The organism is Streptomyces sp. NPDC012510 (genome assembly GCF_042955065.1).
Lineage (GTDB): Bacteria > Actinomycetota > Actinomycetes > Streptomycetales > Streptomycetaceae > Streptomyces.
In genome coordinates, this window is record NZ_JBIBEN010000019.1 from 1 (window position 1) to 57,671 (window position 57,671).

Genomic DNA, 57,671 nt, shown 5'->3' on the forward strand with positions numbered 1-57,671 from the left:
GCAGCGGCAGCGGTTCGCAGGAGGTGACCAGTTCCCGCAGGGGATGGCGGGTGAGGACCTCGTCGACCTCCGGCGCCAACGCCGCCGCCAACCGGTCGTCGACCGGCAGGGTGTCGTCCCGGAGCCTCCGGACGGCCTCCGTCAGGACCGCGAGAAGGTCGGGCTCCGGCACGCCGGCGGCGGCGCGTTCGTACAGCTCGGCGCCCTCCTCCAGGACGAGGCCACTGTCGATGCCGGCCGGGATCTTGATCCGGGCGTGGTGCCGCCAGGTGGCGATCGGGTCGCCCCAGGCCTCCACGCGGTAGGTCCATCGGCCGACGGCGGTCGGGGTGACGTGGGCGCCCCAGCGGTCGGTTCCGGGGGCGAGTTCGCGCATCGGGGTCCACGGGGCCGGGCGGCCCTCCGGGTCCTTGAGCACGACATTGGCGGCGACCACGCCGTGGCCTTCCCGGAAGAGGGTCGCGGTGACCTCGAAGGTCTCGCCGACGACCGCCTTGGCGGGACGCCTGCCGCACTCGACGAGCGGGCGGACCTCCCTGATGGGGACGCGGCCGATGGCCGGGGTCGGGCTCATGAGTCTCACCTCCGCCTGCTCGGGATCGGCGCTGTGCCGAACGGGTGCTGAACCGGTCCTACCGCCCTGCCGTGGAACGCCGTCCGGACGGTGGACCACGTCGGGCCGAACGGGGCTTGCCGGGCTGCTCCTTGCGGGCCTGGCCGGGCTGTTCCTGTGTGCGGCTGCCGGCCTCCTCCGGGAGGTAGCGGCCGGTCTCCTCCTGGAGGTACATGGGCAGGCTCGTCTGCAGGTAGCGCTCGGCCGCCGCCACGGCCTCACGGGCGCAGCGCTTGCCCATCAGCACGCACAGCGTGTAGCCCGAGTCCTCGAAGTTGTCCCGGGCCGCGCGGTCGGTCGGGGACGCGAGCATCACGCGTTCCCAGGTGCGGTAGCGCCGCAGATGTCTGGCCACCTCATTCTTGGCGGGCAGCAACATGTGCTGATCACCTCCCGGCACTCTCTGTGGAGCACGCTTCCCGGGGGAGGTCGTGCACGGGGATCCCGACACCTGAGGGCGGAGCCGGGGGCTTCACTCATGGTGCACGGGTAACCACCACGCGTCTTGTTGGTTCTTCAACTACCTCAGGAGTCGCTCGTGTTGCACGAATGGCGTAGCCCACTCACTCTGGAGATGACTCAGAAGTGATCGGTGCTCACGCTTCGTGCTCGGGCCCGCTCCGTGAAGGACGACTCGGCGCTCGATCCCCAGGGACGAGAAGAAGCGGGAGCTTCGCCGGTGAGGAGCCAACGACGATGAAGACCGCAGTGCCTCGCTACTACCACCTCGACGTGGAAGTCAGTCCGGAACGGGTCGGACAGGTCAGGCGCATCCTGGCCGCTCACCTCCGGTTCTGGGACCTGGAGACCCTCGTCGAGCCCGTCTGCCACAGCGCCGAACTGCTGCTCCACGCGATCGAGGAGCACGCGACGGACAAGAACACTTCCATCGAGATGTGGTGGAACGGCCAGCACCTCATCGCCGCGGTCGGTGAGAACGACCGCGAGCTGCGCCCGGACAGGGAGCTGCGGCCCTGTCTCACCCGCATCGCGGCGCTGAGCGACGGCTGGGGCTGCTGCTCCACCCACACCGGCAGTACGATCATCTGGTTCACCCAGCGGGCCCCCGTCGACCAGTGCGTGCCCCTGGTCCCCACGGCGCCCGAGCCGGCCCTGAGCGAAGGGCTCCAGGTGCCGCGCGAACTCCCCGTCGCCATGCTCGCCGGTTCGCCCGGCGGTGAGATGTCGGCCGGCCTCGACGGCGCGCGGTGAGCGTGCGGCCGGAGCGGAAAGGGGTGCCCGTGTGGAGCGGGCACCCCTACCCGCTGGGAGCCTCCTTCGACGGCGCCGGAACCAACTTCGCGCTGTTCAGCGAGGTCGCCGACCGCGTCGACCTCGTTCTCGTCGACGACGACGGCCGTCATCGTGCGGTCCCGCTCACCGAGGTCGACGGCTTCGTCTGGCACTGCCGTCTCCCCGGCGTCGGACCGGGACAGCGCTACGGCTACCGCGTGCACGGCCCCTGGGACCCCGCCGCCGGTCACCGCTGCGACCCGGCGAAGCTCCTCCTCGACCCGTACACCAGAGCCGTGGACGGGTGGACGGACAACCACCCCTCCCTCTACGAACCCGGCGCCGACAGCGCCGGACACACCATGCTCGGCGTGGTCACCGACCCGTTCTTCGACTGGGGGGACGACCGCCCGCCCCACCGGCCGTACGCCGACACCGTCATCTACGAGGCCCACGTCCGCGGCCTCACCCGTACCCACCCCGACATCCCCGCCGAACTGCGCGGTACCTATGCCGGGTTGGCCCACCCCGCCGTCCTCGACCACCTCACCTCGCTGGGCGTGACCGCGATCGAGCTGATGCCCGTGCACCAGTTCGTGCACGACGGTGTCCTCCAGGACCGGGGCCTGGCCAACTACTGGGGCTACAACACCATCGGCTTCTTCGCGCCGCACAACGCCTACGCCGCCGACGGCACCCGCGGCCAGCAGGTCACCGAGTTCAAGTCGATGGTCAAGGCGCTGCACGCGGCCGGCCTCGAGGTGATCCTCGACGTCGTCTACAACCACACCGCCGAGGGCAACGAGAAGGGCCCCACCCTCTCGTTCCGGGGAATCGACAACTCCTCGTACTACCGTCTGGTGGACGGTGACTGGGAGCACTACTACGACACCACCGGCACCGGCAACAGCCTGCTGATGCGGCACCCGTACGTCCTGCAACTGATCATGGACTCGCTCCGGTACTGGGTGACCGAGATGCACGTCGACGGCTTCCGATTCGACCTCGCGGCCACCCTGGCCCGGCAGTTCCACGAGGTGGACCGCCTCTCGGCGTTCTTCGACCTGATCCAGCAGGACCCGGTGATCAGCCGGGTCAAGCTGATCGCCGAACCGTGGGACGTCGGTGAGGGCGGCTACCAGGTGGGCAACTTCCCGCCGCTGTGGTCGGAGTGGAACGGCAGATACCGGGACGCCGTACGGGACTTCTGGCGCGGCCGGCCGGACACCCTCGGCGAGTTCGCCTCCCGGCTGACCGGCTCCTCCGATCTGTACGAGCACAGTCGGCGCCGTCCGCGCGCCAGCGTCAACTTCGTCACCGCGCACGACGGTTTCACCCTGCGCGACCTGGTCTCATACAACGACAAGCACAACGAGGCCAACGGCGAGGACAACCAGGACGGCGAGAGTTCCAACCGGTCCTGGAACTGCGGGGTAGAGGGCCCCACCGAGGACCCCGGTGTCCTCGCCCTCCGCGCACGCCAGCAGCGCAACCTCCTGGCCACACTGCTGTTGTCCCAGGGCATCCCGATGCTCTGCCACGGTGACGAGTCGGGCCGCACCCAGCACGGCAACAACAACGCCTACTGCCAGGACAACGAAGTCTCCTGGCTCGACTGGCGGCTGGACGACGAACGACGCGCGCTGCTGGCCTTCACCCGCGACCTGATCGCCCTGCGCGCCGCCCACCCCGTGCTGCGCCGCCGCCGCTTCTTCCGGGGCGACACGCCGACCCGGGCGGACCAGCCGCTCCCCGACCTGGTCTGGCTGCGGCCGGACGCCCGGGAGATGAGCGATGCCGACTGGGACCGCTCCGACGCCCACGCGGTGGCCGTCTTCCTCAACGGCGACGCCATCGCCGAACGCGACCCCTACGGCGACCCCGTCGTCGACGACTCCTTCCTGCTCCTGCTGAACAGCCACTGGGAGCCGACGGTCTTCCGCGTGCCCGGTGCCACGTACGGCGAGCGCTGGACGACACGCGTCGACACGGCCGCCGAGCCGGACGGAGCCCGGGACGAGTCCGAGTACAAGGCGGGCGCCGAGATCATCGTCGAGGCGCGGGGGCTGGTGCTGCTGTCACGGCCGTCCCGGGCCCGCTGAACCGGCCCGCCGCCCACGCTGACCGCCGTCGGCTGCCACCCGGCGGCGGTCAGCGTGGGCGGCGTGAGGTGATCGTGAACTGGGCGCCGTCCGGGTCGCGCAACACAGCCTCGTCCGCGACGTGCGTGAGGACCGTACCGCCGTGGTGCTGAGCGGTGTCGACGCAGGCCGCCACGTCGGAGACGGAGAAGTGGACCTGCCAGTGCGGCCTGATCGTGGGGTCGGGTGCCGCTTCCAGCGCGCCGGAGGTGATCCGGGCCACGGCCTCGCCCTCGCTGCGCAGGACGACCTCGTTCCCCTCGTAGTGGACCTCGCAGCAGCCGGGCTTCTCGGTGGCCCACTCCAGGACCTCGCCGTAGAAGATCGCCGCGTCGAACGCGTCGCGGGTGTGGAGCCGGATGAAGGCGGGGGCGGCCTTGCGCCAGGTCTCCCAGTCGGTGAAGAGCGCACCCTCCCAGATCCCGAAGGACGCCCCGTGGCGGTCCGCCAGCAGGGCGGCCCGTCCGGGCGGGAAGGACAGGGGGCCCACCGCGACCGTGCCGCCGCGCTCCCTGGCCCGGCTCGCCGCCGCGTCCGCGTCGGACACGGCGAAGTACGGCGTCCAGGCCACCGCCATCTGCCACAGGTTCGCCACCCCGGCGATACCGGCGACGGGCACCCCGTCCGCCAGCGCGATCCGGAAGTGGTCGCCGAGCTTGGCCGTACGCCAGCGCCAGCCCAGCACGGCCGCGTAGAAGTTCTCCGTCGCCGGCAGATCCCGGCTTGTCAGGCTCACCCAGCAGGGGGCGCCGAAGACGGAATGGCTGGAGACGACGTTCTCCGCGCCCTCGAAATCGCTGTCGCTGTTCATGGCAGTCGTGTCCTGGTCTCGTCCTTCGGCACACACCGGCCGCATCTCAGTGTCCAACCGAATCGGGGACCGGTGCTCGTCGAGTACCCCGGCCCGGCGTTCCGACGCGGGTCAAGACGTGATCTTCGGACGACCGTTCGGGTGATGACCAGGAGTCCTGCTCCTTACCGTGTGTGACCCGGGTATGCGCTCCGTGCCGGATGAGGGGAGGATCCAGGCATGGCTGACATAACCGGAGGCCCGGGCAACGCCTGTATGCTCGCCCTGGCCGCGTTCTTCGCGTGGGTGTTCCACGGCATGGCCATCGCGCTCGCCCTCGTGTTCCTGTGCGCGCTCACGCACCCCGGCACACGGGCCACCGCAGACGCCGGCACACCTGAGCGGGTCTCCGCGCACCGCTGACCTGCGCCGACCTGTGCCGCCGCGCCGCGACGGCGCACGCTCGCGCCGGGCCTCACCTCACGTCGACTCACGTCGCACCAGCTCCGTCGGCAGGATCACCGCCGCCGGATCCTCGCCGCCGATCTGGGCCAGCAGGACCCGCACCATCTCGTTGCTGATGCGGTCGTAGGGCTGGCGGATCGTGGTGAGGGCCGGGACGGACTCCGTCGCGGCGGCGGAGTCGTCGAAGCCGCCCAAGGACACGTCCTCGGGGACCCGGCGGCCCGCCCGGCGGAGCGCGGCGAGGGCGCCCTGCGCCATCAGGTCGGAGGCCACGAACACCGCGTCCATGTCGGGTGCCCGTGCCAGCAGCCGCTCGGCGCCCACCTCACCGCTGGCCCGGCTGTAGTCGCCGGAGACGATGAGCCGCTCGTCGATCTCGACGCCCGCCTCGGTGAGCACCTCCTTGTACCCGGCGAGGCGGTCGACACCGCCGGGCGAGTCCAGCGGGCCGGTCACGACACCGATCCGGCGGCGGCCCAGCGACAGCAGATGGCGCACCATGTCACGGGCGCCGTCGCGGTCGTCGGCGGCCACGTAACTCACCTTGGAGCCGGGCGTCATGGGCTTGCCGCACTGGACGAGGGGGATGCCCGCCTCACGGAGTTCCCGGGTGACCGGGTCCGCCGAGTGGCTGGAGACCACCAGCACTCCGTCGACGTGGCCCGCCGTGATGTACCGCGTGATCCGGCGCCGTTCGTCCTCCGTGCCGGCCACCATCAGCAGCAGCGGGATGTCGTGCGCGGCCAGCGCCTGGGTGCAACAGCGCAGAAGAACGTTGAAGTTGGGGTCCTCGAAGAGCTTCTCCTGCGGTTCCGTCAGCAGGAAGCCGACCGAGTCGGAACGGCCCGTGATCAGCGAGCGCGCGTGCCGGTTCACGACGTAACCCGTCTTGCGGATCGCGGCGTTGACCGCCTCGGCGGCTGTCGGACTGACGTAGTGACCGCCGTTGAGCACGCGCGAGACCGTCCCCCGGGAGACTCCCGCCTCGCGCGCCACGTCATGAATGGTCGGCGGCTTGCGCCTGCCCCCCGTGTTGCTCATGGTCATGACTTTACGGCCCCGGAGAGCAGATCGAGGCTCCAGAACCGCTGGATGCCCAGGAAGAGGGCGATCAGTGGGATCACCGCGAGCAGCGCGCCCGTGATCACCAGGGTGTAGAGCGCCGGGGTGTTCGCGCCCTGTTCCAGGAGCGTGAACAGGCCCAGGGTGATCGGGAACTTCTCGTCGTCGCTGAGCATGATGTACGGCAGCAGGAAGTTGTTCCACACGGCCACGAACTGGAACAGGAAGACCGTCACCAGCCCCGGCACCATCATCGGCAGCGCGATCCGGGTGAAGATCCGCCACTCGCTCGCCCCGTCCATCCGCCCGGCCTCCACGACGTCGGCGGGGACGGCGGCAGCGGCGTAGATCCGGGACAGGTACACGCCGTACGGGGAGAGGATCAGCGGCAGCAGCACCGACCAGTAACTGTCCGCCAGGTCGGCCTTCGCCATCAGCAGGTACTGCGGGATGGCCAGGATCACCGGCGGCATCAGCACGCCCGCCATCAGGACGTTGAAGACGGCCTCTCGGCCCTTGAAGCGGTAGATCGCCAGCGCGTAGCCGCTGACCGCCGAAACGGCGGTGGAGAGGAGGGCGCCGAGACCGGCGTAGAGGGCGGAGTTGCCCATCCACTGCCAGTAGATGCCGTCGCGGTAGGCGTTCAGGTCGGCCAGGTTGTCCCTGAAGCCGCTGCCAGGCAGGAACGTGAACGTGGTGAACAGCTCACTGCCCGACTTGGTGGCCGCGATCAGCACCCAGGCCACGGGCAGCAGGCAGTAGATCGCGCCCAGCAGCAGGGTCAGCGTCGGGACGAGGGCGATTCGGCGGCGCAGCGGCGGGCCCTGGGCGGTGCCGGGCGTGGTGCCCTCCTCCACTCTCGACTTCGCTCGACCGGGGGGACCCCCATCCGGGGCGGCCTTGTGGACGGCAAGAGAACTCATCGTGCTGCCTCCTGCTTCTGACGGGAGTTCGCGGCCCTCAGGAAGCCGAAGGAGAGGGCCAGGGTGGCCACGGCGATGATCACCGCACCGGCCGCGGCCGAGTGGATGTCTCCCTCGCCGAAGGCGTCCCGGTACACCTTCATCAGCGGACTCCATGTTGTGGAGACCGAGTTGGTGAGGGGCTTGAGGGTGGTGGGCTCACTGAACACCTGGAGCGTGGCGATGATCGAGAAGAAGAAGGTCAGCACCAGCGACGGCGCCACCATCGGGATCTTGATCCTCAGCGCGATCTGCAACGGGCTCGCGCCGTCCAGCTTCGCCGCCTCGTACACCTCGGCGGGGATGGCCTGCAGCGAGGTGTAGATGACGATCATGTTGAAGCCGGTGCCGCCCCAGACCGCGATGTTCGACAGGGCCGCGTACAGCCCGCCGCCGTCGAGCAGGTCCGGCTGCGGGAGCCCCAGCTTCTCCAGCACGAAGTAGAAGGGGCTGACGTCGGGGAGGTAGAGGAAGCCCCACAGGAGGGCCGCCACGACACCCGGTATGGCGTACGGCAGGAAGATCGCCAGCCGGGTGAACGGGGCCAGCCTCACCTTGTCGCTGTCCAGCATCAGGGCGAAGACGAGGGCCAGGCCGAGCATGACCGGGACCACGATGGCCCCGTAGCCGAGGACGCGCAGCGCTCCGTCCAGCAGCTCGGAGTCGGTCAGGGCGTCGGCGTAGTTCTCGAAGCCCGCCCACACCTCGCTGCGCGCGCCCGAGCCGAGGCCGAGGCCCTTGACCTGCACCTTGTGCAGACTGAGCCAGACCGCGTAGCCGATGGGCAGCGCGAAGAAGAGGGCGAACAGGATCGTCGCGGGGAGGAGAAAGACGTAAGGGGCGCTTCGCGCTCGTCTGAGGGTGGTGGTGGGAGACGGGTGGGCGTACGGGGCCCCCTTGACCCCGTACGACCTCCGGGGTGCCGTCGTCACTCCGCGACCTCGAAGCCCTGCTTCTTCATGTCGGCGACCGTGTCGTCCTGCATCTTCTTCAGGGCGGCACCGAAGTCCGACTTGTCCTTGGCGGCGGCGCCGAACGCGTCCTTGAAGGTGGTGTACGCGACGTTCACGTTCGGGCCCCAGGCGGAGGCTGCCGTCGTCTTCGCGATCTCGGAGGCCACGGTGTAGAAGTCGGCCTGGTTGGAGAAGAAGGCCGGCGGCTCGGCGAACGCGTCACTGGTCTGCGCAGTGGTAGCGGCCGGGTAGATGCCACCCTCCTTCGCCAGCGCGGTCAGCGCCTCCGGGTCCGTGTTCAGCCAGGCGGCGAACTTCGCGGCGGCGCCCTTGTTCTTGGAGTCCGTGGTGACGGCCGTCGAGGAGCCGCCCCAGCTACCGGTGGTGTTCTCGGACGACGACCACTGCGGCAGCGGCGCCACCTTCCACTTCCCCGCCGTCTCCGGCGCGGCCGTGGTCAGCGTGCCCGGCGCCCACACCGCGCTGACCCAGGCGATCTGCTTGCCGGAGTTGAGTGCCTTGTTCCAGGCCGGGGTGTACATCGGCTGGTTGTCGATGGCGCCCTCCTTCACCAGGCCGCCCCAGAAGTCGGCGACCCGCTGCGTCGCCGCGTCGTCGATGCCGACCTTCCACTTCTGACCCTCGGTGGTCCACCACCGCGCGCCCGCCTGCTGGGCGAGACCGGCGAAGAGACCGGAGTCGTTCGCCGAGAAGGTCGCGAGGTCGACGTCCGCGTCCTCCTTCTTCAGCTTGCGCGCGGTCTCGGCGAACTCGTCCCAGGTCTTCGGAACGGTGAGGTCGTACTTCTTGAAGAGGTCCTCGCGGTAGTAGAACATCATCGGCCCGATGTCCTGTGGTATCGCGTAGACGGCGTCCGAGCCCAGCGTGGTCTGCTGCCAGACACCGTCGGCGAACTTGCTCTTCGCGTCGCCCGCCTCCTTCGCGATGTCGGCGACCGCGTCATTGCTGACCAGCGTGGGCAGCGCCTGGTACTCGGCCTGCACCAGGTCCGGGCCCTTGCCCGCCTTGTGCGCGGTGAGGATCTTGGTGACCAGCGCGTCGCCGGAGGCCTGCTTCTTCACCGTGACGCTGATCTGCTGCTCCTTGCCGGGACCCTTGTTCCACAGGTCAACGACCTTGTCCATGCCCGGCGTCCAGGTCCAGTACGTCAGCTTCGCCGGCCCCGACTGGGCCTCGCTGTCGTCCTCGGACCCGCCACAGGCGGCAAGTGCGGTGGCGCCGAGCGTGACGGCGACGGCGGCGGCCACAACGCGCCGGTGCTTGGTGATGTTGGGCATGGATCCTTCTCCCCTGACCTGGGTCCTCGCCTGCTGCGAAGACCATGCCATGCTTCTGTGAGCGTTCACAGATGCTGCGCCTGTGAGCGTTCACAGTAGAGAAACATCTCGGACACTTGTCAATGGTTGTGGCTGTGCGGTTATGTTGAAAGGGCCCTGCCGCCGCTGTGTGTGCACGTTCCCATATGATCGACAAAACGGGAGAGACCCATGCCGGAGACCACGCCCACGGGCCTGACCAGGCTCGCTTTCGGTGGGGACTACAACCCCGAGCAGTGGCCGGAAACCGTCTGGCACGAGGACGTGCGGCTGATGCGCGAGGCCGGCGTCACGATGGTGAGCGTCGGCATCTTCTCCTGGGCCCTGCTGGAAACCTCACGCGGCGAGTACGACTTCGCCTGGCTCGACCGCCTGCTCGACCTGCTCCACGAGAACGGCATCCGCGTCGACCTGGGCACCCCCACCGTCGTACCGCCCGTCTGGTTCTACCGCGAACACCCCGAGGCGCTGCCCGTGGCCGCCGACGGCACCCGCTACGAGTTCGGCTCACGCGGCGCCATCTGCCACAGCAACACCGATTACCGGGCCGCCGCCGCGACCATCACCACCAAGCTCGCCGAGCGCTACGCCGACCACCCGGCGCTCGCCCTGTGGCACGTGCACAACGAGTACGGCGTCCCGGTCTCCGCCTGCTACTGCGACTCCTGCGCCGCACACTTCCGCCGCTGGCTGGAGCGCGTCTACGGCGACGTCGCGGCGGTCAACGAGGCATGGGGCACCGCCTTCTGGGGCCAGCACTACACCGACTTCGCGCAGATCAACCCGCCGCGCGTGACACCGACGGTCGGCAACCCCGGCCAGGCCCTGGACTACAAGCGGTTCGCCGACGAGACGATCCGCGAGAACTTCGTCATGGAGCGGGACATCCTGCACCGTCTCGCACCCGGCATCCCGGTCACCACCAACTTCATGACCGCGCTCAGCCAGTGCGACTCCATGGACTACTGGGCCTGGGGCCGCGAGGTCGACCTCGTCACCAACGACCACTACCTGATGACCGACGGCCGTCGCACCCATGTGAACCTCGCCATGGCCGCCGACCTGACCCGCTCGGTCGGCGGCGGCGCCCCCTGGCTGCTCCTGGAGCACTCCACCTCGGGCGTCAACTGGCAGGCCCGCAACCCCGCCAAGGCCCCCGGCCAGATGGCCCGCAACTCCCTCGCCCATGTGGCACGCGGCTCCGACGGCGCGATGTTCTTCCAGTGGCGGCAGTCCCGGCGCGGCGCCGAGAAGTTCCACTCGGCGATGCTGCCGCAAGCCGGCACGGACTCGCGGGTCTGGCGCGAGGTCGTCGAACTCGGCGCCCGTATCGAGTCGCTCAGCCATATCAAGGGCACCCGGACCGTCGCCGACGTGGCCGTCCTGTGGGACTGGCACTCCTGGTGGGCGCAGAACCTCGCCTGGCGCCCCACCGAGGACCACGAGGCCCGCGAACGCGCCGACGCCTTCTACGAGGCCCTCTACGACCGCCACCTCACGGTCGACTTCGCCCACCCCGGAGCCGACTTGTCGGCCTATCCCCTTGTCGTGGTCCCCGCGCTGTACCTGATGACGGAAGCGGTGGGGAACAACCTCAAGGCGTACGTCGAGAACGGCGGCACCCTCGTCGTCTCCTACTTCTCCGGGATCGTCGACGAGCACGACGCCGTCCACGAGGGCGCCTACCCCGGCGCCCTGCGGGACGTGCTCGGCCTGACCGTCGAGGAGTTCTCGCCGCTGCTCGGCGGGGAGAGCGTGCGGATCACCGGGCCCGACGGCTCCGAGCTGACCGGCGACGTGTGGACCGAGTTCGTGGTGCCGCGCGGTGCCGAGACCGTGTGGAAGTACGCCGACGGGCTCACCGCCGACCGGCCCGCCGTCACCCGGCACCGGCTCGGCGAGGGCTCCGCCTGGTACGTCTCGACCCGCCTCGACGCGCACGGTCTGGACGCCCTCCTCGGCTGGGCGGCAGACGACGCGGGCATCGCGCCCCGCGATCTGCCGCGCGACGTCGAAGTGGTGTGCCGCGCGGGGGAGTCGGGCGACTTCCTGTTCGCGCTCAACCACACCGCGCTCGACGCGAAGGTGCCGCTGGACACGGACGGCACGGAGCTGTTGACCGGCGAACGTGCGGCGGGCCGGCTCGTCATACCCGCCGGCGACGTCAGGGTCGTACGCCTCGACACCTGACCGTCCGACGTGGCGGCGGCCGGCCACCGAGCCGATGGACGTGACGACCGCCGCACCGGCCCAGAGGCCGAGCACCGCTTCCGGGCCACGTGCCCGGAGCGATCACCGCCTCCGGGCCACTCCGCCCGGACCCGTTCACCCACTTCGGGTCACCCGCCCGGAGCCGTTCACCGACTTCGGGTCACCCGCCCCGGGCCCGTTCACCGACTTCGGGTCACCCGCCCGGAGGTCGGTCAGCGGCTCCGGCCCCGCGCCCGGGGGCCGTGCACCGGCCTCCGGGCCCCGTCCGGGGCTGTTCCCCCCAGCCTCGGGCCCTCCCCGACCCCGACCGGATTTCTAGGGGACGTCCGGTCGGTCCCGGCGGCGCCGCGCCCACGGCCTTCGGGTGCGGCGCCGCCACCCGGTACCGCTCAATCAAGGTCCCCGCCCTTGTCGAAGGGACGACGATGTTCCATGCGAGACGCGCCCTCAGGGCCCTGCTGATACCGCTGTTCGCAGGCCTGGCGCTCACCACCCTGCCCGCCGGCCCGGCGAACGCCGCCTCCACGCTCACCAACGGCGGCTTCGAATCCAACGGCACCGGGACCGCGACGCCGACCGGCTGGTCGACGTACTCCGCGGCCGGGCAGAACTCCGCCTCCTTCACCGAATCCGGTGGTCACGGCGGCAGTTACCGCCTCACCCACTGGTCGTCCTCCGCCTACAAGGTGGAGACCTACCAGTATCTCTCCGGGCTGACCAACGGGAACTACAAGCTCACCGCCTGGGTGCGCTCCGGCGGCGGCCAGAACTCCGCGTACCTCGCGCTGAAGAACTGCGGCGGCGCCGAACAACGCACCGACATCCCGGTCTCCTCCAGCGGCTGGATCCGGATTGTCACCTCCGTCGCGGTGACCAACAACCAGTGCACGATCAGCATCAACTCCGATGCCAAGGCGGGCAACTGGATCAACGTCGACGACCTGACCTTCGCCTCCGGTACGACGGGCCTCGCCATCAAGGGCTCCGACGTGTCCTCGCTCATCAAGAGCGAGGCCGAGGGCGGGGTCTACAAGAACAGTTCCGGCACCACCGGCGACGCGCTCGCCATCCTCAAGAGCGCCGGGCAGAACTACGCGCGCGTCAAGGTCTGGGTGAACCCCGCCGACGGTTTCAACAACAAGGCCCGTGTGCTCGCCGCCGCCAAGCGCGTCAAGGCGCAGGGCATGAAGCTGCTGGTCGACTTCCACTACTCGGACACCTGGGCCGACCCGGGCGCACAGACCGTGCCGTCCCCGTGGACCGGACACGGCTACACCCAGCTCAGGACGGACGTCTACAACCACACGTACGACGTCCTCAACGCCCTCAAGTCCCAGGGCACCACCGCCGACATGGTCCAGGTCGGCAACGAGATCAACGGCGGCATGCTGTGGTCCGCCGGCTCCACCTCGAACTGGTCGCAGCTCGCGGGTCTGCTCAACTCCGGCTACGACGCCGTGAAGGCGGTCAACTCCTCCACCCAGGTGGCGCTGCACCTCGCCAAGGGCGGTGACCTCCCCGGCACCCGCTGGTGGTTCGACAGCGCGGTCTCCAACGGGGTGAAGTTCGACGTCATCGGCCTGTCCTACTACGGCTACTGGCACGGCACGCTCGCCGACTTCCAGACCACCCTGGACGACGCGGCCTCCCGCTACTCCAAGCCGGTCTTCGTCGCCGAGACGGCCTACCCGTTCCGGCTGGACAGCGAGGACTCGCACGAGAACATCATCGACCTGTCGAGCGAACTCGTGTCCGGCTACCCGGCCACGACCGGCGGTCAGACCCGCTGGATGAGGGACATCGCGAGCATCGTCGAGGCCGTCCCCAACGGCCGGGGCCTGGGGATCTTCTACTGGGAGTCCACCTGGACCGCCGTCGCGGGCAACGGCTGGGACCCGACGGACGCGTCCTCGGGCAACGGCTGGGAGAACCAGGCACTGTTCGGGTACGACGACCGGGCGCTGCCGGCGATGGCGTGGTTCAGCCACCGCTGACGACGCGGCCGTGAGTGAGGAAGGGCCTGTACGCCTCGGCGAACGGGCCCTTTCGCCGTGCCTCGCCGCACGGTTTCCTGGACGCTGCCGAGGCCTTCGTCGGGCTCGTACGGTTCGAAAACCCGGCGCCGGTCGGGTCGGGGCGCCGAGGGCGTACTGGAAGGTGTCGTCGATGTAGTGGAAGGACACGTGGACGAGGGTGCCCAGTGTCGCCGCCCGCGCGCGGAAGGCGCCGGACTGCCTCTGGTGGGGCAGCACGGGACCATTGTTGCGGACGACGACGGCGGCGAACGCCACACCGTGTGCCGGCCAGGCCCGGCACACGGTGCGGCGGCCGGTGCGCGCCACGGACGGCCCTCGCGTTACGCTGGCGAACGGCCGCGATCCGACTCGCGGCGCGGCGGTGGGGCCCGCCGTACGCGAACCGCGGCGACGATGCCGCCAACGGTCCCTGCTTGCGACGGAGTACGCCCGGGCGGTGTCCGGGCCCCGGCGAGTAGGAGACGTACGCATGACACAGCCGCCCCCCGACAGGGGCGAGGCCCACACGGCCCCCGGCCCGGCGCCCCGCGGCCCGTCCCCCTGGCAGGGGCAGGGACCCGTCGTCGCCGTGGTGTCCCTCGGCGGTGGCATCGGCGCGACCGCCCGCTACGGCGCGTCGCTGCTCTGGCCGGCACAGCCCGGCGGCTTCCCGTGGACCACGTTCTGGGTGAACGTCGTCGGCTGCTCCGTGATCGGTCTCCTCATGGTCGTGATCACGGACATCCGGGCAGTCCACCGGCTGGTGCGGCCCTTCTTCGGCACCGGGGTGCTCGGTGGCTTCACCACCTTCTCGACGTACGCCGTCGACATCCAGCGGCTGATGGACGAGGGGCATCCACGTACCGCCCTCGCCTACCTTGCCGCCACCCTCCTCGCCGCCCTCGCGGCGGTCTGGCTGGCGGCTGTGACGGCACGCCGGGTACTGGCCGGGAGGCGAGCATGACAAGGCCCGAACGGGACCCCCGTCCCAACGCCGCGAAAGGTAAGAGGTCCACGTGAACTGGCTGCTCGTCGTCGTCGGCGGAATGGTGGGAGCGCCCCTGCGCTACCTCACCGACCGGGCCGTGCAGTCCCGCCACGACACGGTCTTCCCCTGGGGCACCTTCACCGTCAACGTCGCCGGCTCACTGGTCCTCGGCGTTCTCACCGGTGCCGTGACAGCCGGTGCCGCCTCCTCTCACCTGCAACTTCTCCTCGGCACCGGCCTGTGCGGGGCGCTCACCACATACTCGACCTTCTCGTACGAGACCCTGCGCCTCGCCCGGGACGGCGCGCGGTTCCATGCCGTCGCCAACGTGGTCGCGAGTGTGGTGGCCGCGCTGGGCGCGGCCTTCGTGGGGGTGGCGGCGGCCGAGTCCCTGTGGAGGTGACCTCGCGCTTACCCGGCTGTAGTACGACTGCCTCCACCGGTACGACCCCCGTCGTGCCCACGTACGTCGGCCACCCCCGGCCGGCCGTGCCGCCTGTCATGCCCTCGCCGAGCAGAATCCGGAGCCCATGAGCACCATCACCGTCGGTCAGGCCGTCGTCCTCGGAGCCGTGGAGGGAGTGACGGAGTTTCTGCCGGTGTCCTCCACCGGTCATCTGAAGATCACCGAAGGGCTCATGGGGATCCAGGTCGACGACAGGGCCGTCGTCGGGTTCTCGGCGGTCATCCAGGTCGGCGCGATCGCCGCGGTGCTGGTGTACTTCCGCAAGGACATCGCGCGGATCGGCACCGCCTGGTTCCGTGGGCTCCTCGACGCGGGGGAGCGGCAGGACCGCGACTACCGGTTCGCGTGGTGGGTGATCGCCGCGACCTTCCCGATCGTCGTCGTGGGGTTGGCCGCCCAGCCGCTCATCCAGGGACCGCTCGCCTCGCTGTGGGTGGTGGCCGTCTCGCTGATCGTCGGCAGCGGTGTGATGTGGGTCGCGGAGCAGGTGGGGCGGCGCCGGCGTGCGGAGGAGGACACCCGCTTCCGGGACGCGATGCTGGTCGGCGGTTCGCAGATTCTCGCTTTGCTCTTCCCGGGTTTCTCCCGCTCCGGCGCCACCATGTCCACCGCGCTGCTGCTCGACCTCGACCGGGTCGCGGCCACCCGGCTCTCCTTCTTTCTCGGCATCCCGGCCCTGACCGGCGCCGGTCTGTACGAACTGAAGGACGCCCTCGGTGCGGGGGTGGGCGCGCCGCCGCTGATCGCCGGAACCACTGTCGCGTTCGCGGTCGCGTACGCCTCGGTCGCCTGGCTGCTGAGGTTCGTGACCAGGCACTCCTTCACCGTGTTCGTGTCCTACCGGATCGTCGTAGGTGTGCTTCTCCTCGGGCTGCTCGCCGCGGGCGGACTGAGCTGACCAGCCCGGAGATCAAATCCGGGATGGAATCGGCGACCCCTTGACAGCCCCCTCCCGTCACCCCCAGGATCACCCCCGTGAACCTGTCAGACAGCCAGACAGGTGGGTCGGCACCTCGGCGCGTCAGTGCCATGGAAGCGGTGCTCACCCACCTCCGCGACGCCATCGAACGCGGCAAGTACGCCATCGGGGACAAGCTCCCCTCGGAGGCGGAGCTGTGCCGGCAGCTCGAAGTGAGCCGTCCGGTGCTCCGCGAGGCGCTGCGCGCGCTCCAGGTGATGGGGCTGACCCAGTCCCGCACCGGCAAGGGCACCTTCGTGATCGCGAACGCCGTCGAGGACCCCACCTTCGGCGACTACGCGGCGAGCGACCTGCTCGAAGTCCGCCGGCATGTCGAGATCCCGGTGGCCGGGTACGCGGCGGTGCGCCGCACCCCGGAGAACCTGGACCATCTGGCTCATCTCCTGGACCGGATGGAACGGGAGACCGACACCACCGCCTGGGTCGCCATGGACACGCTCTTCCATCTGGCCGTGGCCGAGGCCGCCCAGAACCCGGTATTCCGCCGGGTGATCGAGGAGATCCGGGACGCGCTGGCCCGCCAGTCGGCCTTCCTCAACGAGCTGGGCGGCCGGCGCGAGCAGTCCAACCGCGAGCACCGGGCCATCGTCGAGGCGCTGATCGACGGTTCCGCGAACGACGCGGTGGAGGCCATGGCCCACCACCTCGACCGCGTCGAGACCACCCTCACCGACATCGTGCGATCCCCACGCACGGACAGTCCCACGGAAGGCGGACACGAGGCGTGAGCGAGCAATCCCTCCAGCAAGACGCCGTACAGGCCGGACCCACCCCGACCGGTCACGTCGACGCCGGAGACGCCGGTTACAGCAAGTCCCTGAAGTCGCGCCACGTCAACATGATCGCCATCGGCGGCGCGATCGGCACCGGCCTCTTCCTCGGCGCCGGCGGCCGTCTCGTCGACGCCGGCCCCTCCCTCTTCATCGCGTACGCGGTCTGCGGAATCTTCGCCTTCCTCGTCGTGCGCGCCCTCGGCGAACTGGTCCTCTACCGGCCCTCCTCCGGCGCCTTCGTCTCCTACGCCCGGGAGTTCCTCGGCGAGAAGGGCGCGTACACGGCCGGCTGGATGTACTTCCTGAACTGGGCCACCACCGGTATCGCCGACATCACCGCCGTCGCCGTCTACACCCACTACTGGGGCATGTTCTCCGACGTGCCGCAGTGGGTGATCGCGCTGGTCGCCCTCGCCGTGGTCCTCTCCGTGAACCTGATCTCGGTGAAGATGTTCGGCGAACTGGAGTTCTGGTTCGCGATCATCAAGGTCGGCGCGCTGGTCGTCTTCATGTGCATCGGCATCTGGCTGCTGGTCACCCAGCAGCCCGTCGACGGCCACACCCCCGGCCCGTCCCTGATCACCGACAACGGCGGTGTGTTCCCCAACGGCGTCCTGCCGATGCTGCTGATCATCCAGGGCGTCGTCTTCGCCTACGCCTCCGTGGAGCTGGTCGGCGTCGCCGCCGGTGAGACCGAGAACCCCGAGAAGATCATGCCGAAGGCGATCAACTCGATCATGTGGCGGGTCGGTCTGTTCTACGTCGGGTCCGTGATCCTGCTGTCGATGCTGCTGCCCTGGTCCTCGTACAAGGCCGGCGAGAGCCCCTTCGTCACCGTGCTCTCCAACATCGGCGTCCCGGCCGCCGGCGGCATCATGAACCTGGTCGTCCTCACCGCGGCCATGTCCTCGCTCAACTCGGGCCTGTACTCCACCGGCCGCATCCTCCGCTCGATGGCGGTGGCCGGCTCCGCCCCGAAGTTCACCGGAGTGATGAGCCGTAGCCAGGTCCCCTACGGCGGCATCCTGCTCACCAGCGGCATCTGTGTGCTGGGTGTCGGCCTGAACTTCGTGGTCCCGGCCGAGGCGTTCGAGATCGTGCTCAACTTCGCCGCCATCGGCATCATCGCCACCTGGGGCATGATCATGATCTGCCACCTGCTCTTCTGGCAGAAGACCCAGAAGGGCGAGCTGACCCGGCCGAGCTACCAACTGCCCGGCTCCCCGTGGACCGAGCTGGTGACGCTGTTCTTCCTGGCGTCGGTGCTGGTCCTGATGTACGCGGACGGCGGCGTCGGCCGGACGACCGTGCTCTGCCTCCCCCTGATCGTGTTGGCGCTGGTGGCGGGCTGGTTCGGCGTACGGCGCCGGGTCGCCGGTCAGTCGGCCGGAGCGAAGAAGTGATTCGAGCAGTGACGCACGACCCCACGACCACCGGTGCCGCGGCGATCCCCGCCGCTCCGGTGGCCGCGGCCCCCGTGATCCGGGAGCCGCTCCACGCCCCCGTCGCCCACCTCGTACGCGGAGGTGTCATCGAGGGCATCCACTACGGCTCCGTCGTGGTGCTGGGTGCCGACGGGGAGGTGGAACTCCAACTCGGCGACACCGAGGCGGCGTTCTACCCCCGGTCGGCGCTCAAACCGGTCCAGGCCGTGGCCATGCTGCGCGCCGGACTCCCCTTGGACGGCGCACTGCTGTCGCTGACCGCCGCCAGCCACTCCGGCGAGGAACGCCACCTCGCCGGAGCCCGGCGGATCCTGGAGCTGGCCGGGGCCACCGAGGACGATCTGCGCAACGTCACCGACATGCCGTACGGCCAGACCGTCCGCGACCAGTGGATACACGAGGGACGCCGGCCCTCGCGACTCGCGCAGAACTGCTCCGGCAAGCACGCGGCCATGCTCTACACCTGCAAGCTCAACGGCTGGTCCACCGACGACTACCTGGACCCCGCGCACCCCTTGCAGCAAGCCATCGCCGAGATCGTCGAGGACCTCACCGGGCAGGCCATCGCCCGCGTGACCGTCGACGGCTGCGGTGCCCCCCTCTTCTCCGTCTCCCCGCACGGCCTGGCCCGCGCCCTCGCCCGGATCACCACCGCCGCCGAGGACACCCCCGAGCGCTCGGTCGCCGACGCCATGCGCGACCACGCCGAGATGGCGTCCGGCGCCGGGCGCGACGTGGCCGAGCTGATGCGGGCCGTGCCCGGCCTGCTCACCAAAGACGGCTTCGAGGGCGTCCAGGTGGCCGCGCTCCCGGACGGCCGTGCCGTCGCCGTGAAGATCGCCGACGGAGCCGACCGGGCCCGCGTCCCCGTCACCGCGGCGGCCCTCGCCCGCGCGGGCGTCGACCCGCGCGCCCTCGCCGCCTTCGTGGGCGCCCCGCTGCTCGGCGGCGGCCACGTGGTCGGGCACATCCGCCCGGTCAGGGCGCTCGACCCGCTCACGGACACCACATCCATGTGAACCCCTGACCCGCGCAATCTCGTCTCCTTGGCAGCCGCCCGCCGACGGCACGGCCCCACGAGGGCCGCGCCCGACGAGGGAGGCCCACCCGCACCCGCCTCAAAGAAGAGGACCCGTACCGCCATGACCGCCGCAGTGACCCGCAGCGAACACGATCTGCTCGGGGACCGTGACGTCCCCGCCGACGCGTACTGGGGCGTCCACACCCTGCGCGCCACCGAGAACTTCCCCATCACGGGCACCCCGATCTCCGCCTACCCCCATCTGATAGACGCCCTGGCCGCCGTCAAGGAGGCAGCCGCCCGCGCCAACGAGGAACTCGGCCTGCTCGCTCCCGAGAAGGCCGCCGCCATCATCGAGGCCTGCCGGGAGATCCGCGACGGCAAACTCCACGACCAGTTCGTCGTCGACGTCATCCAGGGCGGCGCCGGCACCTCGACCAACATGAACGCCAACGAGGTCGTCGCCAACCGGGCGCTGGAACTGCTGGGCCACGCCAAGGGCCGGTACGAGCACCTGCACCCCAACGAGGACGTCAACCTCGGTCAGTCCACCAACGACGTCTACCCGACCGCCGTCAAGATCGCGACCGTCTACGCGGTGCGCGAGCTGCTCAAGGCCATGGCGGTGCTCCAGGACTCCTTCGCCCGCAAGGCCGTCGAGTTCCGCGACGTGCTGAAGATGGGACGCACCCAGCTCCAGGACGCCGTCCCCATGACACTGGGCCAGGAGTTCTCGGCGTACGCGGTCATGCTCGACGAGGACCGCAGCCGCCTGGCGGAGGCAGTCGAGCTCGTCCATGAGATCAACCTCGGCGCGACGGCGATCGGGACGGGCCTCAACGCCCCCGCCGGGTACGCCGAGGCCGCCCGTCGCCACCTCGCCGCCATCACCGGGCTGCCGCTGGTCACCGCCGCCAACCTGGTCGAAGCCACCCAGGACTGCGGCGCGTTCGTGCAGATGTCCGGCGTACTGAAGCGCATCGCGGTCAAGCTGTCGAAGAGCTGCAACGACCTGCGGCTGCTCTCCTCCGGACCGCGCGCGGGACTGAACGAGATCAATTTGCCGCCGGTGCAGGCCGGTTCCTCGATCATGCCCGGCAAGGTCAACCCGGTGATCCCCGAGGTCGTCAACCAGGTCGCCTTCGAGGTCATCGGCAACGACGTCACCATCACCATGGCCGCCGAGGCCGGACAGCTCCAGCTCAACGCCTTCGAGCCGATCATCCTGCACTCCCTGTCGGAGTCCCTCACCCATCTGCGCGCCGCCTGTCTCACCCTCGCCGAGCGCTGCGTCGACGGCATCACCGCCAACACCGAGGCACTGCGCGCGACCGTCGAGAACTCCATCGGCCTGGTGACCGCCCTCAACCCGTACATCGGCTACACGGCGGCCACCGACATCGCCAAGGAGGCCCTCGCCACCGGCCGTGGCGTGGCCGAGCTCGTCCAGGAGAAGGGCCTGTTGCCCGCCGAACGGCTCCAGGAGCTGCTGCGGCCCGAGGTGCTCGCGGGCAGCGGAGCGCCTCCGGTTTGAGTCACCCGGAGTCGGTGGCTCCCCGCCCCCATTCCCGCCCCCGGCCACATCCTGACCTGCGACGACGCGTCAGGGGCCGGCATGGAAGGCACAATGGTGATCATGACAACGACGTCGTCCCTCACCTTCCAGCCGGTCCTGGAACGCATCGCCGAGGAGATCGAACGGGCCCCCGACCGGGGCCGGCCCGCCCACTACATCCCGGCGCTCGCGGCTCGCGATCCGCGCCGTTTCGGCATGGCCGTCGCGGAACTCGACGGCACGGTGTACGGAGTGGGCGACTGGCGGGAACCGTTCTCCACACAGTCCATCACCAAGGTCTTCACCCTCGCACTCGACCTGGCCCGGGAGGGCGACACCCTCTGGGAGCACGTCGGCCGCGAACCCTCCGGCAACCCCTTCAACTCCCTGGTCCAACTGGAGTACGAGAACGGCATCCCGCGCAACCCCTTCATCAACGCGGGCGCGCTCGTCGTCACCGACCGCCTCCACACCCGTACCGGCGACGCGGCCGGTGCCCTGCGGTCCTTCCTCCGCTCGGAGAGCGGCAATGCGGACCTGGACTTCGACGAGGAGGTCGCCGCCTCCGAAGCGGCCCACGGCGACCGCAACGCCGCCCTCGCCCACTTCATGGCGTCGTACGGCAACATCGGCAATCCCGTACCGGCCCTCCTCGACCAGTACTTCCGTCAGTGCTCCTTCACCGCCTCCTGCGCCGACCTCGCCCTCGCGACCACCTTCCTGGCCCGCCACGGAGTCCGAGCCGACGGCACCCGCCTCCTGACGCGCAGCCAGGCCAAGCAGGTCAACGCGGTGATGCTCACCTGCGGCACGTACGACGCGGCCGGTGACTTCGCCTACCGCGTCGGCCTGCCGGGCAAGAGCGGCGTGGGCGGCGGCATCATCGCGGTCGTCCCGGGCCGCTGCACCCTGTGCGTATGGGGCCCGGGTCTGGACGAACGGGGCAACTCGGTGGCGGGTGTGGCCGCGCTCGACCGCTTCACGACCCTGACGGGGCTGTCCGTTTTCTGACCTGCTTCGTCACGGTCATGTTCCGGCCCCGGCTCGTCGCACCGAACGAGCCGAGTCGAGCCGAGTCGAGCCGAGCTGAGCCGAGTCGAGCCGGGCCGGGCCGAGCCGGGCCGAGCCGGGCAGGGCTGTCCGGGCGCCGTCGGCGCTCGCGACCCGATCGGTCAGTCGCGGACGAACCGGCCTCCCCTGAGCCGAAGGAACAGCGCCACGGCCGCCGCACCCAACCCGGCCGCGCCCGTGACGGCGCAGGCCTCCGGCCAGCCGAAACCGGTGGCCTCCTCCTTCTCCTCCCGCAGGGGCGGCGCCGACGCGGGGCCGGCCTGAGGCCCGGCCGCCGGGCCCGGCGGTTGCAGCGACCCCACGGGGTCGACGCGCCCGGTGGCCCGGAAACCCCAGTCGAGGAGCGAGCGGGCTTCCTCGTACACGGCGAGGCCGCCACCCCACTGGGGCCGCATCACCGTCACCACGAGGGTGCGCCCGCCTCGTTTCGCGGCGGCGATCAGGGTGTTGCCCGCCTTGCTGGTGTAGCCGTTCTTGACGCCGATCAGCCCCGGATAGCGCTCCACGCCGACGCCGGTGAGCAGCCGGTTGGTGTTCTGGATGCCGTAGGACCAGCCGCCCGCGGGGAACTTCGCGGTGGCCGTCGAGCAGTACTCGGCGAACTCCGCGTTGCGCAGCCCGGCCCGCCCGAAGACCGCCAGGTCGTACGCGGACGACACCTGGCCGGGCGCGTCGTACCCGTCGGGCGAGACGACACGGGTGTCACGGGCGCCCAGGTCGCGGGCCTTGTCCTGCATCTGCTGGGCGGTGGCCCGCCAGCCGCCGTTGAGGGAGGCCAGGACGCGCACGGCGTCGTTGCCAGAGCTGAGGAAGACACCCCGCCACAGGTCGGACACCCGGTACGTCTGGTTCTCCTTGACTCCGACCAGGCTGCTCCCGGCGCCGATGCCCTCCAGTTCCTCGCTCTTCACGGTGTGTCTCAGGCCCGCCGGGAGGCCCGGCAGCACGGTGAGTGCGAACAGGGTCTTCAGGGTGCTGGCGGGCGGCAGTCTGCGGTGCGCGTCGTGCGCGGCGAGCACCTCGCCGGTGCGGGCGTCGGCCACCAGCCACGACACCGCGGACACGCTCCGGGGCACCCGGGGCGCCCCCTCCCGTGGCCGCACCTGTGTCCCCGACCGGTACAGCGGCGCCGACTTCTGCGTGGCCTTGCCGTCGTGCCCGCCCGCCTCGTCCGGGTGACGGGAGTCGTCCGGGGTCACCGCGAGGGCCAGGGAGCCGAGCACACAGACGGCGGCGCAGCCGACGGCGACGCGAGAGACTCGGGTGGCGCCGGAGGAGAATCCGATGGTCATACCGCAAACCTAGGAACGGTCGCGCGCAGGGCCTGGATGCCAGGGCCGAGCGAGGGGACCGAGCACCCAGATGCCGCACCGTACGTGTGATGAAAGGCAAGGGGCGCAGCCCCGCCTTTCAGGGGCGCGGGGAACTGCGCGAGCAAGGACGAACCACCCGCACCGCCGACGCACCCGAACCCGCACCGCCGACGCACCCGGACCCCGAGCTCTATCGCGACAACCGACCCACGAACGCCGCGTTGTTCGGGGTGGCCCGCATCCGCTCCAGCAGCACCTCCAGACCCGCCTGCCCCTCGCGGGACCGCAGAGCACGCCGCAGCCCCCGTATGGCAGTCAACTCGCCGGACGCCAGGAGCAGTTCCTCACGGCGCGTCCCCGACGGGGTGACGTCGACGGCGGGGAAGACACGCCGGTCGGCGAGCGCACGGTCCAGGCGGAGCTCCATGTTGCCGGTGCCTTTCAGCTCCTCGAAGAAGAAGTCGTCGGCACGGGAACCGGTCTCCACCAGGGCCGTTGCCAGGATCGTGAGGGAGCCGGCCTCCTCGGTCAGCCGGGCGGCGCCGAAGAGCCGCTTGGGGCCGTGCAGCGCGGCGGCGTCGACACCGCCGCTGAGCGTACGGCCACCGGCGGCGGCCGCGTTGTTGTGGGCGCGGCACAACCGGGTCAGGGAGTCCAGCAGGATCACGACCTCCTCGCCCTGTTCGACGAGCCGCTTGGCCCGCTCCACCACGAGTTCGGCGAGCGCGATGTGGTGTTTGGGTGACTGGTCGAACGTCGAGGCGTACACCTCGCCCCGCACGGAGCGCCGCATGTCGGTCACCTCCTCGGGCCGCTCGTCGACCAGCACCACCATCAGGCGGGCGTCGGGGTGGTTGGCGGCGACCGCGGCGGCCACCTGCTGGAGCAGCACCGTCTTGCCGGTTTTGGGCGGGGCCACGATCAGTCCGCGCTGCCCCTTGCCGACGGGCGCCACGAGGTCGATCAGACGGCCCGTCAGACCGCTCGCCGGGTGTTCGAGCCCCAGCCGCTCGCGCGGGTGCAGCGGGGTGAGGTCGTGGAAGTGCGGGCGGCCGCGCAGGTCGTCGGGCGTACGGCCGTTGATCAGCTCGACCTCGGTGAGGCCCCTCCGGCCGTCGCGCAGGCCTTCGACGGTGTCACCCTTGCGCAGTCCGTACCGGCGGATCAGCGCGGCCGGGACCTGGGGGTCTGAGGGGGTGGGCAGACCGCGTTCGACGCGCAGGTGTCCCTGCCCGCCCTGAGCGATCTCCAGGATGCCGGTGATCCGGGCCGGAGACTGTCGATCGGTGGATGTGCGTTCGAGTGTGGTGGTGGTCATGAGTGGAAGGTCCCTTCGAGGACGGAGGACATCAGGAGAAGCGCATGAGGAAGGGGAAGGGGAAGGCGCACACCCGGGGCGCGGCGAAGCCGGGTCGGCCGCACGGAAGAGGCGGGCCGAGAAGTGTCGCGGGTGGTGCGGGAAAGCCGATGGCCGGTCGGGAATCGACGAGCGGTTCGGCGAAGGGATCTGACGATCCGGGAGAACGGCACCGGCGCCCGAGAGGGCGATACACACGTGCCGAGGCCACCTTAGCACTATCGGCGGCCGACCGTCGGGAGGTTCCTTACCGACGGCTTACCCGTGGCCTTTGAACCGATCTCGCGGACCCCTCGTACACAAGGGGGCACCGCCAGCGGTCTTCGCACGGAAGGAACGTCGCGTGTCGCTCTCCACGCGCTCCAGCCACCTGTCCGACACGGATGACACGGACGAGACGAACGACACGGACGAGACCGTCGGGTCGTCGACGGACGAGACGGCAGAGACCGTTGAGTCGTCGACGGACGAGACGGCAGAGGCCGTTGAGTCGTCGACGGACGAGTCCGGTGAGCGCGTCGGCCGCTGGACGAGACTCCGGGGGTACCCGCAGGCGTTCCGGCACAAGCACCCCGTCGCGGCGCGGAGCGTGTCGTGGGGCGTCACGGCCCTGGCCGCCGCCCTCGTGTTCTTCGCGCTGCTCATGCCGGGCAAGGTGGAATACTTCCAGGCGCGGCAGTTCCTGCGGATACCCGTGGAGCCGATCCTCGGCGCCGCGCTGCTGATGGTGCTGCCGCGTCGGCCGAGGCTCGTCTCGGCCGTGGTGATCGGGGTGGGGCTCGCCGCGTTGGTCGTCGTGAAGCTGCTGGACATCGGCTTCAACCAGTTCCTCGGCCGCGGCTTCAACGTGGTCCTCGACTGGGGGCTGCTCGACGACGCCGAGTCGTACGTCCAGGACACGCTCGGCTCCACGGGCGCGCTGGTTGCCCTGATCGGCCTGGTGGCGCTCGTGCTGCTGCTGTTCGTCGTCATGGCGCTGGCGGTGGTGCGCCTTGTGAACCTTCTGGCCCACCACCGGGACCGGGCGACCAAGGGCACGATCGTCGCCGGAACCGTCTGGATCACCTGCGCGGCGCTCGGCCTGACGACCGTCGAGGACACCGCGCTCGCCTCCAGGAACACCATCGGCTTCGTGCAGGACCGCTGGGGCCGGGTGCAGGAGACCCTCCGGGACGAGGCCGCGTTCGCCAAGGAGGCCAAGCAGGACGAGTTCGCGGATGTGCCGGCCGACCGGCTGCTGACCGGACTGCGCGGGAAGGACGTCATGATCACCTTCATCGAGAGCTACGGCCGCGCCGCGCTGGAGGACCCGGCCGTCGCGCCCGGCGTGAACGCGGCCCTCGACGAGGAGGGCGAGGCGCTGACCAAGGCCGGGTTCGCGGCGAAGAGCGGCTGGCTGACCTCCGCGACATACGGCGGCAGCAGTTGGCTCGGCCACTCCACGTTCCTGACCGGTCTGTGGATCGACAACCAGAACCGCTACCGCACGGTCACCGCCGGTGAACGTCTCACCCTGCCAGGCGCCTTCGCCAAGACCGGCGCCTGGCGGACGGTCGGGGTCGTGCCCGGCGTCCAGTACAACTGGCCGGAGGGCGACTTCTACGGCTTCGACAAGGTCTACGACTCCCGCGATGTCGGCTACCGCGGGCCGAAGTTCAGCTGGTCGACCATGCCCGACCAGTACGCCCTCTCCGCGTTCGAGCGTCTGGAGGCCGCGAGGAAGGGCGACAAGCCACTGATGTCGGAGATCATCCTGACCTCCAGTCACCAGCCGTGGGCGCCGCTGCCGGAGATGGTCGACTGGGACGAGGTCGGCGACGGTTCGATCTATGAGGGCATCGAAAAGGCGGGCAAGGACCCGGCGGACGTCTTCACCGACCCCGTCAAGGTCAAGGAGGAGTACGGCAAGTCGGTCCAGTACTCGCTGCACAGCCTCCTGCGGTACGTGGAGAAGTACGGCGACGAGAACACGGTGCTGGTCTTCCTCGGCGACCACCAGCCCATGGCCAGCGTCAGCGGCAACGGCGCCGGCCACGACGTACCGGTCACCCTCGTCGCACGCGACCCCGAGGTCCTCGACAGGATCGACGACTGGGGCTGGTCCGACGGGCTGCGCCCCGGCGACGACGCTCCCGTATGGCGGATGGACTCCTTCCGGGACCGCTTCCTGACCGCCTACGGCGACGAGCCGAAGGTGGCGGAGCCGAAGGTGGCGGAGCCGAAGCGGTGAGGGAGCCGGGGCTCACCGCCCCGGCTTCTCGCGTTCCCTCCCCGTCGGCTGTCAGCCGAGCGCGAAGATTCCGTACGCGAAGCCCCGCGCGGTGATCGTCCCGTTGGCGAACTCCACGCCCCGGGTCTCCAGGGCGCTGCGAACGTTCGCGTGCGTGGTGGGGCAACTCGCCTCATGACGCTGCGGGTTGACGACCACCAGATAGCGCCCGCCCCGCACGTACACGAACGGATATCCCATGTGCAGCACCTCCACCGAGCCGCTGGAACCCAGCTCCGGTGTCCGCCGGCGCAGGGCGATCAGGCGGTGGACGAGGTGGAGGAGCGAGGTCTCGTCGGCGCGCTGGGCGGCGACGGTCGGGCGGTCCGGGGAGGGGTCGAGGGGGAGGTAGAGGCGATCGGCGGGGGCCGTGGAGAACCCGGCGTTCGGGGTGTCGTCCCACTGCATGGGGGTGCGGGAGCCCGCGCGGTTGTAGCGGGGGCCGAGGACGCTGCCCTCCTTGTCGGGCAGGCCCGTGACGTACCGCATGCCGATCTCGTCGCCGTAGTAGATCGCCGGGAGCGTCGGCCAGGTGAGCTGGAAGGCGAAGGCCGCGGGGAGCTGTTCGGCCGTGCGGGGGCCGCAGTTGAGGCGGGAGAAGTCGTGGTTGGCGGTGGGCAGGGCGATGAAGCCCGTGCCGTCGACGACCGTGCGAGCCTGTCGCCAGGCCTCGACGAACGGGCCCGGTGAGCCCCCGCCGTTCGCGTCGAAGAAGCAGTCGAGGGGGTCCCAGTCCTCGTGCACCGTGCCTTCGCTGTTGTTCCACAGCGAGCGCAGGGCGAGGCCGTCGGTGGGGCCGCCGAAGTGGAGGAAGAAGTCGGCGTGGAACCCGGCCGGGATCGACACCTCGGGCTCGCCCCACTCGGCGAGCAGCACGGCGTCCGGGTGGGCGGAGTCCAGCCAGCGCCGCAGTTCGGTCCACACACGCGCCGTCTCGATCCGGCCAGGGTCGTCCTTGACGAGTGAGGCGGCCATGTCGACACGGAAACCGGAGAGACCGAGGCCCAGCCAGTGGTCCATGATCGTGCGCAGGGCGTGTCGGTTGGCGCGGGGGCCCTCGGCGCCGACCGGCAGCCGCCAGGGCTCGGCCGGATTCCCCCGCGCGTAGCCGAAGTTCAGGGCCGGCTGGGAGTCGAAGAAGTTCGGGAGGTAGGCGCCGGGGCGGGTGCCGGGGGAGGGGACGAAGCCGTCGGGCCGGCCCTCCGTCGTCCAGATGTAACGGTGGTCCTCCGGGTCGTTCGCGGAGGCCCGGAACCACGGGTGGTCGACGGACGTGTGGCCGGCGACGAGGTCCAGCAGGACCCGGATGCCGCGGCGGCCCGCCTCGTCGACGAGCGCGGCCAGGTCGTCGTTCGATCCGTAGCGCGGGGCGACGTTCAGATAGTCGGCGACGTCGTACCCGGCGTCGCGGAACGGTGAGACGAAGCAGGGGTTCAGCCAGACGGTGTCGACACCCAGCCAGGACAGGTGGTCGAGGTGGTCGATGATGCCCGCGAAGTCGCCGATGCCGTCCCGGTCGGAGTCGGCGAAGGACTGCGGGTAGATCTGGTAGAAGACGGCGTCGGCCAGCCAGGTCGGGGCAGGACGGAACGAAGTCATGTCCTGGACGATAGGCGAGGGCATACGACGACCGCTGCCCCGAGCCAAGGCCTAAGCTGAGGTGATGTTCACCCCGCAAGGCCCCAGCCTCCGCGAACTCGCCGTACAGGCTCTCTCCTCCGTCGAACGCGGCTACGACCTTCTCGCGCCCAAGTTCGACCACACCCCGTTCCGTACCCCGGACTCCGTCCTGGAGGCGGTCGAGGCGGCCCTGTCGTCGATGGGCCCGTTCGAGCACGGCCTCGACCTCTGCTGCGGCACCGGGGCCGGGATGGAGGTGCTGCGCCAGGTGTGCCGGGAGAGCGTGACCGGCATCGACATCAGCGCGGGGATGCTGGCGGTGGGGCGGGAACAGCTGGGCTCCGGCGCCTCTGGCCCCACCGGTCCGCGGGGGGCCGACTTCGACTCCCACGGCGTGGTGTCGTCCGGCTCCGACTCCGGGGCTGCGGGGTCGTCGGGCGCCGACGTCGAGGGCGCGGGCTCGTCGGGCGACCTGTCCGGGGCTGCGGGTCCGTCGGGTGCCGACGTCGAGGGCGAGGGTTCGCCCGCCCGGACCTTCAAGGGCGAGGGTTCGACCGCCCGGACCTCGGACGGCCCCCGCGTCTCCTGGGTGCGCGGCGACGCCCGCGCCCTCCCCTTCGCCCCCGTCTTCGACCTGGCCGTGAGTTTCGGCGCCTTCGGGCACTTCCTGCCGGACGAACTGCCGGGACTGTTCGCCCAGGTCCACTCCGCGCTCCGGCCGGGCGGCCGCTTCGCCTTCCCCCTGCCGGCGCCCGCCCCGCCGAACTCCCCCTGGTACTGGGCCGTTCTCGGCTTCGACGCGGCGATGCGGGTGCGCAACGCCGTCTGGCGGCCCCCGTTCGTCATGTACTACCGGCCGTTCCGGCTCGGCGTCGTACACCGTGACCTGGAGCGGGCCGGCTTCGAGGTGGAGCTCTTCGCCCTGCCCGAGTTCGGCCGACGGCCCGACGGCAGCCCGCGCTGCCGGATGGTGGTGGCGACCCGCAAGGGTGGCTGATCCGGACGTCCGCCGGATCCGTGGTGCTCACCCACCCGGCGGCGCGGAACGCAGGTCGACGTCGCCGCCGACTCGCTCCCGGAGAAGTCGCGCCGCGACGCGATTTCCGGCGCCCGGCGCAGGGTCTCCCCGGCGCACCGGACGCCGCCTGTGTGACTCGAGCCGCCGACAGGCCTCGGCCCGTCAGCTCCTCCCCGGCCCGGACCGGTGTGTCACAACACGCTGTACAGCGCTTCTACCAGCGCCATCTTGCGCGGGTCGTCGGCGATGTGGGGGCCCATGCGGTTCATGACGTAGCCGAGGGAGACACCGGCCTCCGGGTCGGCGAGACCGCAGGAGCCGCCGTAGCCGTCGTGGCCGAAAGCCCTCGGGTTCGGTCCGTACGAGCCGTACGGGCCGCTCAGCCACAGCCCGAGCCCGATCTCCGTGTCCCGGCCCAAGCCGGCGCCCAGCACCAGGTCGCGGCAGGCGCCCTGACTCTCACGGACCCGCTCGGCCGCCTCCCGCGACAGCACCCGCTGCCCGTCCCAGACGCCGCGCCCCGCGAGGATCCCGTACAGCGCGGCGACCGCCCGGGCGGTGCCGTGGCCGTTGGCCGCCGGGACCTCGGCGGCCCGCCACGCGGGGCTGTTGGCCTCGTCCGCGCCGACCAGCGGGTTGGCGAGGGCGGCCAACGCGGTGGGCGTCAGCTGGGCGAAGACAGCGGCCTGTTCGCTGGTGGCCGCGGTCGGCGGATGCACCAGCTCGGCCGCCCGCCCCGCCTCCCCGTCCGGCAGCCCGATCGTGAAGTCGATACCCAGCGGCCCCGTGACCTCCCGCTCCAGGAAGGCGCCCGGCAGCAGCCCCGAGACCCGCCGAACCACTTCGCCGACGAGGAAGCCGAACGTCATGGCGTGGTACCCGGACCGCGTGCCCGGCTCCCACCAGGGCTCCTGCGCCGCGAGCCGCTTGACCGTGAGCTCCCAGTCGCAGAGCTGCGCGAAGGAGTGCGGATCACGCGGACCGGCGAGCCCCGACCGGTGCGACAGCAGATGCCGTACGAGCACAGCCTCCTTGCCGGCCGCCGCGAACTCCGGCCAGTACCGGGCCACCGGGGCGTCCAGGTCGAGCAGTCCCCGGTCGGCGAGGATGTGCGCGCACAGCGCGGTCGGTGCCTTCGACGTCGACCACACGTTGACCACGGTGTCCCGCTCCCAGGGGCGGGTCCGTGCCGCGTCGGCCCAGCCGCCCCACAGGTCCACCACGATCTCCCCGTGCAGCGTCACGGTGACCGCCGCCCCCAGGTCGTCGCGCTCGCGGAAGTTCTCCTCGAACACGCTCCGCACGGCCTCGAACCGCGCCTCACAGTGACCCCGCACCTCAGCCATGCGCCCTCCGTCGTCCACCGCCAGCCCCTCGGGCGAGAACCGCCTGGTGCGATCAACATACCGACTGGTCGGACAGTGGGGAACCCGTGCGGCGGGACCGTCCGGGCACCGCCCCACGAGCGGGCTCGTCCCGTGGCCTGATCCGGCGGCTTGTCTACAGGAGGAACAACGGCCGGGCGGGCTCCCGGTGGAGCGGGATCACGTGCCAGTAGTCCCGGGTCTGCACGGCCAGGCCGACCGAGTCGAACCGTACGGCCCACGCCCACTGCCACGCCCCCACGAAGCGCTGGGCGGCCGCGACCGTGTTCATCCTCTCCGGCCCCGTCAGAACCGCGCGGCCAGCCAGCGCAGCCTGACCTCCTCCTGGAAGGGGCCGCCGCCCTCGTGGTCGTTGAAGTCGTAGACCTCGATGTGCTTGTCGGGCTCGGCCCAGGCATTGAAGGCGGCGAAGACCGTGGACGGCGGGCAGGTCTGGTCCTCCAGTGCCACCGAGAACAGGGCGGCGGCCCGGCCGCGCGTGGCGAAGTGCACGGCGTCGAAGTAGGCGAGGGTGCGCCCGACCTGCTCGGTGCGGCCGCGATGCGTCCTGAGGTACTTGCCGATCTCGCGGTACGGATCGCAGTCCGTGATCGTCGTGGAGCGCGGAAAGTCGCACAGGAACGGAACGTCGGGCGCGACCGCCACCAGGTCGGGGACGAGCCCGCCGACCGCGATGGAGATGCCGCCGCCCTGGCTACCGCCGATGACCGCCGTGCGCGAGGCGTCGGTCCGGGGGTGCGAGCGGGCGGCCTCCACGGCGCGCACTGCGTCGGTGTACACCCGGCGGTAGTAGTAGTTCTCGGGGGCGTCGATGCCCCGGGTCATGAAGCCGGGGAAGGCAGGCGCGCCGCCCACCGGGTCGGGGGTGTCGCCGCCACCACCCCAGGCACTGGCGCTGCCCTGGCCCCGGGTGTCCATGACAAAGTGCGCGTAGCCCGCCGAGGCCCAGAGCAGATGGGTGTGGGGCAGGCCACGTCCCGCGCCGTAGCCGATGAACTCCACGACGGTGGGCAGTGGTTCACTCGCACCGGCCGGCAGGACCAGCCAGCCCTTGATGGGGTGCCCGCCGAACCCGGAGTAGGTGACGTCGTACACATCGACCGTCTTCAGATGGGTCTCGACCGGCTCGAAACGGGCGTCGAGGTCGTGCTCGCGGGCTTCCTGGAGCGTCTTCGCCCAGAAGGCGTCGAAGTCCCCGGGCTCAGTCGAAGCGCTTCGATAACCACGAAGCTCGTCCAACGGCAGGTCGAACAGGGCCATGAAGACCACCTTTTTGAGTTCTGATTGCGGATGATCACACGGTACGCGGGAGATCGCGGGCCCGCCAAGGGTCTTCCGGGCCCGCGACGCCCTCACCGGCTCACCTCTGGTCGGCTCCGATCAGGGCCCGGACCTCGAAGTCCTCGTACACGGTCTCCGCCTGCTTCGGGCCCAGTCGGGAGCCGAGCCACCCCAGCAGGAAGCCCGCCGGGATCGAGACGATGCCCGGGTTCTGCAACGGGAACCACGCGAAGTCGACGTTCGGATAGACCGAGTCGGGGGCGGAGGAGACGACCGGAGAGAACAGCACGAGCAGAACCGACGACATCAGACCGCCGTACAGGCTGAGCAGGGCGCCACGGGCGGTGAAGCCGCGCCAGAACAGGCTGTAGACGATGGTCGGCAGGATGGCGGAGGCGGCGATCGCGAAGGCGAGGAACGCCAGGGTCGCCGTGTTGGTGCCCCAGGCCAGCAGGGCGAACATCACGCCGAGGACGCCCATGGCCACCGCGGCGACGCGGGCGACGCCCAGTTCCTCGGTTTCCTTCGCCTTGCCCTTGCGGATGACCTCACCGTAGAGGTCGTGGGCGACGGACGAGGCGGCGGCGAGCGTCAGCCCGGCCGCGACCGCGAGCAGCGTGACGAAGGCCAGGGCCGAGACGATCGCCGTGAGGACCTCTCCGCCCAGCTCGTGGGCGAGCAGCAGCACGGCCGCGTCGCCCTTGTGGTCGATGTCGGAGATGGTGTCCCGGCCCACGATCGCGGTGGCACCGAGGCCCAGCACGCCGGCCATCAGGCACACGAACCCGACCAGACCCACGGCCCACACCACCGAGGCCCGCAGCACCCTGGTCCTGCGGGGCGCGAGCAGCCGCATCATCACATGGGGGAGGGCGGCGAGCCCCAGCACGATGGCCAGTTGCAGGCTGAAGAAGTCGATCTTGCTGATGGGGCCCGCTCCGTAGCGGAGCCCCGGTTCGAGGTACGTGGCGCCCAGCCCGCTGCCCGCCGTCGCGGAGGCCAGCAGTCGGTCGATGTTCCAGTCGAAGCGGTTCAACACCAGCACGGCGACGATCGAGACACCGGCCACGAGCATCACGGCCTTGACCACCTGGATGAACGTGGCGCCGGGCATACCGCCGATGGCCGCGTAGATCGTCACGATCGTGCCGATGATGATCACGACCATGGTCCGTGTGGTGGGGCCGGGTTCGCCGACGAACTGGGTCATCAGGGCGATGCTGCCGACCAGTTGGGCCACCAGGTACAGGGTGCACACGGTGAGGGTGCAGAGGGCCAGTGCCAGCCGGACGGGCCGTTGCTGCAGCGGGAGCCGCCGGGCCAGGGCGTCACCGAGCGTGAACCTGCCCGAGTTGCGTAGCGGTTCGGCGATGAGCAGCAGCACCATCATCCAGGCGACGACCGTGCCGCCGAGGTAGAGCAGACCGTCGTACCCGGTCAGGGCGACAAGACCGGTGCTGCCGAGCAGCGTCGCGGCCGAGAGGTAGTCGCCGCACATCGCCAGGCCGTTGCGCAGCGGCGACATGTCACGGTTGCCGAGGTAGAACTCGCTGATCTCGTCACGCTGCGGAGCCGTCAGCAACGCCGTGAACAGGGTGATCACGACGACGGACAGGAACAGTACGAAGGTCAGCCGCAGGCTGAACGCGTCGGCCACACTCGCGGAGAAGGTCACCATGTGCGGAACCGCCGTCCGGCCGGGACGCGACGCTGCTCGGCCTCACGGTCCTCGAGCTGGGTGCGGAGCCGCCGGGCGACCGGGTCGAAGTTCTTGCGCATGTGCCGTACGTACAGGCAGGCGGTCACACCCATGACGGCGAACTGGGCCAGGCCGAGGGTCAGGCCCACCGTCAGATGGCCGATCAACCGCTGATTCATTACTCCTGGTACGAAACTCGACAGTAGGACGTACGCCAGGAATCCACCGACGGACAATGCGGTCGCCCATGCCCCGAATCTGCGATATGCGGCGCTTATTGAACGAAATTCAGGATGTGCGTGCACGGGCTGTCGGTTTGTCCGCGCGTGGGTCGCATCGGATGCGGATGCGGGAGAGAAGGAATACGGATCACCTCCCTGGTTGCGTCGGGGAGGAAACGGGACGGAACTGTCGTACCGTGCCGTGTAGTTGGACACAATGCACCCTCTTCGCTGCCTTATGCCTCGCAGTCGACTCTGTCCGGTCGCGGTGGCTGCCCAGGGAAATTCGACAATCGCGGGAGTCGAGTCACTGTGCGGAACTGTGGGGAGGAAGCGGAGTATGGCATCTGGGCTATTGAAGTATCAACTGCGTTGGGTGCATGGATTTTGTGGATGTTTCGCGGGTGGCCGAAATGCGGTGAGCAGCTATTAGCTGAGCAATGTTCTGGTCTCGCTCATGCCCGGCGGTGTCTCCACTCGGGTCCCGTCCGCGCCCACTCCCGCTCCCATTCGGCCAGCCGGTGACGGGTGGCGACCCGGCGGACGGCGAAGTGCCCGAGCAGGACGACGGCGACGACACCGCCCGTGGTCCAGGTCCCCATGGCGAGCGCGTGCTGCCAGACGGCCGTGTCGGTCGGCGGCGCCGGGACGCTGCGGCCCGCGGAGTCCAGCCACACATCGGCGCGGTCGCCTCGCTCGGTGCCCGCCTGCACCCGGGCCTCACCGGTGCGTGAGCCGCCGTCGGGCTCGGTCCAGCGGGCCTGCACCCAGTACTGGGGCTGCTTGTCGCCGTGTGCGGTGGGCGCCGCGTCCGGGGCGTCCTCGACGACCACGGCGCTGACCAGGTCGAGCGCGGCCCGCTCGGCCACGGCGTGCGCCCGCGCGTCCCCATGCGCCCACCAGCCCACCGCGACCCCGGCGGCCGGGGCGCCGAGGACGAGGAGGAACAGGACGAGCAGCACCGTCCACGCCTCGACGACGTCCGAGCGTCGGCGCAGCGGGTTACGGCGCCAACGCCATCCGAACACCTGGCCTCGCATTTCGCCCTCCCTCACCGGTGCGGCCCTCATGTACGAGAACCCCGGTTAGGACCGGTCCGCACTTCCGGTGTACCCGAAAGAGGGCGAGATGGCATGGTTTGCGCAGGAGATAACGGACGTGCGGACGGCAGGCGCGCGAAGCCGGGGCCGCAGAGTCGGACCGAACCGCTCGGGCGCATGGGATCCAACGTGACGGCGGTGGCTCTTGCGTCATACAACCGTACGTGTCCGGGGGCGGTGATTCGGCCGTGGAGCGAGCGGTGGTGATTGCGCCCGTATGAACTCACCCGAGTCCTGGGAATAGAGATCCCGCGATCTTCCTTGCCAGTAACAGTCGATGCCGGTCGATGCCGGTCGATGCCGGTCGGGGACGGTCGCCCGGTGACGGGTGACCGGTGGCCAAGGAGGAGAAGTGGGAGAGCGCACGTCCGAGTACGCGAGGGGGAGCGAGGGGGCGGACACCGTGCCGCACGTCCTCGACAACCCCGCCCTCGCCTCGCTCACCGGCCCGCACGCGCACTTCGCCGAGCGACGCGGCCGGGTGCTGCGCTACCCCCTTGACGTGTCGCCGTGGCTGGCCCTGCCCGACGAGCCCGACGCGGACGACTGGGCCGACCTGGCGGCGTTGGCCGGTCCCGGTGCAGAGGTGCCGATCCCCGCCTACAGCGGGGGTTTCCCGGCCGGCTGGGAGGTGACCTTCGACCTCGCCGGTGTGCAGCTCGTGGACGACTCGGTCGCCGCCGCCCCTGACGACGAGGCCGTACGGTTGGGCCCCGCCGACGTGCCCGAGATCCTCGACCTGGTCGCACGCACTCAGCCCGGCCCCTTCCTGCCCCGGACCGTCGAACTCGGCACCTACCTCGGCATCCGCCGGGGCGGCGCCCTCGTCGCGATGGCGGGTGAGCGGCTGCACCCGCCCGGCTGGACCGAGATCAGCGGGGTCTGCACCGCCCCGGCCTTCCGAGGCACAGGCCTCGCCACCCGGCTCGTCCACGCCGTCGCCCACGGTATCCGCGAACGCGGCGAGACCCCGTTCCTGCACGCCGCCGCGACCAACACGAGCGCCGTCCGCCTGTACGAGAGTCTCGGCTTTCGCCTGCGCCGCACCACTCGCTTCATGGCGGCCCGAGTGCCCGCCGTGGCGGCGGGGGAGGGAAGGGTGCGCGTATAGCGAGCGGGCGGGCTGGTGAGCCGGGCGCTCGTCAACCTGCGTGACTGCCGAGCCGGGTTCTCCAACCGCGTACACCCCTTGGTGGTTGGCCGTTGAGACTTGTGGGGAGCCCGGGCCGGTCGGTCGGGGCCGTGCGGTGATACCTGGCCGGTCGGTCGGGACCGTGCGGGGAGGCCGGACCGGTGTGACGGGGCCGTGTGGGGAGGCCGGGCAAGATCATCGGGCCGCCGGGGACGCCACGGAGGGGAGGGCTGTCGGGGCCCCGAGCAGGGCGCGGGGCCCCGACAGCGGGGCCCCGAGCAGGGCGCGGGGCTGGGCCCGGGCCAGGTCCTTGGGGCCGCGTGGCCACCACCGGGCCCGTTCGACGCACGGGCCGGTGTGCCAGGCCTCGGAACACGCTTCGGCAGCCGCCCTCACGACCCGTAGTGCCCTTGAAGTCGTGTCCTGACCATGGGGTAGGGTGACCGGGCCAGTCATCACGTGGACCGAGGAGGTGGGCCCCATTACCGCTGTGTCAGGTCGGGTGCTCTCACCTCAACGCGGCGCGGTGCATCGCCGATAGGCCACCGCGGGAGCGCCCTTCGGCCCACCGAAAGGCTCTCGGCTGTCATGCCATCCCTGTCAACCACCTCTGTCGTCACGGCACTGCGCGCTGCCGGCTGCGTCTTCGCCGAGGACGAGGCGAAGTTGATCCTCACCACCGCCCGCACCCCCGACGAGGCCGCCGCCATGGTCGACCGGCGTGTCGCGGGCCTGCCCCTCGAACTCGTCCTCGGCTGGGCCGAGTTCGCGGGGCTGCGCATCACCGTGGAACCCGGCGTGTTCGTTCCCCGGCGCCGCACCGAGTTCCTCGTCGAGCAGGCCCTCGCCACCGTCCCCGGCGCCCGCGTCGTCGTCGATCTGTGCTGCGGCTCGGGCGCGGTGGGTGCCGCCCTGGCCGTGTCGCTCGACGCGGCCGAGCTGCACGCCGCCGACATCGACCCGGCGGCGGTCCGCTGCGCCCGCCGCAACATCGCGCCGCACGGCGGCCAGGCCCACGAGGGCGATCTCTTCGCCGCGCTCCCCGCCCGTCTACGGGGCCGCGTGGACATACTCGCGGCGAACGTGCCGTACGTCCCCACCGGCGAGGTCCCGCTGCTGCCGAGCGAGGCCCGCGACCACGAACCCCTCGTCGCACTCGACGGAGGCACGGACGGCCTGGACGTCCTGCGCCGGGTCGCCGCCGAGGCCCCCGCATGGCTCGCCCCCGGCGGCTGTCTGCTCGTCGAGACGAGCGAACGTCAGGCCTCCCTCGCCCTGGACATCTTCCGCCGCTCCGGCCTCACCGCGCACACGGCCGTCTCGGAGGAGCTGTACGCCCACATGGTGATCGGCACCAGATCCTGAGGCCCGGCTCCGGCCCGCACGGTCGAGCCGCTCCCCGCGTGGTGTGGCCTTGCCCTCAACCATTGTGCAACTAGTTGCATAAACGGCGTGGCGTCGTCTACAACAGTCGGACGACGCCACGCACGGAGGCACCACATGAGCCGTTACCCCCATTTGCTGAGCCCCCTCGACCTGGGCTTCACCACGCTCCCCAACCGTGTGCTCATGGGCTCCATGCACGTCGGCCTGGAGGAGGCCGAGCGCGGCTTCGAGCGCATGGCCGAGTTCTACGCCGCCCGGGCACGCGGGGGAGTGGGCCTCATCGTCACCGGCGGCATCGCGCCCAACGACGCCGGACGTCCCTACGAGGGCGGTGCCAAGCTCACCACCGACGCCGAGGCCGAGCGGCACCGCGAGATCACCGACGCCGTACACCGCGAGGACGGCCGGATCGCTCTGCAGATCCTGCACTTCGGGCGGTACGCATACCACCGCGACCTCGTCGCGCCGAGCGCCCTCCAGGCCCCCATCAGCCCGTACGTCCCGCACGCGCTCACCGACGCCGAGGTCGAGCAGACGATCGACGACTACGCGCGGGCCGCCCGCCTCGCCCGGCAGGCCGGGTACGACGGCGTGGAGATCATGGGCTCCGAGGGCTATCTGATCAACGAGTTCATCGCGGCCGGGACCAACCACCGCGACGACCGCTGGGGCGGCTCGTACGCAAACCGGATGCGGTTCCCCGTCGAGATCGTGCGCCGCGTGCGCGAGGCGGTCGGCGAGGACTTCATCGTCGTCTACCGCCTGTCGATGCTCGACCTCGTGCCCGGCGGCTCGAGTTTCGACGAGGTGGTCACCCTGGCCAGGGCCGTCGAGGCGGCCGGGGCGACCATCATCAACACCGGCATCGGCTGGCACGAGGCCCGCATCCCCACCATCGCGACCTCGGTGCCGCGCGGCGCGTACACCTGGGTGACGAAGAAGCTGATGGGCGCGGTCTCGGTGCCGCTGGTGACGACCAACCGCATCAACACCCCCGAGCTGGCCGAGGAGTTGCTGGCCGACGGCCACGCGGACATGGTGTCCATGGCTCGCCCGATGCTCGCCGACCCGGACTTCGTCAACAAGGCCCGCGACGGACGCTCCGACGCCATCAACACCTGCATCGGCTGCAACCAGGCCTGTCTCGACCACACCTTCAGCGGCAAGATCACCTCCTGTCTGGTCAACCCGCGCGCCTGCCACGAGACCGAACTCGTCCTCTCCCCGACCCGGCTGCGCAAACGCGTCGCGGTCGTCGGGGCCGGCCCGGCGGGGCTCGCCTGCGCGGTGAGCGCGGCCGAACGCGGCCACGAGGTCACCCTGTTCGACGCCGCACCCGAGATCGGCGGCCAGCTCAACGTGGCCCGCAAGGTCCCCGGCAAGCAGGAGTTCGACGAGACCCTGCGCTACTTCCGTACCCGACTCGACGCGGACGGCGTCGACGTACGACTGGAGACGAGGGTCGCGGCCGACGACCTCACGGCGTACGACGAGGTAGTCGTCGCCACCGGCGTCACCCCCCGCACCCCCGACCTCTCCGGCGTCGACCACCCCAAGGTCCTCGGCTACCTCGACGTCCTGCGCGACGGCGCACCCGTCGGCGACCGGGTCGCGATCCTCGGGGCAGGCGGCATCGGCTTCGACGTCGCCGAGTACCTGACCGACGGCGGGGACAAGACGAGCGAGGACCCGGCCGCGTACTTCCGCCAGTGGGGCGTCGACATGGACTACCGCTCCCCCGGCGGCCTCACCGCCCCCGAGCGTCCCGCCCCGCCGCGCACGGTCCACCTCCTCCAGCGCAGGACCTCCAAGGTCGGCGCGGGACTGGGCAAGACCACCGGCTGGATCCACCGCACCGAGCTCAAGCACCGCGGCGTCACCATGGTCCCCGGCGTCCAGTACGACCTGATCGACGACGCCGGGCTGCACATCACCGTCGACGGGGTCCGCCAGGTGCTCGAGGTCGACACGGTCGTGCTCTGCACCGGGCAGGAACCACGCCGCGACCTGTACGACGACCTGGTCGCCGCCGGGCGCTCCGCGCACCTCATCGGCGGTGCCGACGTCGCGGCCGAGCTGGACGCCAAGCGGGCGATCAAGCAGGGGACGGAGCTGGCGGCGGCGCTGTAGAAGGTCACAGGAGGTCGTGGATGTCGTGGATGTCGGGGGAGGCCGAAATGAGGGTCCGTGCGGCCTCCGGGCGCCGTGGGCCTTCCTAGGATGAGCCCATGTCACTCCCGCACGCGATCCTTACCGCCCTGCTCGAAAAGCCCTCCTCGGGTCTGGAGCTGACCCGGCGGTTCGACCGGTCGATCGGCTACTTCTGGTCGGCGACCCATCAGCAGATCTACCGCGAGCTGGGGAAACTGGAGGCGGAGGGCCACATCAGGGCTCTGCCGACCGAGGCACCGACACGCGGACAGAAGAAGAGCTACGAGGTCCTGCCGGCCGGCCGTGACGAACTGGCCCGCTGGACCTCCGCGCCCCAGGACCCCAAGCCGTGGCGTGACGCGCTGTTCGTACGGCTTCGCGCCGCGGCGGTGGTCGGCACCACCGGCCTCGAGGACGATCTGCGCCGCCATCTGGCCCTGCACCAACAACAGTTGGCGGAGTACGAGGAGATCGAGAAGCGGGACTTCGGTCGCGGCCGGAGCACGACACAGGACCGGCTTCAGCATCTGATCCTGCGGGCCGGTATCGATCTGGAGACCTTCTGGACGCAGTGGCTGGTGAACGCGCTCGCGGAGTTCGAGCGGTTGCCGGGGGACATCGGCGACCGGGACGAACATCCGGCGAGCGAGTAGGCGGCCGTCCCCCTCACACGCACGGGGCGGCCGCCCACACGGGGCTCACAGCCGGTGCGGCTTGGCGCGGCGGCGCAGGTACCAGACCGCCGCCGCCGTGCCCACCGCCACCATGGCCCCGCCGCCCACGAGGGTGAGGGTGCCGTACTCCTCGGTGGCTCCGCCGACACCGCCCATGACGCCCCGCGAGGGCGAGGAGGGTGCGGAGGGCCTGGGGGGCGAGGAAGTCGTGGAGATGGTGGGGGTGGCGACGGTGACGATGATGGACTGCGTGCCGGCCGTGGTTCCGTCCCTGCACACCACGATCACGGTGTATGTGCCCGGCAGCACGTTCGACCAGGCGGCCGACTGATTGCTACTCGTGCCGGTGAGCGTCGCCTGCCGCCCCTGGGAGAAGCTCGACTGCCCGTTGGAGAGCAGCGAGGCCGTCCCGAACGCGCCGTTGGCGCTCTCGGGGCAATCGCTGGTGTTCACCGTGACCGAGGATCCCGTGGTGCTCACCGAGATGCCTGAGGGGACGGCGGCCGCCGACGACGGGGTCAGGGCGATCGGCAGCGCGGCACCGGCCACGGTCAGGCCGGAGCGGAGGAGTAGCTGAGACATACGCATGGGTCTGCCCTCCGGCGGCACGGTCGGCGGTACATCCCTTGCGCCGCCCTGGATCGGAAGACCCGTGCTGCCTGAGGGTGAGCCAACGTGCCCCGCGTCCCGCCCGCATGCCGACGGCCCCCGGCCAGGTGACGGATTCCGCCGTGCGGGGGACCCGCTCACCCACCGGTGGTCACCGTCCGCTGTGCCGAGGACCGGCCCAGGCGCCGTCCGGCAGCTTCGCCCGGATCCGTCCGGTGATCTTCCGGAGGCACCGGACGCCCGGTTCCACATCACATGGTCGCTGGTGGCGCGGCTCGCCGTGGCGGTGACACAGGGCCGGGGCCGCAGGCGGTCGGCGACCGGGGGCTTCCGTACGCTGAGCAGGCGGTGGTGAAAATCAACGATCCGCAGAGCAGCGGTCCCCGTACGAGTGCCGTGCCGGCACGGTAACGCGTGGCACGATCCCGCCTCCCGGTCGTCATCGCCGCCCGTCGAACAGCCGCGGGACTGGTCCGTACCTGCCACCCTGCCCTGCATGGCGTGACGGACGCGGTCACAGCAAGAGGTGGGGCGGAGGCTTCTGGGCGTTCGTATCCGTGCGTGCGTGCGTCCGTCCGTGCGTGCGTCCGTCCGTGCGTGCGTCCGCCCGTGCGTGGGTCCGTCCGTCCGTCCGACTGCCGGCCTGTCCGTGTGCCGTCCGTGTGTCGTCCGCGTGTATCCACCGGACGCTCGCCACGGTCCCGGCGCGGTTCACGGCACGGTGTTCGGCTACGTATGCTGATGTCCTGACGCGGCGTGAACTCGCCTACTCTCCAACTCAGTTCACGTCGTACGGCGCGGGCCGCTGTCGTCGTCGAACCCGCGCCGACGAGAGCGGCCGAGCGGCCGGGACCGACTTCGGTCCGGGCCCTCGGCCGCGCACCCCGTGCCGAGGGCACCATGATCCGTCCGGCCCTCTCCCGGTGGCCGTCCTCTCCGACCCGCACCAACTTGGGTGAGTGTCCGTCAATGTCCCCTCAGGAGAGGGTTCCTCATCGTGCGTGTCCGCTCATGGATGCCGGCCGCCGTCGGCGCCCTGCTGGTCCTCGTCGCCCTGCCCGCGCCGGCCCATCCGCAACGGCCCCCGCACCGTGAGGGCGGTGTCACCGCCGCAGAGCTGCTGGCGAAGGTACGCGGCTGCGTCCGGGTGTCCGAGGGGCTCCACCGCAGCGATGCCGGTGCCCCCGCGGTCATCCCTGTCTGCGGTGTCGACGGCGCGGTGTTCTGGAAGGCCGACATGGACATCGACTGCGACGGCCGGCCGAGCCCGCGCTGCAACCGCTACACCGACCCGTATTTCCAGCCCGCGACGTCCTTCCGGCAGTCCGACGGCCGGTACCTTCGCTCCGAGAACCTGCCGTTCGTCGTGGTCCCCGCCCCCAGCCGCACGTGGGACTTCCGAGTTCACGGCATCCGGGGCGGTTCGGTCGCCGCCGTCATCCACAAGAACCGGGTCCAGTACGCCGTCGTCGGCGACACGGGCCCCCGGGGCATCATCGGCGAGGCCTCGTACGCCACCGCCGAGGCCCTCGGTGTCCGACCCGATCCGCGCAGCGGCGGCACCGACTCCGGGGTCACCTACATCCTCTTCGAGGACTCCCTGGTGAGCCCGATCGAGGACCATGACTTGGCGGCGGCGCAAGGGGAGGCACTGGCGCGGAGGTTGGTGGAGGGATAGCCATGCGGGAGGGAGCGTGACGCCCGCAGGAGCCAGTGCCCGAAGTCCGCTGCGCGGGAGCCGACGTCGGCGGGGCCGCCTCGTCCTCCGACCCGCGTCGCTTCCCGGAAGCTCACTCCTTCCGATACGAGTACGCGTCCGAAGCCGCGGCCGTGACTGCCGCGAGGTCGGCGCCCGTCGAGGCCGTGACGACCGCGGCGACGGCGCCCTCGACGAACGGGGCGTCGACCAGACGGGTGTCCACGGGGAGTTCGTCGCCCTCGGCGAGCAGGGCCTTCACGGTGAGGACGGCACTCCCGAGGTCGGTGAGGACCGCGACTCCGGCGCCCCGGTCGACAGAGGCTGCCGCCGCCGAGATCAGCTCGGCGCTGGTGCCCAGACCGCCGTCCTCGGTGCCGCCCGCCGGGGCGACGGGAACGGCGGCGCCCGCACCCGCGAGCCCCTTCGCCAGCTCTGCGACGGACGCGGCGACGGCGGCACTGTGCGACACCAGCACGATGCCGACCAGCCTCTCGTCAGGCATCGACGGCCCCCGTGGCCTCGGCGGCCTCGGCGGCGGACGCCAGGGCCGCGATCAGCAGTGCGGCGGACGTGGCGCCGGGGTCCTGGTGTCCGATGCTCCGCTCGCCGAGGTAGCTCGCCCTGCCCTTGCGGGCCTGCAACGGTGTGGTCGCCAGGGCGCCTTCCTCGGCGGCGGCGCGCGCGGCGGTGAACGAGTCGGCGAGCGCGGCGACGGCTGGGACCAGAGAGTCGATCATGGTCTTGTCGCCCGGCGCGGCACCGCCGAGCGTCATCACCGCGTCGACCCCGGCGCGCAGCGCGTCCGTCAGTCCGGCCTCGCTCACCTCGGCCGCGTCGCCGAGCGCCTTGCCGGTACGGCGCAGCAACGTGCCGTAGAGCGGGCCGGACGCCCCGCCGACGGTCGAGATCAGTTGCCGTCCGGCGAGTACGAGGACGGCGCCGGGCGTGTCCGGTGCCTCCTTCTCAAGCACGGTCACCACGGCGGCGAACCCCCGGTGCAGATTGCTGCCGTGGTCGGCGTCCCCGATCGGTGAGTCGAGCGCCGTGAGCCGCTCGGCCTCGCGCTCCACCGAGGCGGCGGCGGCCGTCATCCAACGACGGAAGAAGTCGGCGTCGAGCACGTGATCTCCTTGCGTGGCGGTACGAGATTTGACTGGCTGTGAGGTCGGTGTTCGGGCTTTGGGTCCGGGGGAGACGGGCGCCTGCGGAGATCCGTCCCGTCCGGAGGCGGTGCCTCACACACCCCAGCGCAGCCCCGGGGTCCGTACCGGCGCGTCGTACAGCCGCAGCAGCTCCCCGTCGACCTGGCAGAGGGTCACCGACGCCCCGGCCATGTCGAGCGAGGTGACGTAGTTGCCGACGAGGGTGCGGGCCACGGCGACCCCGCGTTCGGTGAGTACCCGCTGCACCTCCGCGTTGAAGCCGTACAGCTCCAGCAGCGGCGTCGCCCCCATGCCGTTGACGAGCAGCAGCACCGGGTTACGGGGGTTCATGTCCTCCAGGATCGCGTGCACCGCGAAGTCGGCGATCTCGCGGGAGGTCATCATCGCGCGCCGCTCACGCCCCGGCTCACCGTGGATGCCGACGCCCAACTCCAGTTCACCGGACGGGAGGTCGAAAGTCGGGCTTCCCTTGGCCGGGGTGGTGCAGGCGCTGAGGGCCACGCCGAAGCTGCGGGAGTTCTCGTTGACCTGGCGGGCCAGCGCCTCGACCCGCTCCAACGGCTGCCCCTCCTCGGCGGCCGCTCCCGCGATCTTCTCCACGAACAGTGTCGCCCCCGTGCCGCGCCGACCGGCCGTGTAGAGGCTGTCGGTCACGGCCACGTCGTCGTCGACGAGCACCTTGGCGATCTGGATGCCCTCGTCCTCGACGAGTTCGGCGGCCATGTCGAAGTTCAGCACGTCACCGGTGTAGTTCTTCACGATGAAGAGCACCCCGGCCCCGCTGTCCACGGCCGCCGCGGCCCGCACCATCTGGTCCGGCACGGGCGAGGTGAACACCTCACCAGGACAGGCCGCCGACAGCATCCCGGGCCCCACGAAGCCTCCGTGCAACGGCTCGTGCCCCGAGCCACCCCCGGACACCAGCCCCACCTTCCCGGCCACGGGCGCGTCCCTGCGCACCACCACCCGGTTATCCACGTCCACGGTCAACTCCGGATGCGCGGCGGCCATACCCCGCAAGGCGTCCGCGACAACGCTCTCCGCGACGTTGATCAGCATCCTCATGGGTACCTCCTGGTGAGATGAGCAGGACACCCTGCGCCTCGACTGCGATGACGGGGCGTCAGGTATCTGGAGTGGTCGGGCACGGGTCGGCAGGATCGCGTCTGTTGGAAGTATCGACCTTGCAGCAGCGAAGGTCACGCGCATGGACACTCCTGAGCGCGCCAGGGCGCCTGAAGCACTCTGCCGGTCGGGCCACGGCGGTCCGGAAAGAGGGCGATGCATGCGTGCGGCCGATCTGCGCGGCAGGGCGGGTTCCTCGCGGGCATGCGGACCGCGCGACCGATCGACTGACGGGTCACTCAGAACGTGGCGTCTTCGGTGTACTTGGGCATGTGCGGGCCCGCCGTCGGCGAGGAGGATGACGCCCGGCGCGAAGGGGGCTCGGTGACCCGCTCGACGGCCAGGCGGGACGGTGTCTGTTCCAGGGCAGGGCGGTTGGTCATGGGCCGGACCACCCCGACGAGTGAGGACCGGTCGGCGGCCTGCCTGCGCGAGTCGGCCTGGCGGTGTTTCGTCGGAGGTGCTGCCGGCGCGACGGCAGGTCGATGAGCGCAGTACGGATGCCCGGAAGCGTGGAGCGGTGGCGGATGGCTCGGCCCGCAGCATGCCCCCATCGGCCGGGTAGTCGCTGCCGAGGGCGACCGCGGGCGTCACATCCAGGAGGGGCTTGCCTGCCTCGTGCACCGCTCGCGGCCTGCGCCACAGCACCCATGCCACCGACATCGCCTCGTCCACACCTGTCCTGCGGACCGTCTTGACCGACCGCAAGGGCTCGGCCTGGGACCGCCGATCGGCCGCCGCCCTCGACATGAACATGGGCATGGGCATGGGCATGGGCATGGATATGGACATGAGGGTACGAAGCGATTCGCTTCCTCACCTGAGGAGTGCGACTTTCCCGTTTCTCGACGACGGACAGGACCCTGGACAAGTCACGTCATCCTGGGTCAAAAGATTCCTCGCTCATTTGATCGAGCAACGGACAGGTGGCCGCATGAAAGTGCGAGGCTAGAGGACTGGCGCCTGCGGCCCGTTGGGTGCCTGCATGCGCCGGTCGACCACGGCCTGCGCGATCTCGGTAACTTCGCTCACAGGGACCTGCCTGTAGCCGTCATCGGTAACGAGCGCGACGAGCGGGAACAGACGCCGGGTCAGATCGGGGCCGCCGGTGGCCGAGTCGTCGTCCGCGGCGTCGTACAGAGCCTGCACGGCCGCCGTGATGACCTCACGTTCGGACAAGCCGTCCCGGTAGAGCTTCTTCAGGGAGCCGCGTGCGAAGACCGAACCGGATCCAATGGCGGCGAAACCCTTTTCCTCGGTCCGGCCGCCCGTGACGTCGTAGGAGAAGATGCGCCCGACACCCTTGTCCACGTCGTAACCCGCGAAGAGCGGCACCACCGCCAGGCCCTGCATGGCCATGGCGAGGCTGCCCCGCACCATCGTCGTGAGACGGTTCGCCTTGCCGTCCAGGGAGAGGGCGGTGCCCTCGATCTTCTCGTAGTGCTCGAGCTCCAACTGGAACAGTTTGACGAGTTCCACCGCGAGGCCGGCTGTGCCGGCGATTCCGACCGCGGAGTGTTCGTCGGCCGGGAAGACCTTCTCGTACTCGCGGTGCGCGATGACGTTGCCCATGGTGACGCGGCGGTCCCCGGCCAGCAGTACACCGTCCTCGTATGCCGCTGCGACGATGGTGGTGCCGTGAGGCGCCTCCAACGGGCCCTGCGTGGCGGGCAGGGTTCGGTTGGCGGGCAGCAGCTCCGGGGCCTGCGCCGACAGGAAGTCCAGGAAGGAAGACGTTTCGGAGGCCATGAAGGCAGGCGGAAGGCCACCCTGCCCGCGCCGGTCGATTGTCATGTATATCCCTTCCTGAGATGGATTCGTGGCCGACCGGGGACCTTTCGGCACCCCAGGGGCACGCCCCTGCTTGCCGCACATTACCCCGGGGTGCGCGTGCGCAACCGTGGGATACGTGTGGTGGGTATGGCTGAAAATCGCTGCCCTTGGAACAAGTTGACGAGTAAGACTAGGCGCGATGCCATGGCTGCAGCGGGCGTCGAGTGTTGGCGTCCTGCGGCCGATCGCGATGAGTGACCTGCTGTCCAGATACTCGGGGGTCCGTGGCGCGTGAGCAGTCCTCATTACCCGTTGCCGCAGGTGCGATACCGGGCCTGCCGGGGCTCGGCTCCTGAACGCACTCCGGTCGAACGAACGCGGCGTTCCCGGGTCGTGCAACGGGTGTAAGTCCGGTGCCCTTGTCTGTACACGACACTTCCAGAAACTTCACTTTCACATCAGCGAAATCCATCCGCGAAATCCCATCCGTGAATTCCCATCAGTGAAATCCTTCAGCGAGATCCTTTCTTGTTGCCCGGTGGTCCCCTCGGCGTGCCGCTGCGCTCGATGTCGTGACCGCACTCAGTCACAGAGGGATGTGTCATGTCGCGCCCACTCAATCCGATGAACGTGCCAGGAAGGGCGAGCTTCCTGGAGGAGATATTCCGGGGATGCCTCCGGCTGGATTTTGTTCACCCGTTTCCCGCCCAACCCCAGAGTGACCGCAAGGACGGCGACGCGCTCGTCGCAGAAGCCAAGGAGTTCGCCCGCGAGACGGTAGATCCCGTTCTTCTGGAAGAGACGGCATCAATGCCCCAGGAGGTGTTCGACCGGCTGCGCGGCACCAGTTACGTCAAATTACAGAGCCCGCCGGAGGTGGGCGGACCGGCCCTGTCCGACCTCAACACCTTCCGCGTCATCCAGGCCATTTCCAGCTGGTCGCTGCCACTCGGTCTCGTCATCGCGGTGCAGAACTCGATCGGCTTCGCCCCGCTGATCCAGATCCTGCCCGACGGTCCGCTGCGCGACATGCTCCGGGACCGGGTCACCGAGGGCCTCATCTCCAGCTTCGCCGACACCGAACCCACCGGCGCGGCGAACCACAGACGGGAGACCGTGGCCGTACCCAGTGAGGACGGGGCGGCCTACCTGGTCAGCGGCGAGAAGGTCTTCAGTGGTAACGCGCCCGTCGCGGAGCTGATCGGTGTGGTGGCCACCTTCCAGGAAATGGGGCGGGAATTACGCCGGCTTGTGGTCGTGGAACCGGACGCGCCCGGTGTGCGACTGTCGGCCGAGCACGAATTCATGGGGATCAAGGGTTTCCCCAACGGGGGCTTCACCCTGGACCAGGTGCGCGTGCCCCGGGAGAACGTGTTCGTGGAGAAGCCCAGCGCGCACGACGTGCGTATCACCGCCGAAGCCGGAGGGCTGGCGATCCTGGGCAGGATGTACCTCATCGCGGCGCCCTCCCTGGCGATCGCCAAGCAGTGTCTGGAATGGTCGCGCGGCTTTGTGAAGCGGCGCAGCGTGGACGGTGTACCCCTCGGGGAATACGAGGAGATCCAGCATCTGCTCGGCCAGTCCCTGGCGGACACCTTCGCGCTCGAGGCGGTCGCCGAGTGGAGTCTGCTGTGCGAGGACGCCGGCTTCAATCCGCTTTTCGAGCAGGTCGTGGCCAAGAACCTGTGCTCGACGCTGTGTTGGGGCATCGTGGACCGCACCATGTCGCTCTTCGCGGCCGAGGGCTACGAGACCGCGTCGAGCAAGGCGCGGCGCGGTGCGCCGCCCGTACCGCTGGAACGTTCCTTCCGTGATGCCAGGAACTTGCGGATCTCCGGCGGGGTGGATTTCCAACTGGATTACTGGCTTTCCAAACTGGCGATCTTCTCCTATTACCGTGCGGGCTCCCTCGACGACGGCGAGGGAGCTAGGCAGGCTGCCGAGGCGCGAAGGCAACTCCATGCGGCACTGACCGAGCGCAACCAGGGCCATCTGACCCAACTGCACGAATCCGTCGAGGAATTCTGCGGTTGCTGCGCGGGCCTCGTGGGCGCCTGTCCGGACGACGAGGATCTCTTCGCGCAGGAGCACACTCTGATCGCCGTGGCCCGCTGGGGCACCGAGATCATGGCAGCGGTCCTCGTCCTCGCACGGGCGGCACGGCGCTCCGCCGAAGGGGACACCGAAGCACAGGACCTGGCCGACATCTACTGCACCGCCGCCCTGCGCCGGATCACCGAGTACGCGTGTGAAGCACATGAGCGGGAGCGGCCCGACACCGGCAGGGTGAGCCGGCGGTGGATCAGCGGAGACGGCCACGAGGGACTACTCGACGACGTCATCACCGACCCGGCCGCGTCCTGACCGGACCCGGTAGCCGTACCTCGGCGCGCAGGAAGAGGAATCACCATGGTCTCCCGTCCCGCACACCCGTTGTCCCCGTCCCAGTCCGGCATCTGGTACGCGCAGAAGCTGGATCCGGACAGCCCCGCCTACAACTGCCTGCAGTACCTCGACATCCGGGGTGACATCGATGTCCGCGTATTCGTGGAGGCCGTCAGGCTGGTGGTCCAGGAGGCGGACGGGCTGCACGTCTGTTTCGACGGCCGCGCCGACCCGCCACGCCAGATCCTGCTGACACCCACCGCACCGCGCATACCTCTGCATGATCTGACCCATGAGCCCGATCCCCTGGCCGCGGCACAGCAGTGGATGCGGAACAACGTGCGCGTGCCCTTCGACCTGGAAGCGGGCCACGTCTGCGACTTCGCCGTCCTCCAGGTCGCCCCGGGCCGGACCGTCTGGGTGCAGCGCTACCACCATGCGGTCGGCGACGGATACACCTTCACCCTCATCGCCCACCGTGTCGCCGAGGTCTACCGAGCGTTGCGGGCGCACAGAGCGGTTCCCGGGACACGGTTCCAGCCACTGGGCGCCGCGCTCGACGAGGTGGCCCGCTACCGCGCCTCGGCACAGTTCGCCGATGACCGGGCCTACTGGCACAAGCGCTTCGCCGACCGCCCGGAGCCGCTGGATTTGACCGAGGGGAGCGGCACCGCCCTGGCCGCGCACGAGGTGCGCCGGACGGCCTTCTCGCTGTCCGCCGAGCGCTACCAATCCCTGCGCGCGGCGGCGCGGGAGGCGGGGACCAACTTCTCACGGCTGCTCATCGCCGCCATGGCCGGGTACGCGCACCGGATGTCGGGGCGCGAGGACGTCGTGGTGGGTCTGGCCAGCCGCAGTCGGCAGACGCCCGCGTCAGAGAACTTCCCCGGGATGATGTCCGATGTGCTTCCGCTGCGGCTGCGGGTGGGGGCCACGACGACATGGACCGAACTGCTGGGCGACACGCGTGTGGCCGTGGCCGAGGCCGTGGCGCACCACCGCTACCGCAGTGAGGATGTGCGGCAGGAGCTCGGCTGGCCGGAACGCAGGCGTTTCGCCGGCCCCCTGGTGAACCTGGTGCCGCCGCTGGGAGAGATCGACTTCGGCAGCGCCTCCGCGACCCTGCACAACCTCTCGATCATGCCCACCGAGGACCTGAGCCTGTGCTGCTATCTGCATCCCGGAGGCGATCTGCGGCTCACGCTCGACGTCCACCCCGACAGGTGTGACGAGAAGGGACTGGCCGACCACCACGAACGGCTGACCACCCTGCTGCAGGAGCTGGAGCCGGATTTCCTCCGCTCGCCCGTGACCGCCTCCCCGTTCCTCGGCCCGGTGGAGCGCGAGCGGCTCCTGGAAACCTGGAACGAAGCGCCTCTGCCGCTGCCCGACGCGCCCCTGGGCGAGCTGTTCCGGAAACAGGCCGCCCGCACTCCGGATGCCGTGGCCGTAGCCGGTGACGGCACGCAACTGAGCTACGGCGAACTCGACGCGCGGTCGGAGCGGCTGGCCGGCCTGCTGCGGGAGCGGGGCGTCGGCCCGGGGGGCGCCGTCCTGGTGTTCATGGAACGCTCCGTCCGGCTCCTGGTCACGTTGCTCGGCATCGTCAAGAGCGGCGCGGTGTACGTACCGCTGGACGAAAGGCAGCCGGCCTCGCGCCTTCGCATGTCGATCTCACAGGCCGATGGCGATCTGATGATCGTGGACGGTGCCACGCGCGACCTGCCGGTGGTACGCCAACAGGCCGACTCCGGGCTGACCGTGCTCGACGTGGCCTCTCTCGACCAGGTGTCCCCGGATGGTGCGCCGCACGAGCGGTACGAGGCGGTGACAGTGCCCGCCGACGCTCCCGCCTGCGTGATGTTCACCTCCGGTTCGACCGGCGTCCCGTGCGGTGTCCAGGTCACCCATCGGAACATCGTGGCCCTCGCTCACGACCGCTGCTGGCGGGGAGGGGCCCACAGCCGGGTGCTGTGGCACTCGCCCCACGCCTTCGACGCCGTGCTGTACGAACTGTGGGTCCCCCTGTTGTCGGGCGGACGGGTCTGTGTGGCGCCGCCCGGGCCGCTGTCGGCGGCCGTCCTCCGGGAGATGCGCGCGCGTCACGGGGTGACGGCGGCGTGGCTGACCGCCGGGCTGTTCGCGGCCCTCGCCGAGGAGGAGCCCGACTCGCTGCGCGGGCTGAGCGAGGTGTGGACGGGCGGAGACGTCGTGTCCGCCGCGGCCGTGGCCCGCGTCTTCGACGCCTGCCCGGACATCACCGTGGTCAACGGCTACGGGCCGACCGAGACGACGACGTTCGCCACGCGGCACCGGATGACCCGGGCGCCGCAGGGGCCGGTCCCCATCGGCAGGGCGATGGACAACACCACCCTGTATGTGCTCGACCCCGACGGGCGTCCCGTGCCCGGGGGCGCTCCCGGCGAACTGTGGATAGGTGGCGCCGGCGTCGCGGCCGGATATGTCAACCCTCCCGCGGCGGTACGGGAGCGCTTCCTGGACAACCCTTTCCACCCCGGTCGCATGTACCGCACGGGCGACTTCGTGCGTCTCTCACCGGACGGCGCGCTCGCCTTTCTCGGGCGCGCCGACGACCAGGTGAAGATCAGGGGTTTCCGCGTCGAGCCGCAGGATGTGGAAGCCGGACTGGAACAGCACCAGGACGTGGCCAGGGCCGTCGTCGTACCGCAGGACGTCGCGGGAGACGGGAAACGCCTGGTGGCCTACCTGGTGCCTACGGCCGAACCGCGCGTGGAAGCGTCGGACGGTGGCGCGGGGGCAGCCGACCGGCAACGAGTGGACGAGTGGCGGAACGTCTACGAGGACATGTACCGCGACAGCGGCCGGGCGGAACTGGGTGAGGACTTCGGCGGCTGGATGGACAGCTACAGCGGCGCACCCATCCCACGGCAGCACATGCGTGAGTGGCGCGACCGTACCGTCGACCGCGTTCTCGCGCTGCGCCCGCGACGGGTGCTGGAGATAGGAGTCGGCAGCGGGCTGCTGCTGGCCCGCCTCGCCCCGCACTGCGAGGAGTACTGGGCCACAGACTTCTCGGAGAGTGCCCTCTCGGGGCTCGGCGAGAGGGTGCGCGACGACGGGCGGCTCGCCGACCGTGTGCGGTTGCTGCGGCGCGAGGCCAGGGACCTGTCCGGGATTCCCCTGGACCACTTCGACTGCGTCGTCATCAACTCGGTGACGCAGTACCTGCCCAGTGGCGCGTACCTGTCCGCGGTACTGCACGGCGCGTTGGACGTGCTGGTGGCCGGAGGGCACCTCTACGTAGGGGACGTACGACCACGACGTCTGCTTCGCGAGTTCCGCACCGGAGTGGAACTGCGGCGCGTCGGAGCGGACGGCGACCCGGCGGAGCTGAAGCGTGCGGTGGAACGCTCGTTGCTGCACGAGAAGGAACTCCTCGTGGAACCGGAGTTCTTCACCGAGCACCTCGGCGCGCACCCCCAGGTCGCCGGAGTCGACGTGCGGTTGAAGCGTGGCCGCCATCACAACGAACTCACACAGTTCCGCTACGAGGCCGTGCTGCGAAAGGCTTCCGCAGGTACCGAAGCCGGCATGGAGACGTACTCGTGTGCCGACGCGCCGCTCCAGCGGTGGGGCCATGACGTCGACAGCCTGCCTGAACTGGGGCGTTACCTGCGCGACGAGCGGCCCTCCGTGCTGCGGGTCGCAGGGGTGCCCAACACGAGGGTGCTCCCGCTGCTCCAGGCGGAGCGGGAGGTACATGCAGGCAGCGGCCTCGGCGCGGCGCTCGACGCTCTGGACGGCGGGAACGGCCACGCCTGCGATGGCCTGCCCGACCCCGAGGACTTCGCCGCGCTCGGCCAGGGCCTCGGACTGCGCACCGTACTCACCTGGTCGGGTACGGCGGCGGACGGCAGTCTGGACGTGCTGTTCCTGGATCCCGCGGCCCTGCCCGGCGGTGCCACGGAACGGACGCCGGACTTCGCCGCCGACGTCTATCCCGTGCGTCAGGCCGGGGGCGCCTCGGCGCAGACCTACACCAACCAGCCGATCCGCGAGGAACGCCGCCCGGAACTGGCCGCGGCCGTGGAGGCGTACGCACGACAGCAACTGCCGGACTACATGGTGCCCTCCGTGTACGTCGTGCTCGATCAACTGCCGTTGACCGTCAACGGCAAGGTGAACCGCAGCGCGCTCCCACCGGTCGAGCATCCGGAGTACTTGTCGCCCGACGGTGACGAGACCGTGGTGGGGCAGGCAACGGATGCCGACGTCACCGAAACGGAGCGGGAACTGGCCGAGATCTGGTCGGATCTGCTGCGGGTCCCGGTCGAACCGGCCACACGCCCCGACTTCTTCGCCCTGGGCGGGCACTCCCTCCTCGCCACCCGCCTCGCTTCACGCATCGCCACGCGCCTCGGCGTGGAGATCTCCTTGCGCACGGTCTTCGAGAACCCTCGCCTGGACTCGCTGGCGCTGCTGCTGGACCAGCGACGGGCACCCGCACCGGCTGAGCAGGAACCGGCCGATCCCGACGGCGGGTTCGCCCTGTCCGGCTTCCAGGAACGGGTCTGGCTGGACGAGCGGCTGCGCGGCACCGGCGCCTTCTACAACGTCCCGCTGGCCTGGCGAGTCCAGGGCGGGATCGATCCGGCCACCCTGCGCGACGCGCTCGCCCGGGTCGTGGCGCGGCACGAGGTCCTGCGCACCCGCTTCGTCGAACGGGACCACGACGGCAGCCCGTATCAGATCGTCGGCGACCCCTGGGTCCCGGACGTGGTGCACCGCGTCGCCGCGGGCACCACGGACGAGAGCCGCATGGCGGACGCCCGGGCATCGCTCCACGCGTTCGCGCAGCGGCCCTTCGACATCTCCTCCGGGCAACCGCTGCGCGTCATGCTCGTGGATCTCGAGGAGGACGGGCGCGATCAGTTGCTCATGTGCTGCCTCCACCATCTGGTGTGGGACATCGGCTCGGAACCGGTCTTCCTGCGGGATCTGGAGCAGGCGTACCAGGAATCCGTACGGCGCGGGGCGCGGTCCGGCCACGAGGAGCGGGACGCCACCCCGCACCAGCAGCGCATGGCCTTCGTCGAACGCTTCGAGCGGGGCACCGTCTACGAGGACGCCCCCGTCTACCACAACGTGTCCTGCCTGCTTCCCATCGACTCCACTCCCGAGGAGGCGGAACTGCGCCGGGCGGCGGCAGCGGTCCTGGAACGCCACCCGGCGTTGCGCACCACGGTGCAGTTCTCCGGCGAGACGTGCACCCAACGCGTTCACGAGAGCATGCCTGCCTCGTGCACATGGCTCCCCGTACACGGCGACGCGGCCGCCGGGCCGGCCAACATCGAGGAGCGGGGAGCCGACGACGACGCGTCCGGCGAACTCGTCGCCTGGCTGCGCCGTCCCTTCCACCTCGCCGAAGGACCGCTGTTCCGCGTCGCGGTCCAGCCCGACGGCACGGGTCGCTGCGTCCTCGCCGTGGCGGCGCATCTAGCGGTGGCGGACCGGGCGTCGGTGCGGACCGTCGCCGGGGAGATCAGGGCACTGCTTCGCGGCGACCGGCTCCCGCCCGCACCGGAGCCGTTCACGCGATGGTGGGAGAACCGGGACACCGAGTCGGTACAGCGCCAGGTGGCCCGGCTCGCGGAGCTGACCGACGGTGTCAGTGACCCGCTGCACCTGCCCGTGGACCGCCCCAGGGCCGCCGTTCACGTGTACGAGGAGCACTCCGTTCCGGTCGGCGTACCGGCGACCACCGACGTCTTGGGCTTCGCCGTGCGTGAGGGAGTGAGTGCCGAGGCTGTGCTGCTGGCCTCGTACGCCGCTCTGCTCATGTGGTACTCCGGCCAGAGCGACTTCACGGTGGGGGTGGCGGTCGCACGTCGCGACACGAGGTCCGCGGGGGTCGTGGGGCCGGTGGACGACGTGCTGCCGGTCCGGCTGCGCGGCCCGCGCGAACAGTCCTTCGCCTCCTGGGCGCACGCCTGCGAGGCCGCGCTACGGGAGGTACGTGCCTGCGGGCTCGCCCCCTTCGATGAGGTGGTAAGGCGTGTGGCCCCGCCCAAGGACATGAGCCGGACCGCCCTGTTCGATGTTGTGTTCGACTTCGAGTGTGACTCCGATGCAGGGCACGACGCGCTCGACGAGTACCTCCCCACGCCCGTCGTCGGCCTGGGCAAGTACGACATGCGCCTGACGCTGCGGCAGACCGCGGAGGGCGTCACCGGCCGACTCCTTTACAACGGTCTCTACTACGACCGCGACCGCATGCGGGCCCTGGCAGGCCACTGGCGGCAACTCACCCACGAGGCGGTCGGCCGGCCGGAGGCTCCCATCGGTGCGTTCGAACCGCTCACGGAGGAGGAGCGCCGACGGCAGACCGAGGAATGGAACGACACGGCCGCAACGTACCCGGAGAGCACGCTCACCCGACTGGTGGGCGAGCGGGCCGAACAGTCCCCGGACGGCGTGGCACTGGTCAGCGGCGCCGACGCCGTCACCTACCGGCAGTTGACCCGACGTGCCCAGCGGCTGGCCCGGGTGCTGATCGGCCACGGCGTACGACCCGGCGGCTTGGTCGGACTGCGGATCGCGCCGGGACCCGCACAGGTCGAGGCTGTCCTGGCGGTGCTGTTCGCGGGGGCCGCCTACGTCCCCGTCGATCCCGCCGCTCCCGCGGAACGCGCGGCGTTCATCCTCAGGGACAGCGCCGTGCAGGTGTTGCTGACGGACGACGCAACAGCCCAAGGCGTCCGGCTCCCCGGATTCACGGGCCGCGCGGTGCTGCTCGACGAGGTGGACCTCGACAGCCCGATGGACCCCGACACGCCCGTCGCGGCCCTGCCCGAGCCCGCGCCGGACGACCTCGCGTACGTCATCTACACCTCGGGCACCACCGGCAGGCCCAAAGGGGTGCGGGTCACCCACCGCAATGTCGTCCGGCTGGTCGTCAACGATCGGCTGCCGTTCCGCTTCGGCCCCGACGACGTGTGGATCCTGGCCCATTCGTACGCCTTCGACTTCTCGGTGTGGGAGATCTTCGGCTGCCTCGCGCACGGTGGCCGGCTCGTCGTGCCGCACGATGACGACCTCCGTGACCCGATGCGACTGGCGGAGCTGGTACGCCGTCGCCGAGTCACGGTCCTGAACCAGACCCCCGGCATGTTCACGCAGCTCATCCAGGTCACGGGCACCGCCGAGCGAGCCATGGAGAGCCTGCGGTACGTCATTCTCGGTGGGGCCAAGTTCACGCCGGCCGCCCTCGGGAGCTGGCCGACCGCACACCCCGGTACCGAAGTGGTCAATATGTACGGGATCACCGAGACCACCGTCCACGTCACCTCCCGGACCATCACCCCGGAGGACGTCGCGGGCGACCGCAGCCCCATCGGCACCCCGATCCCGACCACCACCGTCCACGTCCGCGATCCGCACCGCACCGCCGGCCGGCACCGCCTGCTGCCGGCCGGTGCGGTGGGGGAGATCTGCGTCGGAGGCGAGGGAGTGTCCGTCGGCTACCTGGGACGGCCGGAACTGGAGAGCGAACGGTTCCTGCCCAACCCGTACGGCCACGGACGCCTGTACCGCAGCGGTGATCTGGGCCGCTATCTGCCCGACGGCACGCTGGAGTACCTGGGGCGGATGGACGACCAGCTCGCGGTACGGGGTTACCGCATCGAACCCGGAGAGGTCGAGACCTGCCTGATCGAACATCCGGACGTGGTCCAGGCGGTCGTCACCGTGGACGAAGCGGACACCGACCGCCTCGTGGCCCATGTGTGGTGCCCGGAGAACGCCCCCGCCGCCGGCGAACTGCGCGCGCGGCTCGCCGAGCAACTGCCCGAGTACATGGTCCCCTCGGTCTTCCGTGTGGTGGACCGCGTCCCGCTCTCCGTGAACGGAAAGGTCGACCTCGAGGAGTTGTCCGCCCGGGGCGTCGTCCTCGCGGACACCGACGGCAGCGCCCCGCGCACGGAGACGGCCAGGACGCTCGCCCTCCTGTGGGAAGAGCTGCTGCCCGTACCGGAGATCTTCGCCGGCACCTCCTTCTTCGAGGCGGGTGGGCACTCCCTGCTCGCGACCACCCTCCTGTCCAAGGTGCGTGAGTGCTTCGGCGTCGACCTCCCGGTGCGGCAGGTGTTCGAGAACCCGCGTCTGCAGGACCTGGCGGACAGGATCGACGAGGCGCTGTCGGGGCCGGACGGTGGCACAGCCGGTGTGGCGGAACCCGTCGACGACCACGA

General features: G+C 70.4%; 44 protein-coding genes (1 of these 44 running past the window's edge). 22 read left to right on the plus strand and 22 right to left on the minus strand.

Annotated features, from left to right (window positions below; all coding sequences use genetic code 11):
* Together ACFY9I_RS30250 and ACFY9I_RS30255 are read right to left on the minus strand one after the other, a co-directional pair.
* Positions 1-574, minus strand: a 574-nt coding sequence (locus ACFY9I_RS30250; RefSeq protein WP_391007309.1) for a maltotransferase domain-containing protein, incomplete at its 3' end; no start/stop codon positions are given.
* A gap of 58 nt (positions 575-632) precedes the next feature.
* Positions 633-992 (minus strand): DUF5133 domain-containing protein, encoded by a 360-nt coding sequence (locus tag ACFY9I_RS30255; RefSeq protein WP_391007311.1) that lies wholly within the window; start codon positions 990-992, stop codon positions 633-635.
* Between the two features lie 317 nt (positions 993-1,309).
* Here ACFY9I_RS30255 and ACFY9I_RS30260 point away from each other — a divergent pair, with 317 nt between their 5' ends.
* Together ACFY9I_RS30260 and glgX are read left to right on the plus strand one after the other, a co-directional pair.
* Positions 1,310-1,825 carry a pep a2 gene (locus ACFY9I_RS30260; protein ID WP_391007313.1) on the plus strand — a complete coding sequence of 172 codons (516 nt, stop codon included), beginning with the start codon at positions 1,310-1,312 and terminating at the stop codon, positions 1,823-1,825.
* Positions 1,826-1,848: 23 nt separating this feature from the next.
* Positions 1,849-3,948, plus strand: coding sequence for a glycogen debranching protein GlgX (gene glgX / locus ACFY9I_RS30265; RefSeq protein ID WP_391007315.1), 2,100 nt, complete (start codon positions 1,849-1,851; stop codon positions 3,946-3,948).
* A gap of 49 nt (positions 3,949-3,997) precedes the next feature.
* Here glgX and ACFY9I_RS30270 read toward each other — a convergent pair whose 3' ends face one another.
* The gene (locus ACFY9I_RS30270; protein WP_391007317.1) at positions 3,998-4,798 is read right to left on the minus strand and encodes a VOC family protein; all 801 of its coding nucleotides are present in this window, start codon (positions 4,796-4,798) and stop codon (positions 3,998-4,000) included.
* Positions 4,799-5,017: 219 nt separating this feature from the next.
* Here ACFY9I_RS30270 and ACFY9I_RS30275 point away from each other — a divergent pair, with 219 nt between their 5' ends.
* Positions 5,018-5,200, plus strand: coding sequence for a hypothetical protein (locus ACFY9I_RS30275; protein WP_391007319.1), 183 nt, complete (start codon positions 5,018-5,020; stop codon positions 5,198-5,200).
* Between the two features lie 57 nt (positions 5,201-5,257).
* On the opposite strand, the gene ACFY9I_RS30280 is transcribed toward ACFY9I_RS30275, so the two are convergent.
* Genes ACFY9I_RS30280 through ACFY9I_RS30295 form a run of 4 tightly spaced genes read right to left on the minus strand, consistent with a single transcriptional unit; the run spans position 5,258 to position 9,517 of the window.
* Positions 5,258-6,289, minus strand: a complete 1,032-nt coding sequence (locus tag ACFY9I_RS30280) for a substrate-binding domain-containing protein (RefSeq protein WP_391007321.1) — start codon at positions 6,287-6,289, stop codon at positions 5,258-5,260.
* Positions 6,286-7,227 (minus strand): ABC transporter permease subunit, encoded by a 942-nt coding sequence (locus ACFY9I_RS30285; RefSeq protein WP_391007323.1) that lies wholly within the window; start codon positions 7,225-7,227, stop codon positions 6,286-6,288. Before ACFY9I_RS30285 ends, ACFY9I_RS30280 begins: the two co-directional genes overlap by 4 nt.
* A complete protein-coding gene (locus tag ACFY9I_RS30290; RefSeq protein WP_391007325.1) occupies positions 7,224-8,198 on the minus strand; it encodes an ABC transporter permease subunit in 975 nt (324 codons plus the stop codon). Before ACFY9I_RS30290 ends, ACFY9I_RS30285 begins: the two co-directional genes overlap by 4 nt.
* Entirely contained in the window at positions 8,195-9,517 is a 1,323-nt protein-coding gene (locus ACFY9I_RS30295) for an extracellular solute-binding protein (RefSeq protein WP_391007327.1), read from the minus strand. The genes ACFY9I_RS30290 and ACFY9I_RS30295 overlap by 4 nt, the downstream gene beginning before the upstream one ends.
* Positions 9,518-9,727: 210 nt before the next feature.
* Between ACFY9I_RS30295 and ACFY9I_RS30300 the strand changes: the two genes are divergently transcribed.
* The 10 genes from ACFY9I_RS30300 (at position 9,728) to ACFY9I_RS30345 (ending at position 22,020) form a co-directional block, all read left to right on the plus strand.
* The gene (locus ACFY9I_RS30300; protein WP_391007329.1) at positions 9,728-11,746 is read left to right on the plus strand and encodes a beta-galactosidase; all 2,019 of its coding nucleotides are present in this window, start codon (positions 9,728-9,730) and stop codon (positions 11,744-11,746) included.
* Between the two features lie 446 nt (positions 11,747-12,192).
* Positions 12,193-13,761, plus strand: coding sequence for a glycosyl hydrolase 53 family protein (locus ACFY9I_RS30305; protein WP_391007331.1), 1,569 nt, complete (start codon positions 12,193-12,195; stop codon positions 13,759-13,761).
* Between the two features lie 511 nt (positions 13,762-14,272).
* A complete protein-coding gene (gene crcB, locus ACFY9I_RS30310) occupies positions 14,273-14,746 on the plus strand; it encodes a fluoride efflux transporter CrcB (protein WP_391007333.1) in 474 nt (157 codons plus the stop codon).
* Positions 14,747-14,798: 52 nt separating this feature from the next.
* Complete coding sequence (crcB, locus tag ACFY9I_RS30315; RefSeq protein WP_391007335.1) at positions 14,799-15,173, plus strand: fluoride efflux transporter CrcB; 375 nt, start codon at positions 14,799-14,801, stop codon at positions 15,171-15,173.
* 127 nt (positions 15,174-15,300) lie between these two features.
* Positions 15,301-16,134 carry an undecaprenyl-diphosphate phosphatase gene (locus ACFY9I_RS30320; protein ID WP_391007337.1) on the plus strand — a complete coding sequence of 278 codons (834 nt, stop codon included), beginning with the start codon at positions 15,301-15,303 and terminating at the stop codon, positions 16,132-16,134.
* 77 nt (positions 16,135-16,211) lie between these two features.
* Positions 16,212-16,943: an FCD domain-containing protein gene (locus ACFY9I_RS30325; RefSeq protein WP_391007339.1), complete on the plus strand. Its 732-nt coding sequence runs from the start codon at positions 16,212-16,214 to the stop codon at positions 16,941-16,943.
* Positions 16,940-18,391, plus strand: a complete 1,452-nt coding sequence (locus tag ACFY9I_RS30330; RefSeq protein WP_391007341.1) for an amino acid permease — start codon at positions 16,940-16,942, stop codon at positions 18,389-18,391. Before ACFY9I_RS30325 ends, ACFY9I_RS30330 begins: the two co-directional genes overlap by 4 nt.
* Before the next feature lie 8 nt (positions 18,392-18,399).
* Positions 18,400-19,452 carry an asparaginase gene (locus tag ACFY9I_RS30335; protein ID WP_391007343.1) on the plus strand — a complete coding sequence of 351 codons (1,053 nt, stop codon included), beginning with the start codon at positions 18,400-18,402 and terminating at the stop codon, positions 19,450-19,452.
* A gap of 123 nt (positions 19,453-19,575) precedes the next feature.
* Positions 19,576-20,988 (plus strand): aspartate ammonia-lyase, encoded by a 1,413-nt coding sequence (gene aspA / locus ACFY9I_RS30340; RefSeq protein WP_391007345.1) that lies wholly within the window; start codon positions 19,576-19,578, stop codon positions 20,986-20,988.
* A 93-nt stretch (positions 20,989-21,081) separates the two neighbouring features.
* Positions 21,082-22,020, plus strand: coding sequence for a glutaminase (locus ACFY9I_RS30345; protein ID WP_391007347.1), 939 nt, complete (start codon positions 21,082-21,084; stop codon positions 22,018-22,020).
* Positions 22,021-22,181: 161 nt separating this feature from the next.
* Here ACFY9I_RS30345 and ACFY9I_RS30350 read toward each other — a convergent pair whose 3' ends face one another.
* Positions 22,182-23,372 (minus strand): serine hydrolase, encoded by a 1,191-nt coding sequence (locus ACFY9I_RS30350; protein ID WP_391007349.1) that lies wholly within the window; start codon positions 23,370-23,372, stop codon positions 22,182-22,184.
* 211 nt (positions 23,373-23,583) lie between these two features.
* A complete protein-coding gene (rho, locus tag ACFY9I_RS30355) occupies positions 23,584-24,711 on the minus strand; it encodes a transcription termination factor Rho (protein ID WP_391007350.1) in 1,128 nt (375 codons plus the stop codon).
* 382 nt (positions 24,712-25,093) lie between these two features.
* Between rho and ACFY9I_RS30360 the strand changes: the two genes are divergently transcribed.
* Positions 25,094-26,980 (plus strand): sulfatase, encoded by a 1,887-nt coding sequence (locus ACFY9I_RS30360; protein WP_391007352.1) that lies wholly within the window; start codon positions 25,094-25,096, stop codon positions 26,978-26,980.
* A 51-nt stretch (positions 26,981-27,031) separates the two neighbouring features.
* Here the strand turns inward: ACFY9I_RS30360 and ACFY9I_RS30365 are convergent, their stop codons facing one another.
* Positions 27,032-28,618, minus strand: coding sequence for an alpha-amylase family glycosyl hydrolase (locus ACFY9I_RS30365; RefSeq protein WP_391007354.1), 1,587 nt, complete (start codon positions 28,616-28,618; stop codon positions 27,032-27,034).
* 64 nt (positions 28,619-28,682) lie between these two features.
* Here ACFY9I_RS30365 and ACFY9I_RS30370 point away from each other — a divergent pair, with 64 nt between their 5' ends.
* Entirely contained in the window at positions 28,683-29,636 is a 954-nt protein-coding gene (locus ACFY9I_RS30370) for a methyltransferase domain-containing protein (protein ID WP_391007355.1), read from the plus strand.
* 212 nt (positions 29,637-29,848) lie between these two features.
* On the opposite strand, the gene ACFY9I_RS30375 is transcribed toward ACFY9I_RS30370, so the two are convergent.
* The 6 genes from ACFY9I_RS30375 to ACFY9I_RS30400 all read right to left on the minus strand — a co-directional run bounded on the left by ACFY9I_RS30375 (position 29,849) and on the right by ACFY9I_RS30400 (position 35,283).
* Complete coding sequence (locus tag ACFY9I_RS30375) at positions 29,849-31,003, minus strand: serine hydrolase (protein WP_391007357.1); 1,155 nt, start codon at positions 31,001-31,003, stop codon at positions 29,849-29,851.
* 154 nt (positions 31,004-31,157) lie between these two features.
* Complete coding sequence (locus ACFY9I_RS30380) at positions 31,158-31,313, minus strand: hypothetical protein (RefSeq protein WP_391007359.1); 156 nt, start codon at positions 31,311-31,313, stop codon at positions 31,158-31,160.
* Positions 31,314-31,327: 14 nt separating this feature from the next.
* A complete protein-coding gene (locus ACFY9I_RS30385; protein ID WP_391007361.1) occupies positions 31,328-32,302 on the minus strand; it encodes an acetylxylan esterase in 975 nt (324 codons plus the stop codon).
* A 100-nt stretch (positions 32,303-32,402) separates the two neighbouring features.
* Complete coding sequence (locus tag ACFY9I_RS30390) at positions 32,403-34,001, minus strand: cation acetate symporter (RefSeq protein ID WP_391007363.1); 1,599 nt, start codon at positions 33,999-34,001, stop codon at positions 32,403-32,405.
* Entirely contained in the window at positions 33,995-34,459 is a 465-nt protein-coding gene (locus ACFY9I_RS30395; protein WP_391007364.1) for a DUF485 domain-containing protein, read from the minus strand. Before ACFY9I_RS30395 ends, ACFY9I_RS30390 begins: the two co-directional genes overlap by 7 nt.
* A 239-nt stretch (positions 34,460-34,698) precedes the next feature.
* Positions 34,699-35,283, minus strand: a complete 585-nt coding sequence (locus ACFY9I_RS30400; RefSeq protein ID WP_391007366.1) for a hypothetical protein — start codon at positions 35,281-35,283, stop codon at positions 34,699-34,701.
* Between the two features lie 412 nt (positions 35,284-35,695).
* Here ACFY9I_RS30400 and ACFY9I_RS30405 point away from each other — a divergent pair, with 412 nt between their 5' ends.
* From ACFY9I_RS30405 to ACFY9I_RS30420, 4 genes are all read left to right on the plus strand, one after another.
* Positions 35,696-36,454, plus strand: coding sequence for a GNAT family N-acetyltransferase (locus ACFY9I_RS30405; RefSeq protein WP_391007368.1), 759 nt, complete (start codon positions 35,696-35,698; stop codon positions 36,452-36,454).
* 609 nt (positions 36,455-37,063) lie between these two features.
* Positions 37,064-37,840, plus strand: coding sequence for a putative protein N(5)-glutamine methyltransferase (locus tag ACFY9I_RS30410; RefSeq protein WP_391007370.1), 777 nt, complete (start codon positions 37,064-37,066; stop codon positions 37,838-37,840).
* A gap of 135 nt (positions 37,841-37,975) precedes the next feature.
* Positions 37,976-39,991 carry an FAD-dependent oxidoreductase gene (locus tag ACFY9I_RS30415; RefSeq protein ID WP_391007372.1) on the plus strand — a complete coding sequence of 672 codons (2,016 nt, stop codon included), beginning with the start codon at positions 37,976-37,978 and terminating at the stop codon, positions 39,989-39,991.
* A gap of 98 nt (positions 39,992-40,089) precedes the next feature.
* Entirely contained in the window at positions 40,090-40,665 is a 576-nt protein-coding gene (locus tag ACFY9I_RS30420) for a helix-turn-helix transcriptional regulator (protein ID WP_391007374.1), read from the plus strand.
* 45 nt (positions 40,666-40,710) lie between these two features.
* On the opposite strand, the gene ACFY9I_RS30425 is transcribed toward ACFY9I_RS30420, so the two are convergent.
* Positions 40,711-41,274, minus strand: coding sequence for a hypothetical protein (locus ACFY9I_RS30425; protein ID WP_391007375.1), 564 nt, complete (start codon positions 41,272-41,274; stop codon positions 40,711-40,713).
* Between the two features lie 1,018 nt (positions 41,275-42,292).
* Here ACFY9I_RS30425 and ACFY9I_RS30430 point away from each other — a divergent pair.
* Complete coding sequence (locus ACFY9I_RS30430; RefSeq protein ID WP_391007377.1) at positions 42,293-42,973, plus strand: glycoside hydrolase family 75 protein; 681 nt, start codon at positions 42,293-42,295, stop codon at positions 42,971-42,973.
* 112 nt (positions 42,974-43,085) lie between these two features.
* Here ACFY9I_RS30430 and ACFY9I_RS30435 read toward each other — a convergent pair whose 3' ends face one another.
* From ACFY9I_RS30435 to prcB, 5 genes are all read right to left on the minus strand, one after another.
* Entirely contained in the window at positions 43,086-43,496 is a 411-nt protein-coding gene (locus ACFY9I_RS30435; protein WP_391007379.1) for a PTS-dependent dihydroxyacetone kinase phosphotransferase subunit DhaM, read from the minus strand.
* Positions 43,489-44,115 (minus strand): dihydroxyacetone kinase subunit DhaL, encoded by a 627-nt coding sequence (gene dhaL / locus ACFY9I_RS30440; RefSeq protein WP_391007381.1) that lies wholly within the window; start codon positions 44,113-44,115, stop codon positions 43,489-43,491. The genes ACFY9I_RS30435 and dhaL overlap by 8 nt, the downstream gene beginning before the upstream one ends.
* A 114-nt stretch (positions 44,116-44,229) precedes the next feature.
* Positions 44,230-45,222 carry a dihydroxyacetone kinase subunit DhaK gene (gene dhaK, locus ACFY9I_RS30445; protein WP_391007383.1) on the minus strand — a complete coding sequence of 331 codons (993 nt, stop codon included), beginning with the start codon at positions 45,220-45,222 and terminating at the stop codon, positions 44,230-44,232.
* Positions 45,223-45,521: 299 nt separating this feature from the next.
* Positions 45,522-45,665 carry a hypothetical protein gene (locus ACFY9I_RS30450; RefSeq protein ID WP_391007385.1) on the minus strand — a complete coding sequence of 48 codons (144 nt, stop codon included), beginning with the start codon at positions 45,663-45,665 and terminating at the stop codon, positions 45,522-45,524.
* A gap of 565 nt (positions 45,666-46,230) precedes the next feature.
* A complete protein-coding gene (prcB, locus tag ACFY9I_RS30455; protein ID WP_391007387.1) occupies positions 46,231-47,076 on the minus strand; it encodes a proteasome subunit beta in 846 nt (281 codons plus the stop codon).
* 603 nt (positions 47,077-47,679) lie between these two features.
* Between prcB and ACFY9I_RS30460 the strand changes: the two genes are divergently transcribed.
* Both ACFY9I_RS30460 and ACFY9I_RS30465 read left to right on the plus strand, forming a co-directional pair.
* Positions 47,680-49,419: an acyl-CoA dehydrogenase family protein gene (locus ACFY9I_RS30460; RefSeq protein WP_391007389.1), complete on the plus strand. Its 1,740-nt coding sequence runs from the start codon at positions 47,680-47,682 to the stop codon at positions 49,417-49,419.
* Positions 49,420-49,464: 45 nt separating this feature from the next.
* A protein-coding gene (locus ACFY9I_RS30465) for an amino acid adenylation domain-containing protein (protein ID WP_391007391.1) crosses the window boundary here: on the plus strand, positions 49,465-57,671 show its 5' portion. 4,081 nt of this gene lie beyond the right edge of the window; only the first 8,207 of its 12,288 coding nucleotides appear in the window; it begins with the start codon at positions 49,465-49,467; its stop codon lies off the right edge, out of view.

Bases quoted from the DNA above. Each gene is read 5' to 3' on its own strand.
- ACFY9I_RS30255 (WP_391007311.1), bottom strand. From the start codon at position 992: ATGTTGCTGCCCGCCAAGAATGAGGTGGCCAGACATCTGCGGCGCTAC.
- ACFY9I_RS30260 (WP_391007313.1), top strand. From the start codon at position 1,310: ATGAAGACCGCAGTGCCTCGCTACTACCACCTCGACGTGGAAGTCAGT.
- ACFY9I_RS30270 (WP_391007317.1), bottom strand. From the start codon at position 4,798: ATGAACAGCGACAGCGATTTCGAGGGCGCGGAGAACGTCGTCTCCAGC.
- ACFY9I_RS30275 (WP_391007319.1), top strand. From the start codon at position 5,018: ATGGCTGACATAACCGGAGGCCCGGGCAACGCCTGTATGCTCGCCCTG.
- ACFY9I_RS30280 (WP_391007321.1), bottom strand. From the start codon at position 6,289: ATGACCATGAGCAACACGGGGGGCAGGCGCAAGCCGCCGACCATTCAT.
- ACFY9I_RS30285 (WP_391007323.1), bottom strand. From the start codon at position 7,227: ATGAGTTCTCTTGCCGTCCACAAGGCCGCCCCGGATGGGGGTCCCCCC.
- ACFY9I_RS30295 (WP_391007327.1), bottom strand. From the start codon at position 9,517: ATGCCCAACATCACCAAGCACCGGCGCGTTGTGGCCGCCGCCGTCGCC.
- ACFY9I_RS30300 (WP_391007329.1), top strand. From the start codon at position 9,728: ATGCCGGAGACCACGCCCACGGGCCTGACCAGGCTCGCTTTCGGTGGG.
- ACFY9I_RS30305 (WP_391007331.1), top strand. From the start codon at position 12,193: ATGTTCCATGCGAGACGCGCCCTCAGGGCCCTGCTGATACCGCTGTTC.
- crcB (WP_391007333.1), top strand. From the start codon at position 14,273: ATGACACAGCCGCCCCCCGACAGGGGCGAGGCCCACACGGCCCCCGGC.
- ACFY9I_RS30320 (WP_391007337.1), top strand. From the start codon at position 15,301: ATGAGCACCATCACCGTCGGTCAGGCCGTCGTCCTCGGAGCCGTGGAG.
- aspA (WP_391007345.1), top strand. From the start codon at position 19,576: ATGACCGCCGCAGTGACCCGCAGCGAACACGATCTGCTCGGGGACCGT.
- ACFY9I_RS30345 (WP_391007347.1), top strand. From the start codon at position 21,082: ATGGTGATCATGACAACGACGTCGTCCCTCACCTTCCAGCCGGTCCTG.
- ACFY9I_RS30350 (WP_391007349.1), bottom strand. From the start codon at position 23,372: ATGACCATCGGATTCTCCTCCGGCGCCACCCGAGTCTCTCGCGTCGCC.
- rho (WP_391007350.1), bottom strand. From the start codon at position 24,711: ATGACCACCACCACACTCGAACGCACATCCACCGATCGACAGTCTCCG.
- ACFY9I_RS30365 (WP_391007354.1), bottom strand. From the start codon at position 28,618: ATGACTTCGTTCCGTCCTGCCCCGACCTGGCTGGCCGACGCCGTCTTC.
- ACFY9I_RS30370 (WP_391007355.1), top strand. From the start codon at position 28,683: ATGTTCACCCCGCAAGGCCCCAGCCTCCGCGAACTCGCCGTACAGGCT.
- ACFY9I_RS30375 (WP_391007357.1), bottom strand. From the start codon at position 31,003: ATGGCTGAGGTGCGGGGTCACTGTGAGGCGCGGTTCGAGGCCGTGCGG.
- ACFY9I_RS30380 (WP_391007359.1), bottom strand. From the start codon at position 31,313: ATGAACACGGTCGCGGCCGCCCAGCGCTTCGTGGGGGCGTGGCAGTGG.
- ACFY9I_RS30385 (WP_391007361.1), bottom strand. From the start codon at position 32,302: ATGGCCCTGTTCGACCTGCCGTTGGACGAGCTTCGTGGTTATCGAAGC.
- ACFY9I_RS30390 (WP_391007363.1), bottom strand. From the start codon at position 34,001: ATGGTGACCTTCTCCGCGAGTGTGGCCGACGCGTTCAGCCTGCGGCTG.
- ACFY9I_RS30400 (WP_391007366.1), bottom strand. From the start codon at position 35,283: ATGCGAGGCCAGGTGTTCGGATGGCGTTGGCGCCGTAACCCGCTGCGC.
- ACFY9I_RS30410 (WP_391007370.1), top strand. From the start codon at position 37,064: ATGCCATCCCTGTCAACCACCTCTGTCGTCACGGCACTGCGCGCTGCC.
- ACFY9I_RS30415 (WP_391007372.1), top strand. From the start codon at position 37,976: ATGAGCCGTTACCCCCATTTGCTGAGCCCCCTCGACCTGGGCTTCACC.
- ACFY9I_RS30420 (WP_391007374.1), top strand. From the start codon at position 40,090: ATGTCACTCCCGCACGCGATCCTTACCGCCCTGCTCGAAAAGCCCTCC.
- ACFY9I_RS30425 (WP_391007375.1), bottom strand. From the start codon at position 41,274: ATGCGTATGTCTCAGCTACTCCTCCGCTCCGGCCTGACCGTGGCCGGT.
- ACFY9I_RS30435 (WP_391007379.1), bottom strand. From the start codon at position 43,496: ATGCCTGACGAGAGGCTGGTCGGCATCGTGCTGGTGTCGCACAGTGCC.
- dhaK (WP_391007383.1), bottom strand. From the start codon at position 45,222: ATGAGGATGCTGATCAACGTCGCGGAGAGCGTTGTCGCGGACGCCTTG.
- ACFY9I_RS30450 (WP_391007385.1), bottom strand. From the start codon at position 45,665: ATGACCAACCGCCCTGCCCTGGAACAGACACCGTCCCGCCTGGCCGTC.
- prcB (WP_391007387.1), bottom strand. From the start codon at position 47,076: ATGACAATCGACCGGCGCGGGCAGGGTGGCCTTCCGCCTGCCTTCATG.
- ACFY9I_RS30460 (WP_391007389.1), top strand. From the start codon at position 47,680: ATGAACGTGCCAGGAAGGGCGAGCTTCCTGGAGGAGATATTCCGGGGA.